The organism is Sphingobacterium sp. UBA6317 (genome assembly GCF_002440385.1).
GTDB lineage: Bacteria > Bacteroidota > Bacteroidia > Sphingobacteriales > Sphingobacteriaceae > Sphingobacterium > Sphingobacterium multivorum.
In genome coordinates, this window is record NZ_DJTD01000013.1 from 1 (window position 1) to 57,671 (window position 57,671).

The 57,671-nt window shown below is 40.9% G+C and carries 41 protein-coding genes and 1 pseudogene; 32 read left to right on the forward strand and 10 right to left on the reverse strand.

What is annotated here, in order from left to right; translation table 11 throughout:
• A pseudogene (locus B3E92_RS03260) lies at positions 1-518 on the forward strand (IS5/IS1182 family transposase); the annotation flags it as partial.
• Positions 519-829: 311 nt separating this feature from the next.
• Here the strand turns inward: B3E92_RS03260 and B3E92_RS03265 are convergent.
• Together B3E92_RS03265 and B3E92_RS03270 are read right to left on the reverse strand one after the other, a co-directional pair.
• Positions 830-1,138, reverse strand: coding sequence for a hypothetical protein (locus B3E92_RS03265; RefSeq protein ID WP_286895375.1), 309 nt, complete (start codon positions 1,136-1,138; stop codon positions 830-832).
• 32 nt (positions 1,139-1,170) lie between these two features.
• Positions 1,171-2,196 (reverse strand): hypothetical protein, encoded by a 1,026-nt coding sequence (locus tag B3E92_RS03270; protein WP_286895376.1) that lies wholly within the window; start codon positions 2,194-2,196, stop codon positions 1,171-1,173.
• 455 nt (positions 2,197-2,651) lie between these two features.
• Between B3E92_RS03270 and B3E92_RS03275 the strand changes: the two genes are divergently transcribed.
• The 4 genes from B3E92_RS03275 to B3E92_RS03290 all read left to right on the forward strand — a co-directional run bounded on the left by B3E92_RS03275 (position 2,652) and on the right by B3E92_RS03290 (position 5,959).
• Positions 2,652-3,347 (forward strand): hypothetical protein, encoded by a 696-nt coding sequence (locus tag B3E92_RS03275; protein WP_286895377.1) that lies wholly within the window; start codon positions 2,652-2,654, stop codon positions 3,345-3,347.
• A complete protein-coding gene (locus B3E92_RS03280) occupies positions 3,344-4,429 on the forward strand; it encodes a hypothetical protein (protein WP_286895378.1) in 1,086 nt (361 codons plus the stop codon). Before B3E92_RS03275 ends, B3E92_RS03280 begins: the two co-directional genes overlap by 4 nt.
• A 430-nt stretch (positions 4,430-4,859) precedes the next feature.
• Positions 4,860-5,576: a MauE/DoxX family redox-associated membrane protein gene (locus B3E92_RS03285; protein WP_286895380.1), complete on the forward strand. Its 717-nt coding sequence runs from the start codon at positions 4,860-4,862 to the stop codon at positions 5,574-5,576.
• Positions 5,570-5,959: a hypothetical protein gene (locus tag B3E92_RS03290; RefSeq protein ID WP_286895382.1), complete on the forward strand. Its 390-nt coding sequence runs from the start codon at positions 5,570-5,572 to the stop codon at positions 5,957-5,959. The genes B3E92_RS03285 and B3E92_RS03290 overlap by 7 nt, the downstream gene beginning before the upstream one ends.
• A 199-nt stretch (positions 5,960-6,158) precedes the next feature.
• Here the strand turns inward: B3E92_RS03290 and B3E92_RS03295 are convergent, their stop codons facing one another.
• Genes B3E92_RS03295 through B3E92_RS03305 form a run of 3 tightly spaced genes read right to left on the reverse strand, consistent with a single transcriptional unit; the run spans position 6,159 to position 12,202 of the window.
• On the reverse strand, positions 6,159-7,532 hold the full coding sequence (locus B3E92_RS03295; protein ID WP_286895383.1) for a RagB/SusD family nutrient uptake outer membrane protein: 1,374 nt from the start codon (positions 7,530-7,532) through the stop codon (positions 6,159-6,161).
• Between the two features lie 50 nt (positions 7,533-7,582).
• Positions 7,583-10,801, reverse strand: a complete 3,219-nt coding sequence (locus B3E92_RS03300; protein WP_286895385.1) for a SusC/RagA family TonB-linked outer membrane protein — start codon at positions 10,799-10,801, stop codon at positions 7,583-7,585.
• Between the two features lie 18 nt (positions 10,802-10,819).
• Positions 10,820-12,202, reverse strand: coding sequence for a TlpA family protein disulfide reductase (locus tag B3E92_RS03305; protein ID WP_286895387.1), 1,383 nt, complete (start codon positions 12,200-12,202; stop codon positions 10,820-10,822).
• 725 nt (positions 12,203-12,927) lie between these two features.
• Here B3E92_RS03305 and B3E92_RS03310 point away from each other — a divergent pair.
• Complete coding sequence (locus B3E92_RS03310; protein WP_286895389.1) at positions 12,928-13,443, forward strand: helix-turn-helix domain-containing protein; 516 nt, start codon at positions 12,928-12,930, stop codon at positions 13,441-13,443.
• Positions 13,444-13,694: 251 nt separating this feature from the next.
• Here B3E92_RS03310 and B3E92_RS03315 read toward each other — a convergent pair whose 3' ends face one another.
• From B3E92_RS03315 to B3E92_RS03335, 5 genes are all read right to left on the reverse strand, one after another.
• Positions 13,695-14,675, reverse strand: coding sequence for a DUF5712 family protein (locus B3E92_RS03315; RefSeq protein WP_286895391.1), 981 nt, complete (start codon positions 14,673-14,675; stop codon positions 13,695-13,697).
• A gap of 8 nt (positions 14,676-14,683) precedes the next feature.
• Complete coding sequence (locus B3E92_RS03320; protein WP_286895392.1) at positions 14,684-15,238, reverse strand: BfmA/BtgA family mobilization protein; 555 nt, start codon at positions 15,236-15,238, stop codon at positions 14,684-14,686.
• Entirely contained in the window at positions 15,231-15,548 is a 318-nt protein-coding gene (locus tag B3E92_RS03325; RefSeq protein WP_286895393.1) for a hypothetical protein, read from the reverse strand. Before B3E92_RS03325 ends, B3E92_RS03320 begins: the two co-directional genes overlap by 8 nt.
• Positions 15,541-15,813, reverse strand: a complete 273-nt coding sequence (locus B3E92_RS03330) for a helix-turn-helix domain-containing protein (RefSeq protein WP_286895394.1) — start codon at positions 15,811-15,813, stop codon at positions 15,541-15,543. The genes B3E92_RS03325 and B3E92_RS03330 overlap by 8 nt, the downstream gene beginning before the upstream one ends.
• A 134-nt stretch (positions 15,814-15,947) precedes the next feature.
• Positions 15,948-16,700 (reverse strand): hypothetical protein, encoded by a 753-nt coding sequence (locus B3E92_RS03335; RefSeq protein WP_286895395.1) that lies wholly within the window; start codon positions 16,698-16,700, stop codon positions 15,948-15,950.
• 782 nt (positions 16,701-17,482) lie between these two features.
• Here B3E92_RS03335 and B3E92_RS03340 point away from each other — a divergent pair.
• The 26 genes from B3E92_RS03340 (at position 17,483) to B3E92_RS03465 (ending at position 57,614) form a co-directional block, all read left to right on the forward strand.
• Positions 17,483-18,088 carry an RNA polymerase sigma factor gene (locus B3E92_RS03340; protein WP_286774740.1) on the forward strand — a complete coding sequence of 202 codons (606 nt, stop codon included), beginning with the start codon at positions 17,483-17,485 and terminating at the stop codon, positions 18,086-18,088.
• Positions 18,089-18,136: 48 nt separating this feature from the next.
• Positions 18,137-19,327: a FecR family protein gene (locus tag B3E92_RS03345; protein WP_286774741.1), complete on the forward strand. Its 1,191-nt coding sequence runs from the start codon at positions 18,137-18,139 to the stop codon at positions 19,325-19,327.
• Positions 19,328-19,643: 316 nt separating this feature from the next.
• Entirely contained in the window at positions 19,644-22,904 is a 3,261-nt protein-coding gene (locus B3E92_RS03350; protein WP_286803576.1) for a SusC/RagA family TonB-linked outer membrane protein, read from the forward strand.
• Between the two features lie 32 nt (positions 22,905-22,936).
• Entirely contained in the window at positions 22,937-24,739 is a 1,803-nt protein-coding gene (locus B3E92_RS03355) for a RagB/SusD family nutrient uptake outer membrane protein (RefSeq protein WP_286774743.1), read from the forward strand.
• Between the two features lie 3 nt (positions 24,740-24,742).
• Positions 24,743-25,681, forward strand: coding sequence for a DUF6454 family protein (locus tag B3E92_RS03360; RefSeq protein ID WP_286774744.1), 939 nt, complete (start codon positions 24,743-24,745; stop codon positions 25,679-25,681).
• Positions 25,682-25,741: 60 nt separating this feature from the next.
• The gene (locus B3E92_RS03365; protein WP_286774745.1) at positions 25,742-26,566 is read left to right on the forward strand and encodes a glycerophosphodiester phosphodiesterase family protein; all 825 of its coding nucleotides are present in this window, start codon (positions 25,742-25,744) and stop codon (positions 26,564-26,566) included.
• Between the two features lie 399 nt (positions 26,567-26,965).
• A complete protein-coding gene (locus B3E92_RS03370; protein WP_286774746.1) occupies positions 26,966-27,550 on the forward strand; it encodes an RNA polymerase sigma factor in 585 nt (194 codons plus the stop codon).
• A 50-nt stretch (positions 27,551-27,600) separates the two neighbouring features.
• Positions 27,601-28,803 (forward strand): FecR family protein, encoded by a 1,203-nt coding sequence (locus tag B3E92_RS03375; RefSeq protein ID WP_286774747.1) that lies wholly within the window; start codon positions 27,601-27,603, stop codon positions 28,801-28,803.
• Positions 28,804-28,919: 116 nt separating this feature from the next.
• Complete coding sequence (locus tag B3E92_RS03380) at positions 28,920-32,456, forward strand: SusC/RagA family TonB-linked outer membrane protein (RefSeq protein ID WP_286774748.1); 3,537 nt, start codon at positions 28,920-28,922, stop codon at positions 32,454-32,456.
• A gap of 13 nt (positions 32,457-32,469) precedes the next feature.
• The gene (locus B3E92_RS03385) at positions 32,470-34,227 is read left to right on the forward strand and encodes a RagB/SusD family nutrient uptake outer membrane protein (RefSeq protein WP_286774749.1); all 1,758 of its coding nucleotides are present in this window, start codon (positions 32,470-32,472) and stop codon (positions 34,225-34,227) included.
• Complete coding sequence (locus B3E92_RS03390) at positions 34,209-35,108, forward strand: DUF6528 family protein (RefSeq protein ID WP_286774750.1); 900 nt, start codon at positions 34,209-34,211, stop codon at positions 35,106-35,108. The genes B3E92_RS03385 and B3E92_RS03390 overlap by 19 nt, the downstream gene beginning before the upstream one ends.
• 259 nt (positions 35,109-35,367) lie before the next feature.
• Positions 35,368-36,228 (forward strand): substrate-binding domain-containing protein, encoded by an 861-nt coding sequence (locus B3E92_RS03395; protein ID WP_236590824.1) that lies wholly within the window; start codon positions 35,368-35,370, stop codon positions 36,226-36,228.
• A 6-nt stretch (positions 36,229-36,234) separates the two neighbouring features.
• The gene (gene pstC / locus B3E92_RS03400) at positions 36,235-37,125 is read left to right on the forward strand and encodes a phosphate ABC transporter permease subunit PstC (protein WP_286774751.1); all 891 of its coding nucleotides are present in this window, start codon (positions 36,235-36,237) and stop codon (positions 37,123-37,125) included.
• Entirely contained in the window at positions 37,115-37,972 is an 858-nt protein-coding gene (pstA, locus tag B3E92_RS03405) for a phosphate ABC transporter permease PstA (protein ID WP_286774752.1), read from the forward strand. The genes pstC and pstA overlap by 11 nt, the downstream gene beginning before the upstream one ends.
• Positions 37,962-38,708 carry a phosphate ABC transporter ATP-binding protein PstB gene (pstB, locus tag B3E92_RS03410; protein WP_286774753.1) on the forward strand — a complete coding sequence of 249 codons (747 nt, stop codon included), beginning with the start codon at positions 37,962-37,964 and terminating at the stop codon, positions 38,706-38,708. The genes pstA and pstB overlap by 11 nt, the downstream gene beginning before the upstream one ends.
• Before the next feature lie 555 nt (positions 38,709-39,263).
• Positions 39,264-39,620, forward strand: a complete 357-nt coding sequence (locus B3E92_RS03415; RefSeq protein WP_286774754.1) for a hypothetical protein — start codon at positions 39,264-39,266, stop codon at positions 39,618-39,620.
• A gap of 30 nt (positions 39,621-39,650) precedes the next feature.
• Positions 39,651-41,021 (forward strand): IPT/TIG domain-containing protein, encoded by a 1,371-nt coding sequence (locus tag B3E92_RS03420; RefSeq protein WP_182982993.1) that lies wholly within the window; start codon positions 39,651-39,653, stop codon positions 41,019-41,021.
• Positions 41,022-41,129: 108 nt separating this feature from the next.
• Positions 41,130-44,219, forward strand: a complete 3,090-nt coding sequence (locus B3E92_RS03425; RefSeq protein WP_286774755.1) for a SusC/RagA family TonB-linked outer membrane protein — start codon at positions 41,130-41,132, stop codon at positions 44,217-44,219.
• Between the two features lie 10 nt (positions 44,220-44,229).
• On the forward strand, positions 44,230-46,233 hold the full coding sequence (locus B3E92_RS03430) for a RagB/SusD family nutrient uptake outer membrane protein (protein ID WP_182982995.1): 2,004 nt from the start codon (positions 44,230-44,232) through the stop codon (positions 46,231-46,233).
• A 22-nt stretch (positions 46,234-46,255) separates the two neighbouring features.
• Entirely contained in the window at positions 46,256-47,257 is a 1,002-nt protein-coding gene (locus B3E92_RS03435) for a DUF4973 domain-containing protein (RefSeq protein WP_286774756.1), read from the forward strand.
• Positions 47,258-47,467: 210 nt separating this feature from the next.
• Positions 47,468-47,812: a hypothetical protein gene (locus B3E92_RS03440; protein WP_286774757.1), complete on the forward strand. Its 345-nt coding sequence runs from the start codon at positions 47,468-47,470 to the stop codon at positions 47,810-47,812.
• Positions 47,813-48,389: 577 nt separating this feature from the next.
• Entirely contained in the window at positions 48,390-49,013 is a 624-nt protein-coding gene (locus B3E92_RS03445) for a hypothetical protein (RefSeq protein ID WP_286774758.1), read from the forward strand.
• Between the two features lie 1,389 nt (positions 49,014-50,402).
• The gene (locus tag B3E92_RS03450; protein ID WP_286774759.1) at positions 50,403-50,945 is read left to right on the forward strand and encodes an RNA polymerase sigma-70 factor; all 543 of its coding nucleotides are present in this window, start codon (positions 50,403-50,405) and stop codon (positions 50,943-50,945) included.
• 102 nt (positions 50,946-51,047) lie between these two features.
• Positions 51,048-52,079 (forward strand): FecR family protein, encoded by a 1,032-nt coding sequence (locus tag B3E92_RS03455; RefSeq protein WP_286774760.1) that lies wholly within the window; start codon positions 51,048-51,050, stop codon positions 52,077-52,079.
• A gap of 132 nt (positions 52,080-52,211) precedes the next feature.
• Positions 52,212-55,814 carry a SusC/RagA family TonB-linked outer membrane protein gene (locus B3E92_RS03460; RefSeq protein ID WP_286774761.1) on the forward strand — a complete coding sequence of 1,201 codons (3,603 nt, stop codon included), beginning with the start codon at positions 52,212-52,214 and terminating at the stop codon, positions 55,812-55,814.
• 18 nt (positions 55,815-55,832) lie between these two features.
• Complete coding sequence (locus B3E92_RS03465; RefSeq protein WP_286774762.1) at positions 55,833-57,614, forward strand: RagB/SusD family nutrient uptake outer membrane protein; 1,782 nt, start codon at positions 55,833-55,835, stop codon at positions 57,612-57,614.
• The last annotated feature ends 57 nt before the right edge of the window (positions 57,615-57,671 follow it).

Genomic DNA, 57,671 nt, shown 5'->3' on the forward strand with positions numbered 1-57,671 from the left:
AATTTGGGAATAAGGTAGGTTTGATAACCACCGCCAACAAAGGCAAGAAAATCATTCTCGGGATTAAAGCATTTTTGCAAACTCCTTACGATGGTCACACCATAGAACCACTTTTGGAACAGATGGAAACCGGTGGTCAAAAGCTCCCAAAAGAACTCGTTTACGATAGAGGTGGCAGAGGAAAATCAGAAATAAAGGGCGTGAAAATCTCCATCCCAAGCACTCCAAGAAAAAAAGACACTGCTTATCAAAAGCAGACAAAGCGCAAAAAATTTAGAACCAGAGCGGCAATAGAACCTATCATCGGACATTTAAAAACCGATTTTAGGCTGGCAAAAAATTACTTCATGGGAGAAACGGGACCACAAATCAATGCATTACTAGCTGCAACCGCTTGGAACATGAAGAAAATGATGGAACTACTGAAACAGAAAATTATTTTCTTATTTTATAAGATACAAATTATGCTGTTTTCTAATCCTGTTTTTAAAAATAAATTAAATAGTGGGTTTTGTTAAGGAACGACTAACTAGACGGACCTCTATCCATGAGCAAAAATCACTTTTCCGGTCTCCCTACATTTTTTATTTGTCCCCATAGAAAAACTTTTGTTTCCGCATATCCATCTTTGGTATGGGATATGGTTATTAACAATATATTTCGACGATACCCCTTACGCACATTGAGACAAATAGTTGCTTTTATTTATCTGTGGGGGCAACTCAAGGCATATTGTGAAGAACTCGCAATATCTGTCATAGAAATTATATTCTTTCCATACTTTATTTAAAGGCTCCAATTGTTCTGTTTATTTAATTAGCAAATATTGCTACTCTATTGAATAATTCCAATTACCTAATACTTTTGGTATCTCCCAGGACTTAGCTTTGGCCTTATAATTATTGAAGTGGCCTTTTTCCCAAGTGGTAATATGGTAGCCCTTGCAGAACTTACAATAATAAGCCCTTTTGCAGGCGTCTTTGCCCATGCGGTGCTTGATGCGTTTGCCATCCAATTTGTTTCTCACCCGGGATTTGAACTTAAAATTAAGTATTGCCCACTCAGCCTCTATTAAAGAAGGAAATCCAACTTTACCAGTGGCACGGCATTTCCGGGTATTGACCTTTGTCTTTTCCATAACCTGTGTTTTTAAGCTTACTTGTTATTAATTTACTCTTTCTCTATCGGCACCTTCAGCATAACCCATTCCCTGATATGCTTGGCAATCTTATCGGATACCTCAAAATCAGACCGCCCCTCAAATGGTATCCTGAGCACAATACGCAAACGGCCACGCTTGAGCTGATGACAGGACTGGATCATATCAAGGGGTATCGCCTTATCGCGGTCTATCTTCTGTACGAGTCCTTTTGTGCTATTTACAACTTCCTTTAGGCTTCGTTGTTCACCACAGGTAAGATTTTCGCTCATAGCTTTCTTTAAATAAAGGCTGACAAGCCCATTTTTATAGGTAAAAATTCCTAGATCCTTATACAGGATCTTTTGTGATAGAATTTTATTGTTGAGCAAAAATACCTCCTGCTCAGGATCCATACATTTTATTATCGCTAAGTCTATTTCCTCCATGGAATCGGGATCCTTATCTGCTATGCGTGCTTCCAGGACCTCATCTACCTCCCGCAGATCTGGAGAAAACAGGTTGATCTGATCCTCGAGGTCAATAATTTTTAATTGATGTCGCTGGTTATCTTCCCTCAGTTTCTCAGATAGCTTTTTTTGCCTTTGATATACTGTCGCATAGAAATACACTGTGTAGCACATGTTCAGCACAAGGACACCACTAAATAGGACCATTAATGGAAATAACAGCCATTCCTCTTTGGCCATAACATCGGGACCGATAATCCAGAACAGAAAAAATGTGGGCAGTACACAGCAAAAAAACAGCTGTGTACTGATTCGTTTTTCAGGCACTCTCAGCCAACTCTGCCTTCTGTCCAATAGCACAATGACCAAACGGATATATAGAAAAGTAATGGCAACCATCAGGACAAAAAAAAGATAGCTATAGATGATCGGCCATTCTGCAAGCCGGCCCGCTAAAGCTCCCCGGTACCCCACATACCAGCAAATACCACCAAAGGCAAAAGACGCAATCAATAACCAGATAACATCCGGATAGTTTACATCCAGTTCCTTACTACCCCAATAGTTGTCCTGACCCATGCTTTTCATATATCCAAATCAATGTTTTATTCATACGCTATCCAAATATTGTCCGCATCAAGTTTGTCTGTCCCTTCCATTTGGGAGTTAGGGTTATCGCCTTTCAGCGTCCGTTGTCCCATACAGACAAATCCAGCTAAATGCCAGCCGAAAGGCTCATTAAAAATTTCCCTTTACGAAGAAATTTTTGTTATATAAATTTAACCATTTATTTTTTAAACAACATCTTCAGGCCAAATACCAGGTCCTTGAAGTTATTTTTATGTCGCCAGTCAGCATAAATAATTCGCCTATCGGATGAAAATATTAGTCTTTGTTGTTTGAAAAGCACCTTTCATTGTCAATAAAATAGCCTTCACTGTAAAAAAAAGTTCTTTGTTGAAATTGAGCAGATATCCGGCAAAATTTCCTGCCATTATGGGTAATTTTAATAAACAGTTCACTGGTTATAAACCCCGGGATCGATGAGAACAATAGAAAAAATATTTCTCCCATTTAGCCGCAATTATATATTTATTGCAATTGCTGCGCTAGTTACCTTATATGGGCTTTTTGGAGCCCGGACACCCGGCCAGCACGTATATAGTATCGGTGTGTTGGTCGTGCTTATTCCATTTTTGGAGATCCGTAACCAGATACGGGTGATGCAGCTTTTCTTTGTTTTTTTTGTCTGTATCCAGGTCAGCAGCATAGCGTTCTTTGACCGTCTTCCTTATAGGCTGTTGATTGGTTCCCAGCCCTTTTGGCCAGCTGTAAGAATTGGCATTCCAGTCGCATATATCCTCTGCGCAATGGCACATGTGTTTTCCCTCCGGAAGATAAGCCTGGTCAAGCTATATGGACTGAAATTTCCTGTCATGATTTTTGCCTCGATCTGGTATGTCCGTATGCTTCTGATTATGAACAATTGCCAACATAATGCATACGAGTCTGCTGTGCGTATTCCGGCCGTCGTTCTCCAAAAATGTCCTGTTTGCTGCAATATCCATGAATTATGGTTTTCGTTCAGCTATGAAGGAAAACAGCGCACGGTTTCCATAGATGTTCATCCAAAACTCTACAAGCGTACAAGCGAAGGGGATTCGCTTACGCTTCAGATGCACCATGGATTATATGGCTGGCCATGGTACCATAAAGATATCAAAAGGAGGTACAGATGATTGTAAGTTTACAAAACCTGACAATGCTCATTGAAGCCATAGATCATCTGGATAACAAGGATATCCCAGAGCATCTGTGTGAAATCAGAGCGGCCTGCAATAATAATTTTGCGCTTGCATTGCAGGCCCACCGGGAGATCATCAGGGTAGATAATGCTCGTCAGGCCATCCGGCTATACCATACACAATTGCTGCATCTATACCATCTGCTGAATAACTTCTGTAAAGAGCGTAAAATTGAAAATCCTGCAGCACTGGTTGCCCTGGAAGAATTACTTGGGCGAATCGAACATCTCTTTAATAAAGATATTGATCCCTGTACGCCGCTGCCGGAGCATTATTACCTGCGGATGTATGAATATGTATATGCAGATATGCCCAATATCTTGGATAGGTTGGCTCAAAAAAACATACCGCAAGCCTATCTCACCGAAATTCTTTCGGCTATGGACAGCCTATTTGAAAATGGCAAGATCCCCTATATTCAATACCGTCATCGGGATTACCTCTCGCAGGTAATTGAATCGCTGCGCCAATTGGCCGACGACAGGCGCCAAAGTAAAAACTGGCATTATCGCTTTTTGGTTCTCATGATCAACCTGAATTTTAACCATATGGGATTTTTCAACCGATGGAAAGAGTTGTACACTTCAGATCCTTCGTTTATGGATGCCCTATTGCGTTTTCCCAAACACTTCTCCTGTATCCCGGACTTTGCATATGATAGCAACCGAAGGAGCCTGCTGAAGTTAATGCGGGAGTACATGGAGGAGGAAAATATCTCCCCGTCTACAACCATTCAGGATCATCCCCAACAGTTTATCCAGAGCAATTTTAATGGCAAAGAGCTCAAACTGTGGATGCATATATCTGTCAAAGCCAATATTATGTGGTCGTCGGAGAAAAAAGAAGTTGCCGAGGTGTTTTCCAGACTTGTCAAAACGAGGGAAGGCACCTTACTTTCTGCCCATAGCCTGATCAGGATGGACAAAAGCGCCGAGTTTCATACAGCGCTACGTATCCGCAAAGTATTGAATACGATGCTCGCCGAATTGAATAAACAGTTTCCGGAATTAAAATAAGTGAATACAGGGAATTTTTAAAAATGGGGGGTATGCCATCGCTACACCTCCTCGGTAAGTTTATTCTGCCGATCAAAAACAGCTATAGCTATACCCACAACGACTGTTTTACCAAGAATTCTCCCCTGATTATTTTACCGCATATTACACCCTTAATACATCCCGGTCTTTGTTAGAATCAAATAGGGACAGGTAATTTTTCCAGATCAGCCATTTCGTTACACCTGCGCTGGTCTGTTTTCCGTACTACCTTTGTTTTACAGCGTACGAGAAAGTAGAAGCTGACGCTCAGGCAGGCCGCTGTATCCAATGGAGGGGCAGGTACGGTGCCCTGTTTTTGAAACGACGAAAAATAATAAAACAGGAATAGGAAATAATAAATACCATAATATAAATAATTAAAGTTATGGAAGCGAATAAAACCAGCAACATGATATACAAGATCATTCGTGCAGCACTGATACTTTTTTGGGTCTATGTGGGGATGGAAAAACTTTGGCAGCTCGCAGCATTCAAGATTGCCCTTGAGCAGCAACCGGTGATCAGTTATCTGGCTCCGATGCTCTTTTGGTTACTTCCGCTTATGGAGATAGGTGTTGGCGTATTGCTAGGGGTACCATCAGTCAGGCAGCGCGCTTGGGGATGGAAAGTTTCGACGATACTGATTATTGTTTTTAGTATTTATATCGGTCTGGGGGTATTGAATGTATACGAAAAGAAACCCTGTATGTGTACCAGCTTTCTGAGCAATATTTCTTGGATAAAGCATCTATTTGTCAATCTCGTCATTCTAGGTCTTTCGATAACAGGATGGCTATTGCATCGTACTGTGGTCAGATCTAGTGAGCAGGCCCTGACGGGCAAAATAAACATCGCATTATTCCTGATAGGCTTTCTGGCAACAGGAGCTATGGACATAGGATATATCCATCATACAACATCAAAGGATATCCGGTATATTTTACACAGTCAATACGATTACCCGGAACATAACCAGGTCAGTAGGCCTACAGTAGGCAGCCTGACATATAGATATGATCGGTACACAGGTCCGTACCGACAATTATTTACCAAAAGTTTGCAGGCCATCACTTTTACCAATCAATTACTGGCTTGCACTACAGAAAGGAGGGTAGCGTTATGCTAACCAAATTTTTAAACAATTATGGCTACATGATATTAGGCGGAGCCATGATTATCGGTTTCTCAGCATTTAAAGGCGCTGAGGCTTATGCAGGAAAAAGTTTAGCTCCTGTAACTGTTTATTTCAATGGAGATCCATTGAATGCATCCCAGGTGGCCGACGAATCGCGTTGGACAACAGCTCCAAATGGGCAGAGCTGTAACACCACTAACAACAAAGCCTGTTCGCTTCCGGTCGACCATACCGACCTGAGCGGCTCGGCTTTAAACCCGGCAAGAATCTCACTTGGTTCAGCACCGGGTGCGGGCGGATCGGGATCAGGTTATATCCCGACAAGAACAGGTGGTTCGAGTCCGACACCTTTCAACCCTGTTAACCGAAATTAGTGCCCATTTCAGTCCAAAGGCTGTCCAATTTTTTTGGACAGCCGATTTTTTTAAGTGTATTTGCCCCTGACTGTTTCTTTTTCAACGGATAATTACCTCAGGGGCTTTACTTTTTTGGAGCAAGGACTTCTTTTGTAAATCGACTATTCATAGGTATGTATCCTGCCTTTTCTACTTAGCCTTGCAATTTCGGCTGGATTTACAATGGATTTTGCTCCATTCCGGTCAGTCTGATAATATCATCCGGCAATGGCAGGGCATAGCGGTTTGCGTTTGGTTCCAGCCTATATTCTTTTCCGCTTAGAAACCGTTTCTGAACAATGCCGGCGCCTTCCAGATTTAGGCGTTTGATGTCGATCCATCTCAGTCCGCGAAAAACCAGTTCCTTTCGCCGCTCCCTTAAAACCAGGGCAAGGACATCATCTTTCCCCTTTAGGGAATACGGTACAAATGTTCCTGACTTATATCGTTTCAGCAGGAGTTTATTGAGGTCAGTCTGTGCCTGCTCCAATTTCCCCATGCGCGCCAGGCACTCAGCCCGTACCAGGTACATTTCGTCCGTTGCGGGTCCGCTGAACAGCCCCGGGCTCTCCCACTGACTAGCCCCGATAGCATAGTTCCCCTTAAATCCCTGATGACCACCGGGGCCTTCCTTAAAATAAGCCAGCTTCCTGAGGTCGTTTTCCCCGTACGAGGCATACAGTACACTGTCCACCAGGGCCCTTTCAATACCACCCATCTCATAATAGGCAATGATTTCCTTATTAAACCGTATAAAAGGAACTTCAGCTGTAAGGTCCACCTCGGCCGGATTATTAAAATCCTGTAATTCATCCCTGATCTGCAGGAGCTTATCCGCATAATAATAAGCCGAATCATAACTGGCCATCGAAAGATAGGCCCTTGCCAGCACCCCAAATGCCGCTCCCCTGGAAGGCCGCATGACATGCGTACCCGTTTTGGGAAGCAGTTCGGCAGCCTGACGCAGATCGGCGAGCAATGCCCCATAGCAATCTGCTACCGGGGAACGGGTCGATTTTTCGTTCATATCCGCTGAATTGCGCAGGACGATCCCCAGATCTTTCCCTGCAGTAGGGGCATGATAAGCCCTGGAGAAATTCCAGAGCAGGGAGACGTATTGGTTTGCCCGGACAAAAAGAGCGCTGCCCTTGATCCTGTCGTAATCCTGGGCATTCTGCCCTGTACGTTCGATCTTCCCCAGACGCTCCAAAACCAGGTTGCAGCTATACACAGGGGTATATCCGGCCGACCAGTCGTTGCTAAAATTATAATGCGTATCGCTCCAGGTATAGATCAATCTGTCCCGGTCTGTTTGATCCGCCAGGGCAGCCTGATCCAAAAAGTAATTATCCGCTGACCGCTCCCCGATACTGCCCATATTTTTGTTCATGACCCGGGAATTGTCCAATAATTTCTGTAGGTCATCCAGGTTCTTCGGGATGACCAGGCTATCATTTGAGGGTACCTCCAGATATTTGCCACAGGAGTTCAGGAGCAGCAGCACTGTTATTATTCCCAGAAAACCCGATAGGTAGCTATTTTTCTTCTTCATGTTGATTTCTTTTTATTTGCCGATATTTTATTCCCCGAATGCTGATCCTATTAAAAATCCAGCTGAAGTCCCAGTGAAAGTGTCCTTGCAGGCCTCAGCCGGTAGGCAAATTCAGGGTCGATCCCCTGCCGGTTCGCCCGCCATAGTATTCCCAGGTTTGCCGCATTTGCCAGCAGCCGGATATTCATCTCCCTTCTCTTTTGTTTAAGCCGTTTCCTCCAGGAGAAATTGACATACTCCAGCCGCAGGTGGTCCCCTTTGAGCACGTTGATGCTGGCCCGCGTATAGAGTGCATCGGCATCCGAGGAAAAGGGATAGTTCACGGCCGGCACATCTGTTGTCTGCTCATCGCCTGCTTTCTGCCAGCGGCGCTCAAAATCCGGATACGCTTCGCCGCTGTTGAACAGGCCAAAAGAAGTCGTCACAGGTTTATTAAAATAATAGCCCCCTTTAAAGCTGAGGTTGACCGAAAGTTCAAAATCACGGTAGGCAAACGTGTTGATCAGATTGCCGAAACAGGTCGGCTTGGCAGGGCCGATATAACTGACGGTCCCGTTTCCCCCGGGGTGCAGGGAAGCTGACCTAAAAATAGCCGCATAGTCCGAACTTGCCTCTCCCTCCAGCATGCCCTGGGGCATGCCCTGACTGTTGAGCCCCATCCAGGTATATGCCGCAATGGCGTTCAGCGGACGGCCAACAACCGGATTGACCATGTTTCCATTGGCCAGAAAATAGAGTATGCCCTCGCTGTTCTCATTATAATAGGCCGTTGTCTTATTGCTGTTCAGTCCCAGCAGCAGGCTGCTGCTCCATTTCAGGCTACCGGTCGTATTGACCGAGCTGAGTTTGATATCCCATCCCACGCCCCGCATTTCTGCGACATTCTTCACGATGGTCCCATCGGCGCCCCATACCGTATAGTCATAGGCCGTCTGGCCATACAGGTCTTTCCCATATTTCCGGTAATGGTCCACTGACCCTGAAATGCGCCCTTTGAACAGGGAAAAATCAGCCCCAAAATTTAACATGCCTACCTTTTCCCAGCGCAGTGAGGGGTCATTCAGGCTAAAGATCCCCAATATCGGGTAGAGGGTACCCGGATCAATCCCTGTACCGGCAATGGGTTCGGGTGTCTTGCGCAGGTCAACATTGCCGCTATAGCCGTAGGTAACCCTGAGCTTGAGCTGGTCGGCCCATTTCACCTTAAAAAAATCCTCCCGGTCCAGTTGCCAGGAAGCGCCCACCGACCACAGGGGCGACCATTTATCATTGGTGGTCGCGCCGAAAATATTGGCACCATCCCTCCGGAAACTCGCCGAAAGACCATACTTTTCAAGGTATAGGTCAGAGAAGTTGCTATAGACGGAAACAAAACGGTTTGTCGTTCTTGTAAACATGGGGGTGCCCGGGATGTTCAGATACAGATTGTCCGGAACGGTGGGAAATGTCGTCAGGTAATCCACGGGAGCTGAACTGAGCGGTACTTTATTATAGCCATAGGCCGTATTGAAACTTCCCGACAGCTGGTTTTCCCTGATCTCCGCGCCCAGTATCCCCTGGATACGGTGCTTCCCGAATGTCCGGTTTAAATCCAGCTGCGTCCTTCCCGTATAAGATCTTCCCTGCTGCTGGTCCTGTTCACGGATAGCCCCCATGGGCACATTGTATCCGCGCTCACCCGTCGCTGGATCAACGGTCATAAACTGATTGATCTTTAAACGGGTAAAGTAGCTATCCTGTTCATGTAAGCCTATGTTTTCGATCTGCTGGTTCTGCCACTGAAATCCGATATTAGCGCTCAAAAAGCTGAATAGCTGATAGCGCAGATTGGTCGTTGCAAATAATTCGTTCAGCTGGCTGCTCTTCCTGTCATAGCTGTAGTCCTGTAGGGGGTAATATCCCCAGTCCAGGTAGCCATCCGAATAATGCCTGTCCAGATAGGATTTATTGAACTGGCCCTCAAAGGGGACTTCCTGACCATCCCCATTCCTAAAATGCAGGTAGGGGAACCTCTTTCCCAGGGATTTAAAGGTAGAGAAATCAGGCCTACCGGAAATATCCCGCTGGTGTGTATAGTTCACCACCAGGTCTAGCTGCAGTTTTTCTACCGGCCTGAAGCTATTTGAGAGCTGCAGGTTCAGTTTATTGCTACGGGCATCAAGGGCTGTTTTATTGGTTGTATAACCCATCCCCAGTCCATAGGCATGTTGACTGCTTCCGCCCTTGATATGCAGGGAAAGCTGATTGGAAAACGGAGTTCCATAAAAACTTTCCGAAAAATTACGGCGCCCGTCCTGCCGCATCAGCCAATCGATGGATTTCGCGGAATCTGCGGCACTTATTAGATTATTTTTGCGGTCATTGAATATATTGATGGCCGGTGTCATGGCGTAATAGGGCAGATAGTTCAGAAAAACATCATAATAGCCCTTATCGAACAGCTGCTTTTCGATCGCGATAAAATCCGCATTGGATACCTGATAGATCTGTCTGAGGTCGGGCTTCTGCCTCAGGATCCAGGTATTGCCAAAAGAAATCCTCACGGGCTGTGCGGTGCCAAGGGTACCTTTTTTTGAGGTCATCACGATCACACCGTTTCCGGCCCTTGCTCCCCAGATGGCACTGGCGGCGGCATCCTTCAGCACGGAAACCGATTCAATGGAAGCCGGATCGATATTACTGATATTTCCCTCGTAGATAAATCCGTCCAGCACGACCAGTGGATCGAGATTGCCATTGATCGTACTCAGCCCCCGCACTGAAAAATTCAGCTTCTGCAGGTCGGCATTATTGATGGGCTGGTTATCAAAGCGGATTCCGGCAGTTATATTGTTCAGCCGTTCCAGCACATTCAATCCGGTCTGCTGCCCCAGCAGCTCACTGGAGACAACTTCGACAGCTCCGGTGATATCCCGCGCTTTTACGGTCTGGTAACCCGTACTGACCAGCGCCTCCTCTAGGTAGTTGACCTGCCTGTCCAAAAACAGGGACGTACCCTCCCGGAAGAAACCTGCCACTACCTTTTTAGGGGTAAAGCCCACGCAGGAGAAGAGCAGCGAATCTTTCAGGTTATGTACCCTGATGGTAAATTTCCCGTCCGCTGTACTGCGGGAAGGATTACCCTTGCCTGCCGCCCGCACCGTTACCCCCGAAAGCGGCTGCCGATTGTCGCCTGAATACACCTGCCCCGAGATTAGCAGGTTATCCTGCTGGGCATGGCTCCAAAAACTCCAGCAGAGTATAAGTATGATCAGATAATATATTTTCATAACAATAAGGCTGTTGGGTTAATCGATTCGGCTGATGTATGGATATTCTTTTTCCTGGCTCTCCATAGTGAGCCGTATACCCTTTTCGGCTAAAAAAGAAATCTTCTTTGCCGGCTGCATGCGCTCAAAACCCACTGGAAACTTCAGGTCGACCCGGATATCCGGGTGAGGTCCAATGGAAACCGGCAGGTCCATATACAGGTGCAATGTACTGAGCAGGGTGACCAGGGGATAGTTCTGAAAATAAAGTAGTCCGTCCGACGGATTTACATTGGCCTGCGGCAGGCCTCCTTTGGATGTCAGACCTGAAATATTGTCCAGAATGTCTACCGAATAATAGGATACCCGTCCATGCTTCCGTTCCACTTTGAGCCGGAAATAATCTGTAAACGCCTGCCTGAAATAACGCTCGGCACCGGCGGACGAGATGGTATCTTCCACAAAGAGCTGATAGCAATATTGGTGCTGCTGGCGGAGTCCACCCTGCAGCATGGCCTGGACACTCTCTTTTAGACCATCTTCAAACACATAATCGGTTTCCCCAAATTCCAGCAGCTCGTTTTTAAAGGCGGTCAGCAGCATAAAATTGAAGGCCGCATTCAGCATCTGATAGTTGGACTTACCATTTTTACTGACGACATTGGGATAGGTGGGCAGATAATCCGGCAGATAGCCTCTGATAGCCGAGAGAAACTTTACGCCTGTTGTATCAAAGATCGGAGGTATTTCCTCCGTAATGTCCCTATTGCGGAATTCTCCCCTGAGCTGCAGGTCAGCGGTCTTATTTTGCAGGATAGCTTCAATGTTCCTTGTACCGACCTCACCGGGTAGGGTATTGCCAAGAAAAATACCTTTCTGATTGACCCAGGCAATATTGGGGATGGTATTGTGCGGGAAAAGCCCCGTCAGGACGGTATCCTCCAGAACCGTCGCCAGCCCGATCTCAAAATTGTACTTTTTCCTGTAGCTGTTCAGCAGCAGTTTAATCCGGCGGTCTGTATCCCTGTTTCTTTTGCTGTTGACCAGGACGACCATTACCTGCTTTGGAAACCGCTTTTGAATCTCCTCCATGTGTGGAAGGTTTTCGATGCAACTCGGGCAGCTCGTTGCCCAAAAATCAAAGAGGATCAGCTTTCCTTTTAGCTGCGACAACCGGACTGTTTTCTTCTGGCCTTTGAAATCATGTAGTTCAAACGAAGTATCCCATATTGCCTCGGGAATTCTTTCGCCCGCTTTGAGCGGTGATACCTGCCCGGCAGCAGCCCGTGTTTCCACGGACTGTGCAGAGCATAAACTAAACATAGAAACGAAAATCGCGGTTAACGTCTTTAGAAGATTGTTTCCCCTGTGAAGGCGCGTTTTTAGGATATCTTTTATTAGTAATAGTATGAGTATGATCATAATTGGGTCTGTTTATGGTCGAAAAATTACCGATACGGAAAGGACGTATTTATCCCATTACGCTCAATAGCGTTCATTTTTCGAAGAAAAATTGGTTTGTTTTTGGTTTATAATATAGAAAATAGCCGCCCCTGAGCCCCAATTTATATCGGATTTGGTCGGGACAAAGAGGGAGCGTTATATAGGTAACCGTAGGGTTACTCCGGTGGACAAACTAATTTTTGAAGCAGGTACTTTTTGCTAGCATAAAAAGCAAAATAAGCATCACTGTTACCATTTTTCAATGATAAAAGATGATGCTTATTCTGTGTGCTTGTTCTCATCAGCTCTTATTTCTAAGAACTCTCCAAGAAGTGGCAAAAATGGATTGACTGCCGGCTTATCTTTACAGCGAGGTTTTGGCGAAACCTTTACTCATCACCCTAGGGTGTGACTTTCAGTATTCCATACTTCGAAAAGTATGGGCAATGCTCAGATGAAGCAAGCGCCAACCCTACCCTAGGAGTTTATATCTCCCAAAGATAGGAAAATTGACGCATTACCCACACTCGCATTGCTAAATCGCCAAATCCGCTACGAGAGTTCGATATTGTAATATCCTACTTTTTTATTCAATTCTCTACAAGCCCATTTTACTGCTTGTTTAAAACAAATATATTAATAATAATCTAAAAAAGAGAATTTATTTGCGCTTTTTTAGATTACTTTTATTTTGATTTTGTTGCATGAAAAAATTTAGTGCAACAATAACGAGAAAAAATATATTTATATTAATCCGCTATAGTGGACTGACATTGGAGGAATTTGGGAATATCATCGGATTGTCTAAAAGGTGGGTTCAATACGTGAAAGAAGGTAAATATGATTTTGATATACCTTCTATTGAAAAGGCTAGTAATTTCTTCAATGTACCATTTATTAAGTTAACAACAACCATTGTTACACCAAGTTTTGGTTATCGTAAAATGTTGGAGGCATATCATAAAAATAATACTGAATACAGTAAAATCCTGTCTGAACCTCCCTCAATTCCATATCTTATTGAATTTATCTTAATGAAAGACTCAGAATTTACTACGAGAACCGAAATGGAAATTAGAGATATAAGAAAAATTATAAGCAAATATGATCTTGATTATAAAGGGAGCAGTCTATCTACAGAGCTTCAAAAGTCTGATTTTGTGGAATTCTGGCCACACCCGACAAAAAATAGGACAAATTTGTATAGAGCAAAAATATAAATTACTGCCAAATTTCGCCCTCTTAAAGGTTAGAGGCTCAAGTGGCAAATACTATCCCATTGTCACCACTTAGGCCACCAAAAGGCAAGATGGTACAATTGGGTCAAGGGCGCTAGTAGGGGTAGTGTGATTGGGCGTTCACTATACCCTTGACCTTTGAACCATCGTGGCTATATTTGCTTTTGCGGTGACAATAGATATCCATATTTACAGTTATTGATATATGCAGATATATATAAAATTCTTTATTATTAGCGCATACCTCGCCCTCTGCCTTTCTTTTTTCGCTTTCTTTTTCTTTCCTCTTCAGCAGCAACAGTATCATGTCCTCCGAAATCCTGAACTGGGGCTAGCAGAATATCCAATAGCCCCCAACTAGTTTCTGGAAATGAAGGTACCGATCCTGTTAGCTGTGGAAATTTCTCTAAGTCCACCTTTGAAAGAATCGATTCGTCCTGTTGCTTTTCCCTTGCTGTATCTCCGCCACTCTTCAATTGTCTGTCAAGTGTATGCAGTGCCGCCTGTTGGTCAATATTTCCGTTCTTCATCGTATTTGCGTAGAGCAGTGTATCTTTCAATTTTCGATCAAAGCCGAACATCCTGTCAAAAACTGTCTCGCCGCACTGCTTGAAAGCCATCTGGTCAAACTGTCCCATTTTTTTTGAGTGTTCCACATTCCTTCCACGTGACCTGTTCTGGGGGCTTAGCTTGATCCTGTTTGTTATATCTTTTCTACTTACAATGACCTGAATATGGAATTGCGGTCCTTCCTTACGTTCTCCTATTTTTTTTGTGCCATTTTTTACCTCTCTGTCCCTGTGGCTGTAATACCGATAATTTTCCAGTTTGGCAAACCATAATAGATCCCTGCCGCTCTCTATTCCGGGGCGCCTGAAATTGCGGGCATATTCATCCATGATCTTTACAGCATATTCTTTCATTTTTTCCCTTGCGCCCTGTTCGCCATAAGTAGCCAGCAGAAAGCTGATCTCCTTTCTGCTGGGGCTGATGTTGACCAGAAAAAACTTACTATCTTCTTTTCCAAGCTTGGCAACATTACCATCTATACCGATACGGACTTCATGCGGCCTGATGTTATTGCTAGCCCCATTGAACCAATGCTGAGGGACTTTGTTTTCAGCAAGACGGTTTTCCTTTTCAAGGTAGGAGACTAGATTCCCGCAGCTTCCTTTATTGTCCCCCGTCTCTGAATCTGTAATATTGATATACATAACAATAACTAAAGTTTATCCAGTGCTTCCCTGACCTGTTTGGCCAACTCCTCCTTTCTGGCGGAAGAAACCGGCCAGCCCAGCGTTTCCCGCTGACTTATGTAATGTTCAAGGATCCTTCTGAAACTATCTTTTAACTCCTGCCTTTCTGCGATCCCCAAAAGTAATTTCTTAAGGACTTTATCGAGACTCCCGAGATATTCCGTATTTGCTTTCAGAAATTTTGACGATTGCTGCTGTTCATCCGTAACCATTTCTAATGTGCCTGATTGCTGTTTATTGATGGCAGTTAGCTCGTCGAGCATGGAATAGACCGGAACCAACAGGTCGGTTTCCTGCTTTCTGATAAAGGAAAGTATACGGCTTATTCCACTGGAAAGTTCTTTTTTCAGTACCTCGTCGTTCAGATCGGCCGGATCCTTCTTACTTCTGTAGAAATAATCGACCATCTGCACCACCAGCAGGCGTTTTGTCCTTCCGAGTTTGAGGGAAAGGTGTTCGAGCCTGCCGTCCACTTCTATTGGGAAGCGGACGGACCTTGTGTTTTCATCGGATCTAGCCATTGCTACAGGGATTGTTGTTCAAGATAAACCTGAATCTGCTCGCTCTAGTAGGATGCCATGACGGTGTATACTCCAGATAACCATACCGGACAAGCTCGGAAAGGCATTTATGATAGGTAGCGATGGAACGTATGCGCGAAAAATGCATCAGTTTCCTGCGACTGGTATGAAAAGGATCATTGAAATTATCCTGCTGCTGAAAATAAAGAAGAGCCATGACAAGTCCGATATGTGATGGCAAGAGTCTGTTATCTTTTGCGATATATTCAAAATAGACGCCAAAGCTCTGGTCATGTATATTATTAGCCATTACCTTCTCCTCCTTCCATCATCTTATCCACATCGCTAGTGCGATAATACATACTGCCACCGATTTTCTTGAATGGGAGGGTACCTGTGATCCGCAGGTTCTGTAGTGTACCCGGGGATATTTTCAGTTTCTTTCTTACCTCACGGCTGCGGAGCCATTCTCTGTCTTCGTCAGTTTTTTCTTTTGTTAGGATCTGTCTGATTTCTTCGAGCAGGTCTTTCTTGAACTGCGACAGGTCTTCTTTTGTCAGGATGTCTAGTAGCATAATAAACCAATTTTGTGAATAATATGGGCCCCAGCTATATGCAGGGCCAATGCTACAAAATTGGGTACTGGAAAAGGAGTTTGGATGACCACCGGACAGCGCTGGTCATGTTCAGGAATCAAACAGGACTGACGTTAACCCTGATTTTTGGGAATAATCTCGAACAGTTTCTTTTCTTCCGGAATTTTGACTCCTTTCATGGAATCTTTCGGATCTTTCTGTACAAAATAGTTTCGGACGGTATTGACCGGTATATCTTTGCCATTATAGACAAAATATTTTGAGACCATTTTATAATAGGGACTTTCGTGGTCACTGACCAGTAGTTTTCTCCCATTGGGAAGAGTTAAGTTTTTCATCTGCTGCAACAGGTCTATAAATGTAGGAAGGTGTTCGTCCTGTATCATCGGCCTTACAGAGACCTCATATTTATCCAGATCGGACAGTTTGGTCCGTAATATCTCTAGCTCTGACCGTAATCTAGCGATCTCTTCGTCTTTCTCTTTTATAAGCATGTCATTTGGCCGGATATTCCATTTGTCCAATGGAACTAAAAAGGCCAGAAATTCATTCAGTTTTCTGGTATTGGAGACATGGAGCGCATGTTTGGAGGAAAAAGGATCCTGTCCCACAAAATAAGCTATCCTGCCAGAAACAATATGCCATACGTGGGAAAAGAACTCTTTTTCTGAGCGGTTGCCGCCAGAGAGATAAAATTTCAGATGGTACCGGTAATAGTCACTAAAAGCCCCTTCCTCTAGACCATAGATCTTTAACAGAAAGTGGTTGTCCTCATATCCATTTTTGAGCCCAAGGATATTTCCAAGTTCATAAGGATGGGGACTGAAATCAAAGGCTGTTCTGGGTTTAAAGTAATGTAATGCCATAGCCCTAATTTAATGAAAAAATATTTTTGGCAGATCCTCCTAACGTTTTCATTTTTTTGTATATTAAAGGAACAAAGGATGCTAAAGCACTTTATATTCTTTAGCAAATTTTTTCATATTTAGGTTTATAATGAAGCTCCTGTTTCAGTCTTCCAATGACTGACAGGAGTTTTTTATGCAATTTCTCTTATTAACTCTTCCATATTTATATTTAGCTGTCTAGATAACTGCTAGGCTAGATATATAGCCTATTATATATCCAGCCTATTGTTAAGGAATCGAATATGACTTAAAGTATACTGCTCAGTATACCAAAAATGTGCTTTAGGATATTGTAGAGGCTATAGAGTATCCCCGGAGGATACTCACAACCCCATTTCTGGCGAATGGGGCAAGAAAAGTAGGGCTCTGCCCAACTTCTGCTTGCTCTATTGTATCGTCCTATTATAGGACATCACCACACATGTAACAGAAAGATTTCCTATAAAATATCTCCAAGTGTTCCTCCTCTAATCGCTAAGGTCAATTCCTCAGTAATATCGAATTTCGTCTCAAGCGTTGCAATTATACCAGAAATGGCAGATTTTGTTGTTCCAGTCACACTAACTATATAAGCCCTTTATATATGCAAGCTAAAATGACAAGCCTCTCCGGATTATTCGGTTGGTCTACTCTGGTTTTTCGAATAGAAATACACTACTGTAAAACTACAGGTGGATGAGATATTATCCTTAATATAAATTTAATAAACTGTGATATGATTCTTTGATTAGTTTTGTGGTATGAAACAGATGTCTGACCAAGAATTACTCTTCCTACTTCAGAAAGATGACCAGAGTGCTTTTTCGTGTCTGATGGATAGATATACGGAGATATTGGTTCGACATGTTTCAAGGAGGTTGAACTCTGTCACAGATGCTGCGGAAATTGTACAGGATATATTTTTATCCCTATGGAATAAACGCCGAGATATTTATACGGCAGAAGATTCACTTTATCCATATCTTTTTAAAGCGGCGAAATATGAGGTTATAAACCGAATGATAAAAAATAATCGTATGGTTGTTAACGAACAGCTCCTAGCACAAAGCTACAAGATTTCATACACTTCTTCTATCGAAGAAGATATGATAGCAGAGGAATTAAAGCAGATTTTATATCAAGCTGTTGACAAAATGCCAGAAACGATGAAGACAATATTCTATCTGAGTAGGGAAGAGTGTTTAAGTGTAAAAGATATTGCTTTAACGTTGTCTTTATCCGAACAGACAGTGAAGAATAATTTGACTTCGGCCTTAAAACATCTCCGTTTTGTAATTCGTCGAAACCATTATTCTACCTTACTTCTGATAAGTTTTACAATTCATATTAATAATACTATTTCATAATAATTTCTTAACAGTACCTGTGTCACTTTTTATTGGTTATACAGGTGAATGGAAAAGAACAATACACAAAGTCAGGCAAAGGCTTTATTAAGAAAATATCTACATGGGGATTGCACACCTGAGGAAGAAATGAAGGTGTTAAATTGGTATCAATCCTTAGATAAGTTAAGTAATATAGATGTGTCCGATGTTGATTTTCAAATACAAGCAAAAAAAATCAAAAGGGACACCATTGAATCGTTAAGTCGGAAGCGAAATACTCCACTTCAGTTGCTGTTTCAAAGACATCGGTATTTCTTACGAATAGCTGGAATATTTGCTGTCTTTATTATACTAGGAATTATAACCTTTAACTATTATAGGTCATCACATATAAGTCAAACTCATGTAGCTTCAGTTGTTCATCCTGAAGCAAGAGATATATTGCTTCCAGAAGATAGCTTACCTTCGCTCAGGTTGCCAGATGGTCGGATTACCTATCTGGGTGGAAATTTATTGTTAAACGATAAATCGATCGATGTATCGCTCATTAAGGAGGAAAATGGAACTATTCTTTACAAAGTTCAACAAAATTCTAATGAGAAATATCTTTCTAGTTTAACCAGAGAAACTATCATATTTTCTAGCCCTAAAGGATATAAAAGTAAGCTTTTATTAGCTGATGGATCAACCGTATTTCTCAATAGCGGAGCTTCTCTGGAATATCCGATTGTCTTCAAAAAAGAATCTAGGAATGTCAAGTTAATTGGCGAGGCATATTTTGAAATTGCGCATGCTATGGATAGACCTTTCTATGTAGAAACCCAACAGGCCAAGATTAAAGTTCTTGGTACAAAATTTAATGTCAGGGCATATTCAGATGAGGTTACGACAACAACGAGTTTGATTCAGGGAGCGATCCGGTTGATAACTCCAAAGAGTAATGTAATATTAAAACCAGGGGATCAGTATTCAACAAATGAAAATGGCTTTAGTATGTTAAATAAAGGAGTCGATCTGAGTGATGTAACCAGTTGGAAAGATGGATACTTTAGTTTTAATGATGCAAAAATTACAGATATTCTTGAGCAATTAGGACGATGGTATAACATTGAAGAAATCAACATTGTTAAGAATTCAGAAGAGAAAATAACGGGAACGTTTCAACAGAGTAACTCTTTACGCGACGTATTAGATCGGCTAGAAGAAGTAAGTGATATAAAGTTTGAAATTAAAGGAAGGAGGCTTATGGTCTTATAGAATAACGGTGTAATATCATTAACGAGCAGACCAATAAAAAGAGCCAAGAACAGGGGCAATCGTTCTTGGCAAAAAAGTGTTGGTCTTAACAAATAATTCATTGATTCGGAATTTTTATTATAGCAACAAACAAATGTATAAAAAAAATAATAAACCATATTACCCGAAATGGGGATATATAATTCGCCTGTGTGTACTTATGAAATTGGCTTTTCTTTTGATTTTGTTATCAACATTTAATGTTCTAGCAAATGTTTCAGCACAATCTCTATCGCTTCATGTTAACGGAGGGAACCTTCGAGCGGTAATGCTTGAAGTGAAAAAGAAGACAGGATATGATTTTCTATATAATAGCAAGGCTTTAAAAAACTCCAAGCCTGTTTATGTGCAATTAAGCAATGTCTCATTGGAGACAGCACTAGACGAAATAGTCAAGGGCCAAAATCTGGCATACAAGATTAAGGGATCAAATGTAATTATTTCTGAAAAAAAGAACTCGAACTTTTTTGGGGAAGTTCAAGTGCGCGAGATCTCGGGAATTGTAAAGGATCAAAAAGGTGTCCCAATTGTGGGGGCTAATGTAAGTGAATTTGAAAAACAACATAATCAAGTGAGAACAGATGATGAAGGTAGATTTCGAATTAAGGTTAGTCAAAATAGTACCAGATTGTTAATTAGCAATGTAGGTTATAAGAAAGAAATAGTTTTCCTATCATCAGGTAGTTTTGTAAATATCACACTTAATATCGAAGTAAGTGGGTTAGATGAGGTTGTGGTAATTGGGTATGGAACACAAAGAAAAAGAGATGTTACAGGCTCTGTTCAGAATGTCAAAATAGAAGGCAGTCCGATGGCCGATCTTCCTTTCGCGAATCCTCTACTAGCACTTTCTAGTACTGTACCGGGAATTCAAGTGGCTCCTCAGTCTTTGGCGGGACAAGATCCATTAAGTAGCATGTCAATACGAGGTGAAAATTCGATAGACAAGAACGCAACCGGACTCAATAAACCGCTATTGGTCGTAGACGGTATAATTTTTAATGGATCTATAAATGAAATTAATTTTCAGGATGTAGCAAGTATTGATGTACTGAAAGATGCTAGTGCCGCAGCAATCTATGGATCAAGATCAGCAAATGGTGTAATTTTAATTACAACAAAAAAGGGAAATTCGGAGAAACCGTTAATCTCTTTAAATACATCCTATGCATTTCAGGATTGGTCAAGAAAGCCCGCTATGCAAGATGATGCAGATATAATTTTAAAGAACCGCTGGGATTTTTTGGTCGGTAGGGGAGATATTCCAAAAGATGCTCAATTTGATGCGTTTCGAGTGTTAAATGCAACCGAACAAAAGGCTTATGAACAAGGTATATTTACCAACTGGCTGGACGAAATCACTCAATTTGCTCCAGTACAAAATTATAATGTCAGTGTGTCAGGTAATTCAAAAGTTGTAAATTATTACTTGTCTGCAGGTATATTCGACCAAAAAGGGGTGATTATGAATGATCGCTATAAGAAAAAGACGTTCATGGGTAAAACCGAGGTTACAATTAATCCTTATATTAAGATTGGTACGAAGGTGAATTATTTTGATGCAGACAATTCAGGTTTACGCCCTAAAATGCAAGAAGCTACCTGGATGAGCCCCTTCAGTTTTACTACTAATCCCACTGAGGGTTATGAGAACTGGATTCCTTCACACCCAGCTGGAGCTTCTGGAAGTCCCTTGATAGGTAGTGCGCTGAGGCCCGGACCAGCATACGCAACGAACGAACTTAGAGACCGGACAATTGATGGGACAGGGTGGTTCGAAATCTCCAATCCATGGGTTAAAGGTTTGAAATATACCTTTTCACTTAATGGTACTTCAAATAGAGGAGTCAACAACCAAATGTTTGATCCTCGATTTTGGGTAGATACACGGATTCCGGAGCGAATGGATAATTACAATAAACTTTATTTGGCGAATGTCTCTGGATATGCTCAAACAGCGGATAAAACAACATGGTTATTGAATAGTATTCTTTCTTATACGAATACATTTGGTAGACACCATATTGACGCTCTATTTGGATATACCAGAGATACTTATAAGTATGAACTTTTGAGAGCCAATGGGTCGGGTTTTGAAATGCCTGTCACCTTATTATGGGACGGTTTGCATTTAGCAAAATCACAAACCGTCTCCAAAACGCAAGAGCGTTATCAAAATGTGGGTACTATGGGGCGTGTTTCCTACAATTTTTCTGATCGCTATTTCTTTACAGGTACATGGAGACGAGATGGTTTTTCAGGATTTTCTGAGGGAAATAAATTCGGTACATTTCTCGGTGCTTCAGTTGGATGGAATTTAACCAATGAGTCATTCTTGAAACAAAAAGATTGGCTTCAATTATTGAAACTAAGACTGTCATATGGCGAAACAGGTAATCAAGGTATAAGTCCATATGCTACATTATCAAAGGTTGCTACAAGTTATAATGTGTATGGCGAGAATTCGCAGATAGATATTTATCCTACTTCTATGGGTAATAAAAAACTGACCTGGGCAACGACCGGAGTTCAGAACCTTGGGGTTGATTTTGCGCTGATCAACAACAGGATAAGCGGGTCACTTGATATATACAAATCTAAAACAACGAATCAGCTTCTAACACGTAGCATTCCGATCCTTACGGGCTATTCTACCGTATTGACCAATGCAGGTCGGGTGGATAACAAAGGGATTGAATTCAGCCTTTCTGGAAGGGTTTTAGATGGTGATGGTAAGACAGCTCTACGTTGGGAACCAAGTTTTTTGTTTTCATTGAATCGGAATAAACTAGTTGAATTGTATGGGACTTTTGACAAAAATGGAAACCCTATTGATGATATTGGAGGAGCCCCCGGAGGTGACGCCTATCTTGTAGGGAAATCTATCCATTCAGTCTGGGATTTAAAAATGTTGGGTATTGTACAACAGGATGATTCCGAATATATAGAAAAATATGGAGCAAAACCAGGAGATGTAAAGTTTTTGGATTATAATAACGATGGTAAAATTAATGCGACTGATAGACATTATCTTGGGGATAGAGATCCATTATTTACGATGGATTTAAATAATACATTAACGTACAAAAATTTCTCGCTTTATTTCAGTTTTAAATGGATGGCCGGAAATGATCAACATTTTTTAGGAAAGAATCAGTTTGGAACAATGTTGTCAACGAGCGTAAGTTCAAATGCACATCTTAGGGATGTAACTCCATATACCATTGAACAGCCAAATAATGAATTTCCTCGTGTTAACTGGTCGAATAGTTACTCCTATCAATTTTGGCGGGATCGAAGTTTTCTCAAATTAAAAGATATTGGTCTTTCATATAATGTGGATCCCCAATCGTTATCCAGAATAAAGCTCCAGCGTATGAGAGTTTATGTAAGTGCCAACAATGTATTCACAGCAACGAGATGGAACGGGCTTGATCCGGAAGATGGTGGCATTATTGCGGCCCAACCGGGGAGTAACTACAATTGGAGTTTTCCGGTGCTGAGGACGTTCTCTTTTGGAGCAGCTGTTTCATTTTAATTGATCAATTCATATAAAACGTTATTAGGATTATGACAACAATATTTAAAGTAGGGACAAAATCGTTAGTAAGAAATTTATTATCACTTTCTATTCTTTTAGGGAGCTTTGCCGTATCGTCCTGTAATGACGAAAAATTCTTAGAAGAAAAAGTTTACCAATTAACGACAGGTACAGCGTATGAAACGCCGGATCAGATAAACATGGCAATAGGCTATCTTCACAACCGGATGCAGTATTTGTCCTTTGGAAGAGGACCAGCGTACGATAACCTTTTTACGGGTAGTGGCCTTGATGGATTTGCACGGGTCGGGGATGAGTCATACATAACAAGTGACTGGTCACAAATGACATCTGTGAATGCTTTTACACAACATTGGGCAGATAATTTTAGCCAGATGATCAATTATTCAAATACAATTATTGAAGCTTGTGATAACTCTACTGTTAAATTTACTAGTGATGAGCAAAAGAATACCTTTAGGGCGGAGGCTATATTCTTTCGGGCTTTTGCTCACCGATGCCTTGCGGGAATGTTTGGTGATTGGGCTATTATTACTGAGGTAGCAAAGGAAGCGAAGACAGATTATATTCGTCACCCGAGATTGGAGGTTTGGAAACAATGTAAGGATGATCTTGAATTTGCTGTTAAATATCTTCCTATTAAGACTAGTGAATCTGGAAGGATTGTCCGCGCCGCCGCTGACCATCTATTAGCAGAGATCTATATTAGTTTAGGGGACCATTCTGATCAAAAAGAATACTATGCTGAAGCTATCAAAGCAGCATCACGGATCATTGATGGAACAGATGGTTCTTATCGATTGATGACTGAACGCTTCGGGAGTCGTCAGGCAGAAACTGGAAAAAACGTCTATTGGGATCTGTTCCGGGCTGGCAATTTTAATTATCAAGGAGGTAACTTGGAAGCGATTTGGGTCGTTCAATATGATTATAATAAAGCACTTGCTGGGACGGGGGGAGCTCCTTCGTCGCAAAATAGTAACCGATTGTTACTGGAACAGCAGTTCTTACCTAATTGGTATTACCTCAACAGGATGGAGACCGATGCTCAGGGAAATCGAAACTATATATTTGGTAAAGGTGCAGTTACTTTTCCAAATGGATCTTCCAGTGAAAATGGAAATGATCTTACTGGTTATGCTGAATGGAACACAAGGAATCGGCCAACGAACTATTTTTTCTACGATATCTGGAATCGAAGTGGAAAGGAAGATATTCGGAATGCCGAAGTAAATATCCAACGTCAGATGCGACAAGCAGGTGGTGAATTATGGGCCACTGTGTTTAATGATTTACGGAGACAAGGGAAAGGGAACCTTATTGCGGCAACCGATACGATCCACCACGTTTATCCAAGGGTATGGAAGTTTTCTTCCGACCAGCATATTAATGGAGATCCAAAACTTTATGACGCGGATATTTATCTTTTTAGACTGCCCGAGACCTACTTTTTGCGGGCAGAAGCTTATCTGAAACAGGGCAATACGCAATTGGCTGCGCGAGATTTGAATATCGTCCGGTCACGCTCACAGGCTAGAGCCGTGGAGCCTGCAGAAGTGAATATGGACTATATTTTGGATGAACGTATGCGTGAGTTATTCGGTGAAGAATTTAGGTTGGTTACTTTAAGTCGATTGTCAAGTAAAGAAAATCCGGTATTGGTAAATCGCGTGAAGAAATATGGTTGGAAATTTCCCAATCTTAGTGCCGGTCGACCTAATATTCAAGATTTCCAATGGATTTATCCGGTCCCTGAAACGATTATTAGTGCCAATACTGGTGCCGTATACACTCAAAACGAAGGTTACTAAATAATGAAAAATATTTGCTTAGGTCTGATTGTCACGGTCATAAATCTATTGTCTGTCATTTCCTCTTATGGACAGCTATTTCAAAAGAGGGATATTGAGAGTTTGATGCGTGTAAAATCAACAACGGCCATGGTATTGAAAGATTCTATTCCCTTATTATTTGACACTTATCATACGCAGGGACTTACAAAAATAGGCGATTATTTTTTTTTGACGGGGGTGGATGTTCATCGTTGGCCAAAAGCCTATAAAAAGTTAATGGGTAAATTTGATCGTGATGTTGGCGTTGGAAATGGATATATTATGAAGTTTAACCTGAAAGGGGAATTGATTTCTAAAGTCAGTCTTGGTCATGGGAGCATGTATCATCCAGGGGGGATAGATTTTGACGGTGAAAATATCTGGGTTCCGGTATGTGAGTATCGTCCTTTTGGTCGGTCTTTGATCTATAGACTAAACCCGATTACGATGGCTGCACAAGAAGTATTCATAGTCGATGATGCTATTGGTGCGATCATCTATAATCGTGACGAAAATGAACTCATTGGTATGAATTGGGATGCTGTTCAGTTTTATAAGTGGAAAAAGGTATATGGAGAAGATAAATGGGATTTAACGTCAGTGTCTAGAAATGATCAACATTTCATTCATTATCAGGATGGCCAGTATATTGGACAAGGTTTGATGTTATGTTCAGGTTTAAATAGCTTTCAGGCAGTACCAAATACAAAAGATAAGATCATCATCGGAGGACTTCAACTATTGGACGTCAAGACCTATTCGAGTAGATATTCAATACCCATAGAACTCTGGAGTAAAAAGGGGCGGGTAATGACTGGAAATCCTTTTTGTGCAGAAGTGATTGATGGAGAAATCAACTGCTATTTTGTGCCTGATGATAACCATTCTATACTTTACACCTATCGGATAAAGAACTTATAGCAATAAAGGAAGAAACGTGAATTTCGTTTCTTCCTTTCCTTAGGAAAGAAAAATAAAAACATGAAAAATTATATCTTATTATTAATCGTCATATTTTTAATAGGGAATGTCCATGGACAATCTAAAAAAGCGATCGAAGACCATTCTTCAGAAATATTAGTAGTGGCGCACAGAGGGGCACATAATCGATTTCCTGAAAATTCAATATCATCCATAAAAGAAGCAATTGAGCTAGGGGTTGATATGGTTGAAATTGATGTGCGGCATACTAAAGATAATATGATGATACTGATGCATGATGAGACATTAGATCGCACTACAAATGGAAAGGGATTAGTTTCCGAACATACTTGGGAAGAGATAAAAGGTTTACAGCTGAAAAATAATGATGGAACTGTTTCTGCGTATAATATCCCACTGTTGAAGGATATTTTAATGAAATTCAAAGATAGAATTCTATTTGATCTCGATATAAAAACCCCTTACTTTGTTTCAGTAATTGAGTTGGTCGAACTTACCAAATCTTCATCGGCCTGTTTTTTTTTGTTGGATGATGAAGATAAGGCTATGTTTTTAAGACGGCGAAATAATGACTTAAAAATCCTTTTTGCACCGAAAGATGAAACCTCCCTCTTGAAGGTTATGGAGCAAATAAAACCTGAAATAATCCATCTCAATGATAAGATAAATACCAAATTGGTCAATTCTATTGTAAAAAAAGCAGGGAGTAGAACATTCATTAATAGTCTTTGGAACATTGATAGGATAATACTTGAGAATTCAGAGAATTTCCACAAATTATATCAACATGGGGCGAATATGATTCAGACAGATTATCCTGAGATTCTATTAAGGCATCTTCGTATAAATAAACTTCATAAGTAATATAAATTTCCTACAGCAAAAAGCTTTGCGTCAGCATCTAACAATAAAATTAACGGTGGACAGATTTGGAGTAGTAGAGTTTGGAGCTAACAATACTAATACCAAGGACTTGCGGCTAAAACCTCTGTTGAACCAGTGAGCCATTGATCGATTTTTGAAATCTTCTTAAACTTTGGATATTTATTAGCTGGAAGAACACAGAAAGAGCTTGCAACATCCCATCATTGCTTCCAAAAGTGCGGAAACTACTCGTCTCTATTTATAAAGGGGCTCATAATGGGTTTTGGTTTACCACTTTAGAAGATACGAAAGATATAACGATATCGTAACTTTCGTTTAATAAATAGGTAAACTTAAGACCCTTACTTTAGAATTTTAAAAATAGACCATTTTGCTACTATGAAAATTGAAGACATCATATGGACTTCTGATGATTTTGATAGATTTCAGGCGGGTGACTGTGCTATTTTCAAAAAGGTCTATAATCATTATCAAGAGGCAATTTTAAGGAAAGTTCTCCGATTCTGCAATCAGTTTGAAGATGCCGAAGAGATCGTGCAGGAGACATTTATCCGATTGTACCAGCACCGTACTGCAATTGGTGAACCAGCGGCAATATTCCCTTTTCTTTTCACTGTATCCAAACGCCTTTCAGTCACCTTTTTTCGAAAACGGGTAGTAAAAGCGAAATATCTCGAAAGCCTTGGAAAGGATTGGACAGAAATATCTACCAGTTTTCAGGAACAAATGGAAAATCATGATATACAACAGCTTATTATGGATGTACTGGAAGAACTCCCCACGCAGCAAAAATTGATTTTCATCAAAAATAAAATTGAAAATCAATCCTATCAGGAAATTTCAGACCATTATGGTCTCAAAAGAAATACAGTGCGCAATCACATCGCTTTGGCCAGTAAATTTGTTCGTTTTAAGCTCCAGAAACTGCTATTTATATTTTTTTTAATAAAAATGTTATTTTGATTGGTACTATATCTCCGATCGAGCGTGTATTGAATTAGAAGCGCTTAATTATGGAAGATAAAGCTAAATTAAAACGGCTAATAGAACGGTTTAACCAAGGTCATTGCAGTAAAGAGGAATTGGAATTTCTCACTAAACTGTTAGACTCTCCTGCAGGAAAATCTGAACTGGACGCTTACTGGAATGAACCTGAAGATAGCGATCCCCATCTTTTAGCGCGCACATCAAAAAGTCGTTTTGATCAATTTATCAGGGATCAGGGCGATAAAAAAGAAGAAAAAGTACGTGTACTTTGGTCCGGGCCTGTTATTAGAACTGCAGCATCTATCGTTGTTCTCATAACCTTGGCTAGTTTATATTTTTTCATCGCACAGGACAAAAAATCTTCGAACAACAAAACAATAGCCTCAAAAACAATATCGACGCCAATTCAACCCGGTCAGGAAAAAGCTAAAATTTTCTTTGAAGATGGTCATACCATCGATCTTGAATCGCTTCAGGTTGGACAGATTGTCCATGTCGGAAAAATTAGAATCATGAAAGGAAAAGACGGTGCTATATCCTATATCAATGCAAACGCAGCGAAAACTTCCGGCGATCCAATCTACAATAAAATCGTAACACCTCGGGCGGGAGAATATCACCTCATACTGCCTGATGGGACACAGGTCTGGTTAAATGCCATGACGACACTCAGATATCCCATATCTTTTGGTACGAAAGCAAGAACAGTAGAACTTGATGGCGAGGCCTACTTCAAAGTCAGTAAGCAACAGTTGGAAGGAAAACGAATTCCGTTCATTGTCCATACCGGTAATCAGCAGCTTGAGGTACTGGGGACTGAGTTTAATGTCAATAGCTATACAAAACGTATTCAAACCACGTTAGTCGAAGGTAGCATCAGCTTAAAGAGCAAAAAGAATAGCAAGGCTCCGTTATTGCTGAAACCAAATCAGATGGCGCAAATGAATGCCGAGGGTAGTACATTGGACATCAGCGAAGTTGATCCATTTTATATCATCGCCTGGAAGCAAGGACAATTTGCATTTGATAACACACCATTACATGAGGTCATGGAATCAATTGGAAGATGGTACAACGTAGATATTACCTATCAAACGGATCTGAACGGTATTCGTTTTTCAGGAACAGTCTCCCGATTTGAACGCCTGGATAAACTGCTGAAATTTCTGGAGCTTTCGGGTGATGTACATTTCAACGTTAAGGAAAGGAGGGTGATAGTGATGAAGTAGTTTTATTCTCTATCGCTTTACATGAAATCAGGAGCGTTGGTCCCGCCCCTGATCCAATGTCTTGCGACAAACGATTGCAGTTAAACCCATTGTAAAATTTAAACAACCGATTACAAATGTATAAAAAATTTCGGCTCAATCCCCTATTTGATAAGGGATCTGCCTATGCTGTTAAATCAATTTCCATGAAATTGTCACTAGCCTTACCACTTTTATTTGTGGCTTCATTGCAAGCTAGGTCCAATTCGTTTGGACAGAGTATCACCTTAAACAGAAAGAATGTAAAAATTCAGGTGATACTAAAAGAGATCCAGAAACAGAGCGGCTATAGTATCCTCTATAATTCAGCGTTGATTCCCTCAAAAAAAATTGATATCCATATCGCCAACGAAAAAGTAGACTTAGCTCTTTACAAAATACTGGCTGATTTTAATATCGGTTTCAATGTGGTGGATAAAAATATCATTCTTGTTCCACTTAAATCCCAAACATCTACTATTTTATCCCGTAATGAAGACATCCGACAGGAAAAACTGATATCCGGAACTATTGTTGATGATAAGAATATGCCGCTCTCACGAGTATCAGTTACTGAAAAAGCTACCGGTCACCAAACGGTCTCAGATGAAAATGGACATTTTGAGATTAAAGTAAACAACAGCAAAGTAACCCTTCTATTTTCTGCTTTGGGATTTCAACGGAAAGAAATGTATATAGATGGAGAAAAACCTATAAAAGTCCAGCTCATACCAGCATTAACTGCCATAGATGAAGTTGTGGTGGTTGGTTATGGCCAACAGAAAAAAGCGAATCTCACAGGTGCGGTAGATAAGATATCCTCTGATAGACTTGAACGATTTAAAGCGACCAATCTTGGGGAGTCTTTAGCGGGTCAAGTACCTAGTCTCAATATCAATTTCAGTGATGGGAAACCTGGCCGCGGTGCATCATTCAATATTAGAGGAACAACTTCCATCAACGGTGGATCTCCATTGGTATTACTGGATGGGGTTCCCATTTCATCTTTCGAGCTCAATAACATTAGCCCACAAACCATAGATAATATTTCCTTTCTGAAAGACGCCTCTTCGGCGGCCATCTATGGTGCTCGCGCGGCCTATGGCGTCATCCTTGTGACCACAAAGGAAGGTAAGGAAGGTAAAACGGAAGTAAATTACAACAATAACTTCAAGTGGGGGAAAGCCACCAAAATACCAAAAGTATATACGGGTATCGACTATCTCGAAATTCAGGAGAAAGAGTTCAACGGAAATATTGGGCAGACCTATTATACATCACCTCAAGTCCAGTATCCCTATGACGTGGCAAATGATCCTTCATTGCCAAAGTATGATCTGAAAACAATCGGTGGTAAAGCTACTTTATTGCTGGGCGGCCCTGTAATCAATTATTACGATGAGTGGTTTAAAGATTACAGCCCTAGTCAGAACCATAATCTCAGTGTTCGGGGCGGCGGCAACAAATTGAAATTTTACCTTTCCGGGGACTACAATAGACAAGAGGGAAGCTTAAAATTTAAGCCGGACCAGATCAATCGGTATAACCTACGGAACAACAATACATTTGCGGTATCGGACAAAGTGAGCATTTTCACAAAATCTTCACTGACGATTCGAAACGATAATGTGCCGAACACTTACTTGTATGGTTTTAGTTCTAACCCTTGGCGCTTTATTGACAATACAAATCCACTGATGCCTGAAACAGTGATGGTGGATGGTAAGGCTGTACCTACTGATATTGGATTTTATCGGCAATTTATCGAAAAACAGTCAGACGACCGTCTGAATACCAAAAGTTTTCTGAATTCAATAGGCACTGATGCAAACCTCCTGAACGATGAATTAAAACTGCACGCGGACTTCTCTTATCTTTATTACCAATGGTACAGAAACAGATGGTGGGACAATACAGGTCCTTATTTATCTCATTCATTTAACAATAGAAATGTCGTTCTGGCTTCATATGCCGACGCCGGCCCACCAAAAGTCTATAAAAGTAATACACAGAGTGATCTCTATAATGTCAACGCTTATGCCAATTACCGGAAAGCATTTGGGAAACATAAGATTGATCTTACTTCAGGTATGACTTTCGAATCATACCGTTATCACTATGAAACGGTTGAACATCAAAATCCCATTGTTGGTCTGGATGAACATGCGATCAACCTTGCAACAGGACTATTTCAGGGAAGTGATGATGACGACAAATATGCAAATAGAAGCTTTTTTCTACGGGCGAATTACAATTTTAATGAAAAATATCTCCTAGAGATCAACGGCATGCACAACACAACTTCTAAATTTAGAAAGGAAAACCGCGGTGCATTCTTTGGCTCAATATCCGGAGGCTGGCGTATTTCCGAAGAGGATTTCTTTGCGCCTCTGAAAAATACAATAAACAACCTGAAGTTGCGTGGGTCATTTGGTTCACTGGGCAACCAGAACATCGGCTCATTTGACTACCTCTCTATTATGAGCATGACGAGATCTCCCTATCTACTCGATGGTGAACAATATACCTATACATCAGTACCTGCGCCAAAGTCGGAGAATTTTACCTGGGAGACGAGTAAAAGTGTAGACGTAGGTTTAGATGCCAATTTCTTTAACAATAAGCTAGAGCTTGTTGCGGACTGGTATCAACGCAATACCAATAATATGCTTGCCCCTTATCATTCGCTTCCATCGGTATTCGGAGCTACGGTCCCAAAAGAAAATATTGCTTCCCTACGCAATCGGGGCTGGGAATTAAGTCTGGCCTGGAACGATAGAATCGGATCGGTAAATCCTTTCGAATATGGTATACGGTTTAACATCTCAGATTACAGGGCTTTTATCACAGACTATTATAATCCGACAAATTACTTAGGAGACCTTTATATTGGCAAGGAAATGGGAGAAATATGGGGATTGAACACACTTGGATTCTTTCAGAGCGATGAGGAAGCAAAAAACTCGGCACTGTTAAAGACAAGCAGCTACAAACAATTTGCGTCCAAAGGAACCATCAAATTTGAAGACAGTAACCAAGATGGTGAAATCAGCAAAGGTTCCTGGACGCTGAATGACTCTGGTGATTATCGAATAATCGGTAATTCAACACCCCGGTATCAATATGGAATCAACCTTAATATGCGATACCAAGGTTTTGATATGGCAGCATTTTTCAAGGGCATTGGAAAAAGAGACATTTATCCCAGTGCAGAAACAGCAAATTTCTGGAGTTCCTATAACCGTAAATACCAGGTGCTACTGGAGCATGTCGTCAAAGACCGATGGACAGAAGATAATCCCAATGCATATTTTCCAAAACCACAGGGTTACATCGCACTGGGAGAAAATGACCTGGGTGTAGCACAGACCCGCTATCTCCAAAATGCCTCTTTCTTAAGATTGAGTAATCTGATCATCGGTTATACTTTCCCCAAGAAAACCTTCAACAATAAAATAAACAATCTACGTGTCTATCTAGCCGCAACCAATCTAATGGAATGGACTAAGCTCCACAATACTTTGGATCCTGAAGGTCTGGATAAAGATCCTGATGCAAATGCAGCCAGTGTAGGGATGGGTACTGCCTATCCTATTCAGCGAACATTCTCCTTTGGTCTTGAACTCGGCTTTTAATTCGTAAATAACCATGAAAAAGATTACCCACTATTCGATATACGCAACACTACTTTTGGTCACTATGGCCTGTAGTAAACAATTTGACCTTCGTCCTGATACACAGGTTGCCGAGTCCCTTTCATTATACAAAACAGATGCTGGGCTGGCAACATTCGCCAATGGCTTTTACAATAACCTTGATCCCAATGTCATCAAAGATGATAAGTATAGCGACAACATGGAACATATCACTACTCCTCCTGCCATGCGGTCATCTAATTATACAGTGCCAACCGCACTGGGAAGTGGTGGATGGAGCTGGTCACAATTGAGAAACATCAATTATTTTATCCAGAACGTCAATACTTACACAGAGGATCAGGAACTGAAAAGAAAGTATCTAGCTATCGCACGCCTATTTAGAGCGCAGTTTTATTTTCAAAAAGTCAAAACCTTTGGCGATGTTCCCTGGTATTCGACCCCTCTAAAAACAAGCGACACAGAGGAACTATATAAAGGCAGAGATTCAAGACAAGTCGTCATGGACAGTGTCTTAAGCGACCTCAATTTTGCAATTGAATACTTGCCGAAAGAAAAAAGTAAAAATAGAATGACAAAATGGACTGCCCTTGCTTTAAAATCAAGGATAGCTCTGTTTGAAGGTACCTACCGGAAATATCACACGGATACAAAATTGCCTAACGCAAATGTTTGGCTAGAAGAATCTATTAAAGCCTCAAAAATACTAATAGAAAGTAAATTATACAGTCTATATTCGTCGGGGGCAGTAGATAAAGATTATGCAGCACTCTTTCAAGCGGCCGCAGCCAATACCACTGAAGTTATCCTAGCCCGTTCATCGACGCAGAATTTTATCTACTATACCCCTGAGTTCACCTCCACCTCGAATGGAAACTTTGGGGCGACCTTCTCACTGATAGCTGATTATGCAAAAATTGATGGCAGTTCTTATTTTCAAAGCAACAATGGGGAAATATTCAAGAAGACCTATGCTGAAGAATTTCAGGATAGGGACCTCCGGTTGCGACAAAGTATCGTGTATCCGGGTTATATCCGAATCGGTACAACAACAGTTGCTGTCAATGACTTTGCGGAAAACAGAACAGGCTATCAGGTGACAAAACGTGTAGGTGCACCAATTGAAGATCAAGGAAGTGATAGCAGAGATGTCATTCTGATCCGCTATCCGGAAATTCTTTTAAACTATGCCGAAGCACGTGCCATATTGCAACAACTAACGCAGGAGGACCTCGATGTAACGATCAATGCCTTACGCCGACGGGCAGGAATAGAAAGCAAGTTGTCACTCCCGTTAAAGACTGATCAGAACCAGCTGACACGCTATAAACGAACTCAAGATCCCAATACACTGGAAATATGTCGTGAACGACGCGTTGAATTGGCATTTGAAGGTTTTAGAAGAGACGATCTAATCCGATGGAACGAAGGTCATCTCTTTCGATCAGATTATCAAGGTATTTATATCAAAGGATACAATGAATATATCGATCTTGACAACGATGGTAAATTCGATCTTTATGTCATGCGACCGAGCGACAATCCCCCTGCAAACAGAATTACTGGTGTACAATATTTTAAATTATCAAATATAAATGGCCTAAGTGATGTTAATTCAGGGCGTATCATGCCTTATAATCTCGCGCGCAAGCCATTTGAGCAATGGGAATATTTAAATCCTATCCCATTGGAAGAATTGACCTTAAATACGAATTTAAAACAGAATGAAGGATGGAACTTAGTAAAATAATTCACGCTTTGGTGTTATGGCTCATTATAACACTACCTTATGCCGTCAAGGGCCAACAATTAACTCAGATCCCGGAGGGACACTGGGTCGCTTGTGGAGATGATAAAGTGCTTATCATTAACCCTGCAATTAGCTCCGATAGCACAGCCGTGATCTGGAAATGGCAATTCAAGGAAAGTGCCAATCAGATACCGAAGGAATATGCTAACTATTTTAAATCAATAGATGAATGCAAGCCAGTTTTTGCGAACAAGAAAATTTTAATTACCTCATCGACTGGAGCAACTTGCTTACTAAATATTGCTGATAAAAAAATTGAGTTCTATGCGAGGACACCTATGGCTCACTCAGCGGATCTACTGCCCGGGAATTTGGTGGCTGTGGCAAATTCCACCCACCCAAAGGGAAATTCGCTGGAACTCTATCGCCTGAACCGTATGGAGGAGCCCATTTACAAGGACTCCCTTTATTCAGGACATGGTGTGGTATGGAATAACAAATTGCAACAATTATTTGTGTTGGGTTATGACGACCTGCGAACGTATGAGTTAACCAGTTCCAACAATTTGGCCCCCGTCAATAAGATAAAAATCCCAGGAAAAGGTGGACATGATCTCTCATTGGTTGATGACGATCGTCTACTGATTTCCTTTACAGATGGTGTAGTTATTTTTTCTGTAAAGGATCAGAAATTTGATCCCTTCTCGCCCTTAGCAGATCTACATCATATAAAATCAGTAAATTGGAATCCGAAGACAAACCGTCTGATATATACCAAAGCAGAAGAAAGTTGGTGGACATTTAATATTTATTCAACCAATCCTGATCAGAAAGTATATATACCGACATTAAAACTCTATAAAGTCCGTGTTTGCAATTGAATATAACGGATAAGCGGGACGGTTTATATGTTAATAAAGATATAAATCGTCTCGTTTTTAATATTGTTTTAAAGTCGAAAACAAACCTGTTGTATCAAAAACAGATATATTGAGTTGATCAATATAATGTTTGGTTTGAGATTAATAGTAAAAAAAATCTTTTTTTTTTAAAAATAGTAAGCAAAATACTATCTTATATTCATAAAAAGATAATATTTTGTAAACATAGGATCATTTTTATTTTTTTATTTTGGTGATAATGAGTAATATGATTTTATATCGCCTTGTTTTTATAATCCTATTTGGTCTTAATATCATTTTTCTGTCTTGCGATAATACCGACCACACCATCAAAATGAAAGGTTCAGATACGGAGGTCAATCTCGCCGTTAATTTAGCCGAAGCATATAACCAAACGGACCCTACATTCAGTATGGCCATTTCAGGCGGAGGCTCGGGACTCGGTATTACTTCGCTATTAAATGGACAAGCAGATATCGCCAACTCATCACGTCCCCTGACAGAAGAAGAACTGGCGCTCTTCAAAAAGAACAATATGCCTTTAAAGACTGTTGTTTTTGCCGAAGATGCCACTGCATTTGTCGTTCACAGCGATAACCCAATCACGGAGCTGGACGTGAATACACTGTCAAAAATCATGAGTGGTGAAGTCGAAAACTGGGAATCAGTAAGCGGACAGCATGTTCCAATAAACATATACGGCAGGCAGAGCAGCTCCGGCACTTACTCATTTATTCGCAAAAAGCTAAAAATAGCCTATAGTCAAAAGGCGAAGGAAATGACCGGAAACGCACAAATTCTGGAAGCCATCAAAATTGACAAGTCTGGTATCGGTTATGTCGGGGCTGGTTATATTTCGAAGAAGATTCAAGACAACAATGGAATCAAGGTATTGAAAATCAAAAACAACGTGGATTCCATTGCCATATCCCCATTAGACCCAACAGCTATAAAAAACAGGTTATACTTCTTTCAACGCCCCCTCTATCAGTTTATTCCCGAAAAATCATGGAGCAAAGTGCTTTCATTTATTCAATTTGAGACAAAGGGTGAAGGGACTAAGATCATCGAAAACTCAGGTTATTACCTTATTCACTAAAATAACATGCAGTACAAACAACGAATAACTATCGATAAGATCGCCAAAATCGTATTCAAGTCCACAGGATATTTGGTACTTGCGCTTCTGGGCGGTATTTTCTTTATGTTGCTATACAATGCTATTGCTTTCTTTCTGGAGGTTTCACCGCTGGATTTTATCACAGGAAGCCAATGGGACCCCACAGCGACAGAACCCGCTTACGGTATTCTACCTTTAATTGTGAGTACGTCGATTGTCTCTTTGGGTGCCATGTTGATTGCCATTCCACTTGGTGTGGGGACCGCTGCTTTTATTTCTGAATATGCAAGTCCCAAGCTCAAGGCAATTTTAAAACCAACGATAGAAATGTTAGCAGCCATCCCTTCGGTCGTGATCGGTTTTTTGGGCATTGTACTCGTCGGTCCTGGCATAGCGGACCTAAACAATCTGCCCAACGGACTCAATGCTTTAAATGGGGCAATATTACTTGCGGTCATGGCTCTTCCAACCATCATCACCATCTCTGAAGATGCCATACACGCTGTACCGCAAACCTACCGTGAAGCAAGTTATGGCCTTGGAGCATCCCGTTGGCAGACATTACGCAAAATTACGATTCCAGCAGCAGCACCAGGAATTATTGCCGCAATCATGCTCGGACTCGGTAGAGCAATCGGCGAAACAATGACCGTATTGATGGCTACTGGCAATGCAGCAATCTTTCCAAAAGGATTTTTTGATTCGGTTAAAACTATTACCGCAACCATTGCTATTGAAATGGGAGAAGTACCTTATCAGACTACGCATTACTACGCCCTGTTTGCCATAGCGATTGTCTTGTTCTTTATGACATTGGTGGCCAATCTGATTGGTGAATATTTTATCAACCGCTTTAGAAAATACCATGCTGCATAAATTCAAAAAACTGACACCGATCATCGAATGGGGGACATTACTCCTGTCCACAGGGCTTGTCTGCTTTTTTTTATTCGTGATCCTATACGATATCTTTACGAAAGGTTCCCATGTATTATCCTGGGAATTTGTATCCAAACTGCCGATCAACGGCATGACACAAGGTGGTATTCTGACACCCATTATCGGCACGGTATTCCTGACATTGATTACAGCACTATTCTCTATTCCCTTTGGAATCTGTTGTGCCATTTACCTCAACGAATATGCCGAAAACACCTGGTTGACCCGAACCATCCGTGCATCCATCCGTAATTTATCCGGCGTGCCCTCTATCATCTACGGCCTGTTTGGGTTAGCATTATTTGTGCAGACCCTAAATTTTGGCACATCAATTTTATCTGCCGGACTCACCTTGGGCCTGCTCTCTCTGCCTTATATTATTACAACAACCGAAGAGGCTCTGCTGCGTATCCCAAGGAGTATGCGGGAGGCAGCATTGGCAGTAGGCGCCACTAAATTTGAGTCGATCAAAGATGTCGTACTTCCTGCGTCTTTGCCCGGAATACTTACAGGCATCGTTCTGACACTTTCCAGGGCTGCCGGAGAAACAGCTCCAATACTATTCACAGGTGCAGCATTTTATATCACCAATTCCTTTGGCAATCTCAATCAAGAATTTATGGCACTGCCCTATCATCTGTACATGCTGTCTACGCAGCATCAATCCATCGAAGAGGTCAGACCAATTGCCTATGGAACAGCATTGGTACTGATCATTGTGGTCTTCCTCATGAATTTAACAGCTTTCTATATTCGGTATAAGTTTAGAAATAATGAAAAGTAAATTGGTTGCTGAGCATCTCAACCTATGGTTCGGGAGCAAACAGGTGTTGAAGAATATCAATATCGAATTCGAAGAAAATAAGGTTACAGCCCTGATCGGACCATCAGGTTGTGGCAAGAGTACCCTTTTGCGGAGCTTTAACCGTATGCACGATCTCTATCCAGAGGCTAAAATCGAAGGACATATCAAGCTTGACGGTCACGAAATCTATCAAAAAGACGTTGAGGTAACTGATCTACGCAAACGCGTTGGCATGGTCTTCCAAAAAGCCAATCCTTTCCCAAAAAGTATCTACGATAATATCAGTTATGGTCTCAAAATCAACAACCTGATTGCTGACAAAGCAACTGTACAAAAAGCGTTGGAAGAAGCCTATATCTGGGAGGAGGTAAAAGATGATCTGAAGAAACCCGCCACACGGCTTTCTGGAGGGCAGCAACAACGGCTCTGCATCGCCAGAGCGGTAGCCTTACGTCCCGAAATTATTTTGATGGACGAACCTTGCTCGGCATTGGATCCCGTGAGTACCCTGAAGATAGAGGAACTTATTCACCATCTGAAAAAAAAATATACCATTGTTATCGTCACACACAATATGCAGCAAGCACAACGTGTCGCCGACAAAACGGTCTTTATGTATCTCGGAGAGATTATTGAACAAGGAGATACGCATCAGATTTTCAACAATCCGCAACACGAAACCACTCGTAATTATATCAGCGGGCATTTTGGTTAGTTTAATCCGGCGATCTAAACTTATTATTAGAGATTTTGAAACCATTGGCCATCCCGATTGGAAAATCGATGACCATTCAATTCGGATAATTTTGACTAATTGAATATTACGCTGAGAAGTCAAAAATTCAATTTTCTTAGTTTTTATGCTTTCATTCAAAATGGTCAATTCCCCCAGGAATCACATAGTCTCAATGATCGTAATCTCCAGATAAGATTTTGAATCTAGATCAGATTGAAAAAAATGCGCATGAGAAAAGGTATATAATAGGATATGCTAATGATAGACTCAAAAAAATCATTGAATATTCACATTTATCATTATCTCAATCAATCATAAATGTCTTTTGACCAAAATTGACGTTTTACTAACTGTTTTTGATAAATCTTCGATTAAAAAATAGAATTTAAAATCTAGATTGAATTGATTTTTTTGTAGTTTAATTTATTTGTTTTCAGTGGTTTATATTTTTTTTATTCTTGATTTTTTGATTTTAAAATCCATATGATATACCCGGAAATATCTCTTTAGTTAGCTTTGGAAAGCTAAAATTTTATGAAAAAGTTTATGAAAAAGTTATCGAATCATTTAGTAAATGGATGCAAAGCTCTTGAGCCAAATCGCTCACAAGCCAAGCTTAATTTTTTTAAGTATGCAGCTAAAACTGATCCTCCTTTTTACATTAACCATGTATTCGAAAATGTGCCTTTAAATCCATTTATTTATGATAATGTAAGCTGTTATTCTTACGGTTATGATATTAATAGCGATTATGGAGGTGGCTTGTGCACTCATCTTTTACCTATTTTCCGTTGGTTTTATAAGGGTAAAGTACTTGAAAGTAATTCTACGATAGCAGGAAATATAGGCAGAACTGTCGAACAACAAGGTCCCGTTTTTAAAACGAAATAACACTATCAATATAATTAAATTAATGAAACCATGAATTTATTAAAACGTTTTGCAGTTTTATTTCTCTGCTTAACTACATTTTACAGCTGTAAGACAGAGGACGTAGATACAGGAGTTTTTGACTCAGGTAAACAGGTAGAATTTTCAGACTATTCGCCCAAAACTGGAGCAATGAGAACCCGTTTGTTCATTTATGGGCAAAATTTTGGTACTGATCTTTCTAAGATCCACGTTTCGATTGGCGAAAATCCCCTCACGGTAATTGGCAGTGATGGTAAGCAGATTTATTGTATGTTGCCGTCACAGGTCGGTTCGGGACAGGTTAAAGTACGCATTGATAATGGTGCGGGTACAGATCATACATTTAGTGATCCCTTTGTCTACAAAGCTACGCAAACAGTGGGTACTCTTGTTGGGGGAGTAGATGAAAAAGGAAATTCGTCCATTGTAAATGGCTCATTTGATATAGCACGTTTTGGAAATCCGAGCTATATACTTTATGAACCTAAAGAAAATAACTTGTTTGTTGTCGAAGCAGCAGCTGCAGTTCGTAAAGTTGATTTGAACGAACGTATGGTTTCGACGTTGATTACCAATGGTCAGGCTTATTTCAGTAAAATACAGACTATCTCCTTAAGCTTTAACAATGATACTTTGTATTTGGTAGATGATAATGGTAAATCCGATAAAAGTCGGGTCGCTATTGCCTATACATTGCGTTCGGAAAATTACCGTCGTGTACACCCATATATTTACGATCGTACGAGTTACAACTGTGCACAGCATCCGGTTGATAACGTCATGTTTTTTAATACATATTGGGGCGGTGGTATACAAAAGGCTTATCAAGATCCCGTAACAAAAGAGTTAACCTCGAAAGAACTGTTTCTGGTAACCGGAAGTGGAAATAATGTGGGACCTAATATTTTTTTCCATCCATCGGGCAATTATTGCTATTTCATGATACAACGAGCCATTTGGAAGAGCAGGTATAATTGGGTGACTAAAGAACTTGAAACCCCTATTCTTTTTGCAGGGCAGTATACGAGTACGAATGATGATGTGGATGCGGTAGGTACTTCGGCCCGATTTGGCTATCTGCGTCAAGGTGTTTTTGTGAGAAATCCGGATTATGCTGGTCAGGAAGATGAATACGATTTTTATGTTTGCGATATCAATAATCATAGCATTCGAAAAGTGACCCCACGCGGTGAAGTGACGACTTTTGCAGGTAAGGGAAGTCCTACTCCGGATGGTAGTAAGAATGGTTATATCGACGGTGATTTACTAAAAGAAGCTCGTTTCAATAAACCGAATGGTATTGCATATGATGAAGAGCGCAAGATCTTTTACATTACCGAAGAAGATAATAAGCGTGTCAGAACAATTAAGACAGAATAAGAGATATAGTTAAAATTATAGGATCAATTTATTAACAGGCAATCTATTTAGATGCTGTTGAACAAGAGCTGTTCTAGCGCCTATTATATTGCTGAATCAAAAGGTTATATGAAAAGTGTAATATTAACCATGTTGTGGCTATGGGTATATATAGTCCCGCTATTTGCCCAACAGGAAAAAATAGAAGTGATGGGAAAGGTCACGGATATAAAAAGCGCTCCATTATTGGGTGTTTCTATTACAGTAAAAGATCAGGCGGGTCTGGGTGTTACTACGGATGCTGAAGGAAATTATAAGATGAAAGTGAATCGGTACCAAACGTTGGTCTTTTCATCGGTCGGATACGAGAAAAAAGAGGTCTTGGTAAAAGATAAATTGACTATCAATGTTATGTTACAGGAATCTGAATCCAACGCACTGGAAGAAGTAACCATCACTGCTCTCGGTCCCCAGAAAAAAGTAACGGTAACGGGTGCAGTGACAACCGTAGATGTAAGTACTTTGAAAACACCGTCTTCGAGTATCACCAATGCACTGGCGGGTAATGTAGCGGGAATTATGGCGATGCAGTCTTCTGGACAGCCTGGTAGCAATGCGTCTAAGTTTTGGATCCGGGGGATTTCCACCTTTGGTGCCGGTACAAGTGCTTTGGTACTTGTGGATGGTTTTGAACGTTCATTGAATGAAATCAATGTCGAGGATATCGAATCATTCTCTGTATTGAAAGATGCATCAACTACAGCAATTTATGGTTCACGAGGCGCAAATGGTGTGGTCTTGATCACAACCAAACGCGGAAAGAGCGGAAAAGTTTCGATTAATGGCAAGGTGGAAGGTACATATAATACTCGCACTTATACACCGAAATTTGCGGATGGATTGACCTATGCTTCGCTAATGAATGAAGCGCGTACCACACGCAACCAAGCACCTTTTTATACGGAAAGTGATCTTAGTTTAATCCGTGAGGGATTGGATCAGGATATCTATCCGAATATCGATTGGATGAAATTATTGTTAAAAGACGGCGCATATACCAAGCGGGCAAGCCTCAATTTGGATGGTGGTGGTACGACTGCACGCTATTTTGTGTCCGGAAGTTATATTGACGAAGGGGGAATGTATTCGACAAAAGATGCGTGGGAAGGTTACGATACAAATGCAAATTATAAGCGCTGGAATTATCGTACAAACGTGGATATGGACATCACCAAGTCTACATTGTTACGTATAGGGGTGAGCGGTTCCTTGGATAAACAAAATCTTCCGGGTGCTACCTATAATGAGATTTGGAATTCATTAATGGGTCAGAACCCGATCTCTGTCCCATTGCGGTATTCAAATGGCAATATGTCGTCGCGTGGGTCAGGAGGCAAAAATAACCCGTGGGTATTAATGACCCAAATGGGCTATATCGAAAACTGGAACAACAAGATCCAGACGAATGTGACGTTGGAACAGAATTTTGATTTTCTTACCAAGGGGATGAAATTTATCGGACGTTTTGGGTTCGATACCAATAACAAGAATTACATCCGTCGGGTGAAATGGCCTACAGGTTATCAGGCGGAGCGCAATCGTGGTAATGCAGGCGAGGTTATATTTAAGGAAGTCGTTGCGGAGCAATTATTAAAACAGGAGTCTAGTGCCAATGGCGACCGATCGGAATTTTTGCAGGCCGAACTGCATTATAACCGGGACTTTAAAGATCATAAACTTGGTGCCGTTATCCAATATAGTCAGGATAAACAGGTCAATACTTCCAGTTACGGTACAGATATTATGCAAGGTATCGAACGCCGCAACCAACGGTTGGCAGGTCGCTTTACCTATGGCTACCAATACCGCTATTTTGTGGATTTCAATTTTGGATACAATGGTTCCGAGAATTTTGCCAAAGGGCACCAGTTTGATTTGTTTCCGGCAGTATCGGGTGCATGGAACGTGGCAGAAGAAACTTTTATCAAAAAGAATCTGAAGTGGGTAAATATTTTCAAGATCCGTTATTCGTATGGTAAGGTCGGAAATGACTATATGGAGAAGAATGGAAAACGTATTCGTTTTCCATATTTAGCAACTTTTACTAATGACGAAAATACTACCAATGGATTTAATTGGGGAGATATTGAAAGTAATAACAGTTATAAGGGGTTGACATATAATCAGGTATCGTCAAATAGTGTAACCTGGGAGGTCGCAACAAAACATGATTTGGGATTAGACTTTTCGTTTCTGAACGATAAGATCGGCGGTACCTTTGACTTATTTCATGAACAACGTGATGGTATTTATTTGCAGCGTGACTATGTACCTGGTATTATCGGTATCAGTGGTTCTGCACCGAGCGCTAACGTAGGGTCGTCCGTCTCCAAAGGTTTTGACGGGTCTATGAAGTTTACCCAGCGATTTGGTGAAGCAAGTATTACTTTACGTGGTAACCTCACTTATAGTAAAAACAAAGTGCTGGAGGCAGATGAGCAATATAGCAATTATCCTTATACGACAAAGGCAGGTTTTCGGGTTAGGCAAAACCGTGGTTTAATGGCGCTGGGATTGTTTAAAGATTACGAAGATATCCGCAATAGTCCCACGCAAATGTATGGTCAGGTCATGCCGGGCGATGTAAAGTATAGAGATATCAATGGTGATGGTAAGATCGACGATAATGATATCGTACCGATAGGTTCAACACCATATCCGAATTTAATTTACGGATTTGGTTTGTCCGCAATGTGGAAAAATTTTGATTTCAGTGTGCTGTTTCAAGGTGCTGGAAATTCCTCTTTCTTTATCAATGGATTTACCATATATCCCTTCAGTCAGGGTGACTGGGGTAATATCTTGTCGGATGTACCAGAGTCTAACCGTTGGATATTGGGCGAGAATGAGGACGTAAATGCCGTATATCCGAGATTAAGCTATGGTAGTGATGTAGGTGCATCCAATAATTTTCGGGCTTCATCGTATTGGTTGCGCAATAGCACCTATCTAAGGATCAAGAATATGGATGTTGGGTACACCTTGCCAAAAACTTTTGTAAACCGTTATCATATCAATAATTGTCGGTTTTATTTTATGGGCACCAACTTGTTGACATTTACAAATTTTAAATTATGGGATCCGGAAATGAATAGTTCAAACGGACAGCAATATCCTTTGTCAAAGACATTTACCGTTGGTATGACACTTACTTTATAATGAGAATATCATGAAAAGAAAATATTTTTTATATGCGCTATTGGCAGGTTCAGCATTTGTTACGAGTTCCTGTAAGGATTACCTGAGTGTGGATCGTTTTTTTAGTGATACGCAAAGTGAAGAACGTATTTTTAACAACAAAGATTATACAGAGCAGTGGTTGGCAAATTGTTATAAACAATTATTGGATTTTAACCTGGAGATCGGACATAGAAACTATACCGTAAGTAACTTTTCGGACGATATGATCTTCAATGAAGGGAGTAACGGACAGGTATATCGGGCGTTTAAATTCGGAGAATATGATTATACGTGGCTAAAAGATTCTTGGTACCAGTCTTATGCCGGTATTCGCCAAGCTTCGATCATGATTTATGCCGTTGATAACAGCGGAAAGTTTAGTGTTGAGCAGGTCCGCGACTATAAAGCACAGGCTCGCTTTATCCGAGCGTATTTGTACTGGCTATTGTTGCGTAAATATGGTCCAGTGCCAATTATGCCAGATAAGAGCGTAGATTATGATGTTGAATATGATAAGCTTTCCTATCCACGGAATACCTATGATGAAGTGGTGGATTTTATATCATCTGAAATGGCCTTGGCAGCAAAAGATCTACCGATGAAGCGCGACAACCGGAATATTGCACGTCCTACAAAAGGAGCTGCACTAGCTACACGGGCGAAAGCTTTACTTTTCGCAGCAAGTCCGCTGGCTAATGGGAATTCAGAAATGTCGGACTTTGTAGATGATAAAGGTAATCCGTTAATTTCACAACATTATAATGAGGCAAAATGGGCAAAAGCTGCGGCGGCGGCAAAAGATGTGATGAATTTAAATGTCTATCGATTGTATACATCTAGTCGGCAATCAAAGGGTACTTCTGCTTATCCTGCTACAATCGCACCGCCGTATCACGCAGAATATTCCACCCGTAATTTTCCGGAGGGTTGGGCAGATATCGATCCGTTTGAATCCTACAGGGCATTGTTTAACGGGGATTTGTACGCCTATGAAAATCCCGAAATGATCTTCACCCGTGGAGAAAACCAAACGGATGCATCTCATGGTATAATGGCACTTTCGCGCCACGAAATGCCGATATCCATCGGTGGATATAACTGCCACGGCTTGACGTTAAAACAGGCAGACGCTTATGAGATGAATGATGGAACGCCATTTGACCGGACGGCAATTCTTGCAAAATATGGTCAGGCGAATATGTTTGTGAAGAAAGACGAAGTCAGCAAATTTCAACCGTTATTGGAAGGAGTGTGGAAAGAGTTCGCTAATCGTGAGCCTCGTTTTTATGCTTCGGTAGCATTTAATGGTTCGTTTTTTGCAGGTGCCAGCGCTACACAAAATATTTCTTACCAGAATAAACAGGTCTTTTTATATCGTAGTCAGACTGATGGACGCATAAACGATAACAACTGGCAACCCACAGGAATCGGGATGCGTAAATACGTCAATCCAAACGATAATCTGACCGGTAGTGGTAAAATATTGCCAAAAGTAGAAATAGCTATCCGCTATGCGGATATCCTCTTGATGTATGCCGAAGCGGTCAACGAATTGAATGGATCTTACTCAATTCCTACATGGGATGGTTTGGGTACACATACCCTCAGTCGGAATGTTTCTGAAATCAAGTCAGCGATAGCACCTGTTCGTATCCGTGCCGGCGTACCTGATTATGATATGAGTATTTACAATGAGCAAGGCTCCCTTCGTCAGAAGATCAAACATGAAAGACAGATAGAGCTGTTGGGTGAAAACCAGCGGTACTATGACTTGCGTCGTTGGAAAGATGCTTTGGTGGAAGAGGGGCAGCAAATATACGGCTATAATACGTTGATGACGAAAGATAATGCGGAGCGCTTTTATGAAATTGTGCAGGTTCCTTTGTTGCAAACTTCGTTTTCAAAGAAAATGTACTTCTGGCCAGTAGATTGGGACGAATTGCGGAAGAATAACCGTTTGACCCAAGCCCCGGGATGGCCATCATTTGACTAATTTAATACTGTATTTGACTATTATGAAAAATCTATTTATATCCATACTGATCGGCTTTAGCATTGTTGGCCTGAATTCATGTAATAAAGAATACAACGATGAACTATATAGCAACATGATTTCGCTTAAGGCTCCCGTTGACGGTACAGGCTTGTACCCGATCTATTTGCGTTACAATCCAAATGGGATCATTAAATATGACTTGCCGGTTCTTCTTAGTGGTTCCCTAGATAGCGATAAGGATATCGACGTTAAGATAGGAGTCGATATGGATACATTAGCGATCTTCAACTATCAGAAGTTTCAATACCGTAAGGATCTTTATTATAAACAATTGACGGAGCAGTTTTATGAACTACCACAGCAATCAGTCCGTATTGCCAAAGGAACGCATACCGCAAATTTTCCGATTACATTTAAGTTTGATAACCTGGATTTGGTGGAGCAATGGGTCTTGCCTATAACCATTCAGGACGATGCAGCGTACAAGCAAAACTATAGAAAAGGGTGGCGTAAGGCCTTGTTGTACATAAAGCCATTTAATAACTATTCAGGACTATATTCTGCGACAGCGATGAACATCTATTACGACAAAGAGACGAAAGATCAGATGGTCGTCAGTAATCGTACAAATTGGGTCGTAGATGAAAATTCGGTTTTTTTCTATGCGGGCATTACCGACGAACGGGATATTAACCGTTCAAAATACAAGGTTATTGTCGACTTTGGCGAAGCGACTGAAGATGGTTTCGGTACAAAAAAAGGACTGCTGACTGTAAAAGCTGTTAACAACGATATTGGATTTTCTGTGATCGGACAGCCCACGTATGATATCCGGGATACTCCAGATAAGACACAGCCTTATGTCTTACACCGATATATTACCATGAAAATGGAATATAAATATAGTGATATCACGTCGGTGCCCGGTAAAGTATTAAACTATCGGGCTACAGGTACGATGACTATGGAACGTAAGCTCAATACCTTAATGCCCGATGAGGATCAGGCTATTCAGTGGTAAAAATAAGTATTTAAGCTTTATTTCAATACCAATCAGAAGATGGACAACTATCGTATGATGGCAAAATCGGGTATCGTAAAAGATAGTTATGTGATTGCAAAATGAAACTTGATACCCGCGGAAATTACATTCAATTGTTATGTCGCAAAAGTATAGGGATCATACAGTCGCGACCATATTATGTCGCTTTTACGGCAGCTATGGATCAATATGAGATTATTACAACTAAATATCAAAGTTTTTATCTGTCAGATCATCTTTCTGGTATGGATAAAGGCTTTTATGACCGGTATAATTTTTCATGATATAGAATGTTCTGTGGGATGTACTGCTGAACTCATTTTCAATTTAATGGGTCAGACTAGAGATTCGGCAATTGCTGAATTCATCGACGGTTCGAAAGCATATGCTATTATTGAGCAATTGAACGATCAAGAAATCAAAATATGTATTGGAGAGTATTCAACCTTAAAAGGTCTGGTAGTACCTAAAGGAAGTTGGCGTTTGAATTATGAGTGTAAACATAAGTTATGGAAAGTCATCTCTGAAGTTTAACTTATCTCTACTAATAATTTTAATGATATTTGCTTCCATTCACACTGCCTTCTTATATTTTGAGAAGTAGGATTATATTGGGATGATGACAGCTTTACCATCCATTTTTCTAATGCTATATACCAAATGGCTCTCCAAATATTAAAGACAAAATCTTTGACTGATTCGGAATATACATGAAAATAACTCAGACTTTGATGAGCTCGCAATAAAAGCCGAAAAAGATGGAAGTTGCTTTTCTCTTTTCGCAAAAAGGTAATGGAGATTTGTATTTATGACCCTTCATTTCTCTTCTTTAGGCTGTATTGCATTTTTACATGCTGCAATCCAAAAGAGAGGGAAGCATATTTTATAAAATGTACTTCAAAAGTCAGGAAGGAATTGAGTAGGTTGAAAAGTCTACTTCGAATATCCTCAATTGGAGGCTCCAATTTAGTTTTTAAAAGCTTTTTGAGACTATTTTGATCGAGTAAAAAACTCATTTGGTATAGGTCAATTATGAGTTCGTCGAGAATATTTGAGATTGTGTCTAATAAAATATATACTTACTGTGAGAATTGAACCATTATAAATAAACATGAAAGCAAATCGAATCCTAACAATCTTTTTTTTAGCAACCACGTTATTATTATTTAATTTTTGTTCCCAGTCAAGAGAAGATAAATATATCGGTTATTGGATAGAAGATGGTAAGGAACATTCGGAAATCCTAGAAATAAAGAAGGAAGGTGATAAACTATATCTGAATAGCAAGGATATAGATGCGCCAGCCACATATAATAAAAATGAAAAAACTCTTAGCGCTCAAATAACCAATGGTTTTGCGTCGGTTACAATATTAATGAATCTCCTTGAAGATACTGATAAAATGAAAATGAGTATCGGAAACAAAGGAGCCGATTTTTCAAGAGCATCTAAAGAAAAAGCAGAGGAATACAAGAAAGCTCTTGACACCTATTACGATCCTGACTTTTTTGTAGGTGAATGGAGAAGTGAAATAGAACAGGAGAAGCCATTAAAACTTATAAAAGAGGGCAATTCGTATTGTTATATCAGTGATTTCCTTGGAAAAAAGAAGCTTACTTACGATAGCAAAAAGCATCTCCTGATCGGAAATATAGGAATTACAACAATAACTATCTGGAGAAGTGGTGATCAAGAAATTACTGCTTACGGTAAAAAATACAGGAAAATAAAGTAAAAGCATTTTGCAAAGAGCTCCATTTTTTACAGCTCTTTTTGGGGGGCTAAATAAGAAATTTTACAGAAATATACTTTAAAAGGAGGACTATTTTACTTTTTCAAAGAATATATTACATTTGATCAATCAAACTTGATAAACCAAAAATCACTTTCTTGTATTCAGCACACTCATGGTAATAGGTTGGATAACTTTTCCATCTTTTTTAGTCTTGCAATTGCTAATCAGTATTATGATCTTAACACTCCTCGCTTCTTGGCTCCTACAGGTACCTTGGTAACGGCTGAGGGCAACAGACCATTGAGCTGGCCTTTATAGAACTAATAATAGGATTGCTTATGGTTTGTTTCACAAAGTATCCTGATGAAGATGAACTGATCCCCAAGTTGAGATTAGAATTTTGGCAATGAGCTGTACTAATAAATTATGTAGTGCTATCGGTATTGAACATGGCATACTATGGCCTTGACTTTTTAATGAGGGGTATCTAGAAGGTCATAAGTATCTTGATTGTTTTTTTGAGCTTCTATTTTGGAATGTTTCAATTGGAAAAGAACCTGAATCATGATGATAAATAATTCGCTATGAAAAACTCATTAAGAATAAAACGAGCAATAAAAAATATTCCCAGGCTGAACTTGCAGATCTAGTAAAAGTTTCCAGGCAGAAGATCAATACTGTCGGACCCTGAAAACATGTCTCTTCTTTAATATTAGCATTGAAAATTACAGTGGTATTTGAGGTTCTGGCGGAGAAAGTGTTTGAACTGGAAGATTCTTAATATTTAGCGTCCCGGTTCTTCCCGGCTTTTATGGCGTATCTGCATCTTTAAAGGAATGCCGAAAGGTTTTTATCATAGATTTTGTTTTTTGCTATATATTCAATAGCGAGATCTTAACTGTCCTTTTTATTTTAACGCTGATCTTCAATCTTGTATAAATTCAAAATTCGCAGATATTAGTTTTAGGAATTTTTCTGAATTCGTTCTGCTAAGTATAATACATGAAAAAAGGATATCAAAAATTATTTATATATAATCAGCTTTTTATTAATCGCTGGCTGATCTCCATAATTCGCTTTCTTCAAGCTAAAGATCAATTTCAATCGGCTAAGGGAAGGTCTTTTTTATAAAAGAGATTAGAAGTATTTGAATAGTTTTATTTTTTATGCCATAGTATGTAGGCGCAGGAGCAAACAACGGCCTATAGTTTTAATCAAAAGATAATATTAAGATAATCATCATTGAAAGGAAATTGATTTTTTTTTATATACTTTCGTGCAATTGTTTTATTCTGAGCATACAAAAGAGCTAGGCTTTATTTCATGTTCAGAGAAGGGAACTGCATAATATTTTAAGCAGGCATGGTATGAACGATAAATCAAAAGAAGATGAACCGTTACCTATCTCGACTTCGTGAGGGGGATGAACAGGCATTGTCTGAGCTGATGGACGAATATTTTATATCACTATGTGATTTCTGCAACTGGTTTATCGATGATATGGCTGTTTCGGAGGAGCTTGTAGCGGATGTATTTTATACAATTTGGAACAAACGTCTAACATTGGAAATACATACAAGTTTGAAATCATACCTTTATACATCTGTCAAAAACAAGGCCTTAAAGAAAAAGAAAAACCTTTCAGTTTCTAGGTCGGTGCAGCTGGATGGCATTACTTATGAGGCGGTGGAGCCTAACAATGCCCTAACAAAAATCATATTAAAGGAGCTTAATAGCGATATTGTAAACCTGGTCCAGACACTTCCGGAGAAACGACGAATTATTTTTGAACTTAATCGATTCGAATCTCTTACCTATAAAGAGATTGCAGCATTATTGCAGATATCGGAGAAAACAGTGCACAACCAAATGAGCCTTGCTATAAAATTCTTGAGGTCACAGGTAAACTTACTCCTGAATGATATATACTAAAAATCCTATACTTTTTAAATTGTTGTTTTTTTAATGATTTGTTAACCTTTCCAGACGGGAAGAAATTGTCAAAAAGGGATCCTATTCGTAAAAACGAGTAGAATGGATGACAGCGAAATTTGGGAACTTATTGCCAAGCAGCTTTCACAGGATTGTAGTGCTGAGGAAGAGGCAGAGCTGGTATTATGGCTAAGTAGCTCTGAAGAAAATCAGCGGCAATATGATGACGTAATGCTTCGATGGGTCGAAAGTAAGCGCGAAGTAGACCCCGAACGTTTAGCACGTGGTAAGGCACTTGTTTTTCAACGGATCGAGCAAGATAACAATCAAAGAAACATCGGTCAGGTTCTGCCCAGCGGCCGGTGGAAAACGTTGTTTGTCTTTAGCGGAGTTGCTGCGGCCTTATTACTTATTGTACTAAGCTGGTTTTTCTCAACAGAGAATAAGATCCAAGGGCAATCAGCTGACCTAAAAAGGGTGGAAAATAGCGGTGAACCCATACAGATCATACTCCCGGACGGCAGCAAAATCTGGCTCAATAGAGGAGCTGAGGTTCGGTACTCGGAGGCATTTTCAGGGAAAACACGTGAAATATTTTTAGATGGGGAGGCTTTTTTTCAGGTAAAAAGAGATGAGTCCAAACCATTTATCGTCCATGCCGGATCCTTGACGACACGTGTACTGGGAACCTCTTTTAATGTTAAAGCATACTCTGAGCGATCGGGAGCAGAAGTAACGGTGTCCTCCGGTAAGGTATTGGTTTCCGATTCCACCGGTGTCATTGGAAATTTGGTGAAGGATGAGCAATTGTCCTATGAAAAGGCTACAAAAAAGTTTACCCGTCAATCTGTTAACTCGGTTAATACAGCCCTGTGGAAAGAGGGAGAACTCATTTTTGATGCTGAAAACTTTGGTGAGGTAGCGCAAATTCTTGAGCGGAGATACCATGTGCATATACAATTCGACGATAATACGATCAAAAACTATCCGATTTCTGCGCGATTCAGCAAGGAGGAATCCTTGCAACAAATATTCTATATGCTGGGGCTTGTAACCAATACAGAGTCCATATTCGATGGGAGGATCAGCATACGGATACGCAGAAAGAACACTAAAAATAATGTGCCTATGTAAAAATGCCTATGTAAAACAAGTGAAATCACTGTAAAAAGAGAGCCAGATTGAAAATCTGGCCCCTGATGTCTTTCGTTACTGTCAATAACGAAATAAATAATCTATATGATTTATCAAATCACTTCAAATTTAATGAAAAAAAATTATTATTTAAGCCTTACGCACTTCTGTAAGGTTCATTCATGGCGTCCAACGCGAACTTTTCCGCTACTGGCACTGGCATTAGCACTGAATATCCAGAATGGCCAAGCCAATACTGAATATAGTTTCCAGAATGACGGAAGAAAAATAACGCTTAGTCTGCAAGTTGGATCTTTAACACAAGCGCTTAAGCAATTGGAAAAAGCTTCAGGTCAGAAGTTTGTCTATAACCATGCTCAAACAGAGCCTTTCAAAATTAAGAAACAGGAAATTTTAGATATGGATCTTAATGCAGTATTGGGCAAACTGATTGAGGGAACAAATTTGACCTTCAAATATGTTGGAGAAAATATTGTGATTTTACCAAAAGAAACCAGACAGGACAGGGTGATTTCTGGGAAAGTTCTGGATGCCCAAGAACGGCCTGTTTCTGGTGCGAGCATTGTTGTAGATGGATCTGGAGCGGGAACTGTATCCGATTTGCAAGGGAGATTTAGTATTCCGGTTCCTCAGGGGAAAAACACGTTGAAAGTGCGATTTATGGGGTATATAACCAAAACGGAACAAATTTCCGCTTCTCAAAACAGTCTGACCGTTTACCTGCAGAAAGAAGCTATTGATCTCGAAACGGTCGTAGTAGTGGGCTATGGTACCCAAAAGCGTGTTAATTTAACAGGAGCTGTTTCTGTTGTGACAGGTAAGGATCTTGCAGATCGTGTGGCTCCCAATGTTGGAAGTATGTTACAGGGTGCTGTAGCTGGCCTTAACGTGACCACAACTGCGGGTAAACCTAGTTCTACACCGGAACTCAATATACGAGGAATTACATCGATCAACAAAACGGAGCCATTGGTATTGATTGACGGAGCCGTCGGTGATCTGAACCGTATCAACCCTGGGGATGTTGAATCGATCTCCGTTATTAAAGATGCTTCGGCGGCAGCCATTTATGGTGCGCGTGCCGCATTCGGGGTGATTTTGGTGACGACTAAGAGCGGTAGCAGTAAGGAAGGTAAGGCCGTTGTACGCTACAGTTCACGGATGGGTTGGGAAGCACCCACTACTTCGACTGATTATGAATATAGGGGATACTGGTCGGTATTTCTTGTTAACAAGTTTTGGCAAGCCGATTCTGGAAACAAATACATCCAGTACACTGACGATGATATGGCAGAGTTGTGGGCACGGGTGAACGACAAAACAGAAAACCCAGAAAGGCCGTGGGTGGTTGAGCAGGTACGCGATGGCAAAAATCGATGGCTCTATTATGCCAATCAGGACTGGTGGAACGGGCTATTTAATCAGAAGCGTCCCAACCAGCAGCATAGTATCTCGGTCAGCGGAGGTTCGGGTGACATAAAATACCTAGTTTCGGGATCCTATCTTCGGGAGCAAGGTATCCAGAAACATCATCCCGATGTGTTTAATCGCTATAATATGCGCTCTAAAACAGATTTCAAAATCAACAAATGGGCAACCTTGTCGAGCAATATTTCACTGTACAACTCCAGGTATAATAACCAGAACGGTATAGATGGAGTTATTAGTAATGCTGCCAACCACGCTTTGGCAAATTTCCCTTTTTTCAATCCTGATGGATCGGGTATCTACGATACAGACGGTTTAATAGGTACTTACAAGGTGGGAAACGGGCGACAGATTATGCTAATCAATGGTGAACATCCCACGATTAATACCGATAACGATTTATCTGCCACCACACGTTTGGTCATCACTCCACTAAAGAGCCTATCTATTACGGGTGACTTCACCTATCGTTTTTTTCAGGGCCGTAGCACAGCACGGGGTAACAATCTGGAATATCGTGTATTTCCCGATGGTCCCATGGAAAGTTACACCACGGGAGCAGGTCAAAATCAGTTAACCGAAAATTTCAGTACCAACAATTATAAGTCGTTTAACGTTTTTGCTAACTACAGTGAGGTATTCAGCGATGTGCATCACGTGTCTTTAGTTGGGGGGGGGAACTACGAAACCCGTCACACCAAAAACGTTCGCGCGAGCGGCCAAAACCTTGTGACAACCGGAATAGACGATCTTGCTCTTGTAGGTACCGATGACAATGGTGCTGTGATCACAAGCGTAGGAGGCGGACAGAGTGAGTATGCGCTGATGGGTATCTTTGGTCGTGCCAATTACGACTATAAAGGCCGCTATTTAGCTGAAGTAAGTGGTCGTTACGACGGTACTTCTCGCTTTGCTCCCCAAAGCCGCTGGGGATTTTTTCCTTCGGCTTCCGTTGGATGGAGAATTTCGGAGGAGCCATTCTTCAAGCAAGCAATTTCAGGTAACTTGATAGACAACCTTAAGTTGAGAGGTTCTTTCGGAAGTTTGGGCAACCAGAACGTATCAAGTTATTATGCCTATGTTCGAACGATATCGATCAGTAGTCTGAATAACCTCTTTGGGGGAACCACACTATCCAGGCAATCCTCATTGGGTGCACCTCTGGCCGATGATCTTTCCTGGGAGACAGCTCAGCAATGGGACCTTGGGCTGGACCTGAATATGTTGAAAAGCAGGTTAAGCATAACCAGTGACGTTTACATACGAGACACAAAAGATATGCTTACTGCCGGTGTTGCGCTGCCGGCAGTCTATGGAGCCTCCCCTCCCCAGATGAACGCAGCCGACCTACGTACCAAGGGGTATGAACTGACTTTTAACTGGAGGGATCAGTTCAATCTAGGTGGTAAACCGTTTGAATATAATTTGGGTTTTAACATAAGTGATTATAAAACCATCGTTACCAAGTATGATAATCCCGAAAGGTCATTTGCAAAGGAACATTATGTAGGTGAAGAATGGGGGGAAGTATGGGGCTATAAGACTGATGGTTTCTTTAAAACGGACGAGGAAGCAAGACAATACGCTCAGGAGGTAAATCTGAGTCTTCAATCTTCACGTCTTACAGGAGGCTGGATGGCGGGAGATCTTAAGTTTTTAGATCTAGACGGCAATCATATCTGGGGAGTAGGAGCCAATACAGTAGATGATCCCGGTGACCTTGTGAAATTGGGTAATTCCCTTCCATCACTTTCCTTTGGTATTAATATGGGCATGCGCTGGCGCGGCTTCGATGTATCAACGATGTTCCAGGGTACCGGTTCTCATCAGGTTTATCTCAATGGCAATGCGAGAGATTTTTGGGGCCATTACTCCGCTTCCTATGGATCGTTTATGCCTTATAACTTTATTGATAAAGTTTGGTCCGAGGATAATCCCAATTCTTACTTTCCAAGAGCGCGGGCCTACTCAGCAACAGGTGGTTATCTATCCAAGACTAATGACCACTATCTACAGGACATCCGGTACTTACGTTTGAAGAATCTGACTGTAGGATATACGGTACCAGGCTCACTTTTCAAAAAGTTAGGTCTTGACCAGTTCAGGTTCTACTTCTCCGGTGAAAATCTGGCATACTGGTCGCCTTTGAAAAAGAATACCGTGTATCTAGATCCTGAAGCTGCGTATACTCTGCGCAACAAGCAGATGGCCGATCAAGGTGGCAATGCACAGGGTATTTACCCTTGGGCCAAAACTTTTATGTTCGGTCTGGATATCACTTTTTAATATTAAAATACGATAAAAATGAAAAAAATATTTAGGATACTTATTCTTTCTATGTCGCTGGCCATCATCACGGGTTGTGAGGGTTATCTTGACAAGGAGCCCCTGAGCGAGATTCCGGAGAGTGAGTACTTTAGAAACGCACAGGACCTAGAGTTCTTTACCAACCCACTGTACAATATGCTGAACATGAATGATCGACTTCAGAGCGATCATCTTGTTCAAATGACGCTCTCCGATATGATCATTGGCGGGGATCGCCGTACTGTTCCCAACTCAGGAGGGGGATGGGAATGGGCTGATTTGAGACGGATCAATACACTTCTCGCGCGTGTCAACCAGTGTAATGACCAGGCTGCGGTACTCAAATATTCCGCTGTTGCGCGCTTTTTTCGGGCGATGTTCTATTTCAATATGATCAAGCAGTTTGGTGATGTACCGTGGTACGACACCGAACTTGGACCATCGGACATAAGTCTTTATAAAAAACGGGATCCGCGTGAGTTGATAATGAGCAAGATAGTGGAGGATATCGACTATGCCATAGCCAATCTGCCAGTAGATGTGAGCACTTTCCGTGTTAATAAGTGGGCGGCTTTGGCGCTTAAAGCACGGTTCTGTCTCTATGAAGGTACCTACCTTAAATATCGGGGAAGCAATGAAGGTAACAAATATCTGGAATTATCGGCTGCTGCTTCCAGGACCCTGATTGATGGTAACAGATATAAACTCTATACGAACGGTGGAAAAGATAGGGCTTATTTTAGCCTTTTTAGTCAGGACAATGCAGACCAGGGCGAATTTATTCTGGCGATCGACTATAGTTCCAGCCCCCGTGTGAACCACAACGCTTCGTCTTTTACGATGTCTGCGGCGCAAGGTCGTCCTTCGTACACCAAGAAATTGGTGAATACTTATCTTATGACAGATGGAACACGCTTCACCGACCTGCCAGGTTGGCAAACCATGACTTTTATTGACGAGGTCAAAAACCGTGATCCTCGTCTTTCACAGAGCATACGTAATCCGGAATTCACATTGTCCGACAACAAGCCGTTTCCTAATAAATTCGCAATATCGGTCGATGGCTATCATCCGATCAAATTCTTGCAGGACCAAACCAAAGGGTATGATGTACGTGTAGGGTACTCGTCCAATGATCTTCCAGTTTTCCGTTATGCAGAGGTGCTGCTAAATTACGCCGAAGCAAAGGCTGAACTGGGGATTTTAACACAGGAGGACATAAACATTTCGATTAAACTGCTCCGTGATAGGGTAGGGATGCCCAATCTTAATATGGTTGCAGCTAATACTAATCCCGACCCGTACCTTTTGTCTCCCCAGACGGGTTACACCAACTTAACCTCTGTCAATAGAGGAGTGATTCTGGAAATACGACGCGAACGGGCTATAGAGCTTGTTGAAGAAGGTTTTAGAGTAGATGATCTGATGAGATGGAAATCGGGTTATTGTCTCGATCAGCCTTTGGTGGGAATCTACTTTCCCGGCGCAGGAGAGTATGACTTGTCAGGCGATGGAAAAGCCGACCTGATTCTCTATAACAAGGGCAACAAACCGCCTAGTCAGGTGGGAGTGGAAATGTATGAGATCGGGACTCCTGTCAATAGTGGAGGGATTATATTAACCGAAGGCAACAAAGGAAATGTATTCTTCCATAGTAATATCAAATTAGCTGGATTCAATGAGCAGAGAGATTATCTTTATCCAATACCGATTAACGAACGCTCGCTTAATCATAATCTCAGCCAAAATCCAGGCTGGAATGATGGACTTAGTTTTTAAATAACAGTTGCTAAAGGGTGCCTGTTCTAGAAAAGGGTAGGCAGGCATTCTTAAATC

Excerpts from the sequence above, each read along its gene's own strand:
- B3E92_RS03265 (WP_286895375.1), bottom strand. The coding sequence starts at position 1,138 with ATGGAAAAGACAAAGGTCAATACCCGGAAATGCCGTGCCACTGGTAAA.
- B3E92_RS03270 (WP_286895376.1), bottom strand. The coding sequence starts at position 2,196 with ATGAAAAGCATGGGTCAGGACAACTATTGGGGTAGTAAGGAACTGGAT.
- B3E92_RS03275 (WP_286895377.1), top strand. The coding sequence starts at position 2,652 with ATGAGAACAATAGAAAAAATATTTCTCCCATTTAGCCGCAATTATATA.
- B3E92_RS03280 (WP_286895378.1), top strand. The coding sequence starts at position 3,344 with ATGATTGTAAGTTTACAAAACCTGACAATGCTCATTGAAGCCATAGAT.
- B3E92_RS03285 (WP_286895380.1), top strand. The coding sequence starts at position 4,860 with ATGATATACAAGATCATTCGTGCAGCACTGATACTTTTTTGGGTCTAT.
- B3E92_RS03290 (WP_286895382.1), top strand. The coding sequence starts at position 5,570 with ATGCTAACCAAATTTTTAAACAATTATGGCTACATGATATTAGGCGGA.
- B3E92_RS03295 (WP_286895383.1), bottom strand. The coding sequence starts at position 7,532 with ATGAAGAAGAAAAATAGCTACCTATCGGGTTTTCTGGGAATAATAACA.
- B3E92_RS03300 (WP_286895385.1), bottom strand. The coding sequence starts at position 10,801 with ATGAAAATATATTATCTGATCATACTTATACTCTGCTGGAGTTTTTGG.
- B3E92_RS03305 (WP_286895387.1), bottom strand. The coding sequence starts at position 12,202 with ATGATCATACTCATACTATTACTAATAAAAGATATCCTAAAAACGCGC.
- B3E92_RS03310 (WP_286895389.1), top strand. The coding sequence starts at position 12,928 with ATGAAAAAATTTAGTGCAACAATAACGAGAAAAAATATATTTATATTA.
- B3E92_RS03315 (WP_286895391.1), bottom strand. The coding sequence starts at position 14,675 with ATGTATATCAATATTACAGATTCAGAGACGGGGGACAATAAAGGAAGC.
- B3E92_RS03320 (WP_286895392.1), bottom strand. The coding sequence starts at position 15,238 with ATGGCTAGATCCGATGAAAACACAAGGTCCGTCCGCTTCCCAATAGAA.
- B3E92_RS03325 (WP_286895393.1), bottom strand. The coding sequence starts at position 15,548 with ATGGCTAATAATATACATGACCAGAGCTTTGGCGTCTATTTTGAATAT.
- B3E92_RS03330 (WP_286895394.1), bottom strand. The coding sequence starts at position 15,813 with ATGCTACTAGACATCCTGACAAAAGAAGACCTGTCGCAGTTCAAGAAA.
- B3E92_RS03335 (WP_286895395.1), bottom strand. The coding sequence starts at position 16,700 with ATGGCATTACATTACTTTAAACCCAGAACAGCCTTTGATTTCAGTCCC.
- B3E92_RS03340 (WP_286774740.1), top strand. The coding sequence starts at position 17,483 with ATGAAACAGATGTCTGACCAAGAATTACTCTTCCTACTTCAGAAAGAT.
- B3E92_RS03345 (WP_286774741.1), top strand. The coding sequence starts at position 18,137 with ATGGAAAAGAACAATACACAAAGTCAGGCAAAGGCTTTATTAAGAAAA.
- B3E92_RS03355 (WP_286774743.1), top strand. The coding sequence starts at position 22,937 with ATGACAACAATATTTAAAGTAGGGACAAAATCGTTAGTAAGAAATTTA.
- B3E92_RS03360 (WP_286774744.1), top strand. The coding sequence starts at position 24,743 with ATGAAAAATATTTGCTTAGGTCTGATTGTCACGGTCATAAATCTATTG.
- B3E92_RS03365 (WP_286774745.1), top strand. The coding sequence starts at position 25,742 with ATGAAAAATTATATCTTATTATTAATCGTCATATTTTTAATAGGGAAT.
- B3E92_RS03370 (WP_286774746.1), top strand. The coding sequence starts at position 26,966 with ATGAAAATTGAAGACATCATATGGACTTCTGATGATTTTGATAGATTT.
- B3E92_RS03375 (WP_286774747.1), top strand. The coding sequence starts at position 27,601 with ATGGAAGATAAAGCTAAATTAAAACGGCTAATAGAACGGTTTAACCAA.
- B3E92_RS03380 (WP_286774748.1), top strand. The coding sequence starts at position 28,920 with ATGTATAAAAAATTTCGGCTCAATCCCCTATTTGATAAGGGATCTGCC.
- B3E92_RS03385 (WP_286774749.1), top strand. The coding sequence starts at position 32,470 with ATGAAAAAGATTACCCACTATTCGATATACGCAACACTACTTTTGGTC.
- B3E92_RS03390 (WP_286774750.1), top strand. The coding sequence starts at position 34,209 with ATGGAACTTAGTAAAATAATTCACGCTTTGGTGTTATGGCTCATTATA.
- B3E92_RS03395 (WP_236590824.1), top strand. The coding sequence starts at position 35,368 with ATGAGTAATATGATTTTATATCGCCTTGTTTTTATAATCCTATTTGGT.
- pstC (WP_286774751.1), top strand. The coding sequence starts at position 36,235 with ATGCAGTACAAACAACGAATAACTATCGATAAGATCGCCAAAATCGTA.
- pstA (WP_286774752.1), top strand. The coding sequence starts at position 37,115 with ATGCTGCATAAATTCAAAAAACTGACACCGATCATCGAATGGGGGACA.
- pstB (WP_286774753.1), top strand. The coding sequence starts at position 37,962 with ATGAAAAGTAAATTGGTTGCTGAGCATCTCAACCTATGGTTCGGGAGC.
- B3E92_RS03415 (WP_286774754.1), top strand. The coding sequence starts at position 39,264 with ATGAAAAAGTTTATGAAAAAGTTATCGAATCATTTAGTAAATGGATGC.
- B3E92_RS03420 (WP_182982993.1), top strand. The coding sequence starts at position 39,651 with ATGAATTTATTAAAACGTTTTGCAGTTTTATTTCTCTGCTTAACTACA.
- B3E92_RS03425 (WP_286774755.1), top strand. The coding sequence starts at position 41,130 with ATGAAAAGTGTAATATTAACCATGTTGTGGCTATGGGTATATATAGTC.
- B3E92_RS03430 (WP_182982995.1), top strand. The coding sequence starts at position 44,230 with ATGAAAAGAAAATATTTTTTATATGCGCTATTGGCAGGTTCAGCATTT.
- B3E92_RS03435 (WP_286774756.1), top strand. The coding sequence starts at position 46,256 with ATGAAAAATCTATTTATATCCATACTGATCGGCTTTAGCATTGTTGGC.
- B3E92_RS03440 (WP_286774757.1), top strand. The coding sequence starts at position 47,468 with ATGAGATTATTACAACTAAATATCAAAGTTTTTATCTGTCAGATCATC.
- B3E92_RS03445 (WP_286774758.1), top strand. The coding sequence starts at position 48,390 with ATGAAAGCAAATCGAATCCTAACAATCTTTTTTTTAGCAACCACGTTA.
- B3E92_RS03450 (WP_286774759.1), top strand. The coding sequence starts at position 50,403 with ATGAACCGTTACCTATCTCGACTTCGTGAGGGGGATGAACAGGCATTG.
- B3E92_RS03455 (WP_286774760.1), top strand. The coding sequence starts at position 51,048 with ATGGATGACAGCGAAATTTGGGAACTTATTGCCAAGCAGCTTTCACAG.
- B3E92_RS03460 (WP_286774761.1), top strand. The coding sequence starts at position 52,212 with ATGAAAAAAAATTATTATTTAAGCCTTACGCACTTCTGTAAGGTTCAT.
- B3E92_RS03465 (WP_286774762.1), top strand. The coding sequence starts at position 55,833 with ATGAAAAAAATATTTAGGATACTTATTCTTTCTATGTCGCTGGCCATC.